The following is a 56,336-nucleotide window of genomic DNA, read 5'->3' as shown; positions in this document are numbered from 1 at the left end:
GACCCGCGGGCCGCCGACGGCGCGGGACCGGACGAGCGGCCCCGGGGGTGACCACCGCGGCCGGACGCCCCGCCGTCGGCGCGCCGCTGGTCGAGCGCGTCCTGGCCCGGTACCGCGAGCGCACCCTCGCCGAACTCCTGCGCCACATCCCCGAGCAGAGCCCGCCCTACCTCTACGACCTGGCCGCCGACTACCCGACCCGCCCCTGCAAGGGCCTGCGGGCCGCGCTCTGCCTGGCCACCTGCGCCGCGTTCGGCGGCCGGCCCGAGCGGGCCCTCAACCCGGCCGTCACGGTGGAGCTGTTCCACAACGGCTTCCTCGTCCACGACGACATCCAGGACGGCAGCGAGCTGCGCCGGGGCGAGCCCACGCTGCCCGCCCGGTACGGCGTGGAGGTCGCGCTGAACGTCGGCAACGCGACCAACCTGCTCGGCCTGCGGCGGGTGATGGCCAACCGGCGGGCGCTCGGCGGGGAGCTGGCCTGGCGGCTGTTCGAGGAGACCGAGCTGATGTGCCGCCAGTCCCTGGAGGGGCAGGCCATGGAGATCGCCTGGATCCGGGACAACGCCTGCGGGCTGACCAGTGCCGACTACTACCGGATGTGCCTGAAGAAGACGTCCTGGTACACCTTCCTCTACCCGTGCCGCTCCGGCCTGCTGGTCGCCGAGGGGGCCGGTACGGACGCCGCCCGGCTGGACCGGTTCGGCTGGTACCTCGGCGCCGCCTTCCAGATCCAGGACGACGTGCTCAACCTGGTCGGCGCGGCCGAGGAGTACGGCAAGGAGATCGCCGGGGACCTCTGGGAGGGCAAGCGGACGCTGATGCTCATCCAGCTGCTGGAGCGCGCCACCCCGGCCGAACGCGCCCGCGCGGTGCGGCATCTGAGCCTCACCCGGTCGCAGCGCGGCCCCGAAGCGGCCGAGGACGTGGCCTGGCTGCTCGACCGGATGACGGCCTACGACTGCGTGGCCCACGCCCAGGAGGCGGCGGCCGGACTCGTCGCGGCCGCCGCGCGGGAGATCGAGGCCGTGCTGGCCGGGGCCCCCGCGGCGGCGGACGGCGGGAGCGAACGGAGCGACGGGGGCGACGCCGAAGAGGCGGCCGAAGAGGCCGCCGAGGCCCGCGCGTTCCTGCTGGCACTGCCCGACTTCGTGGTGGCCCGCGGCCGCTGACCCGTTCCCCGACCCCCGTTCGACGGCCCCCGTTCACCGCCCCTTCCTGCCGGTCCCGTCCGCCCCTGGGCGATGTCACCCCGTGTGCGTAAGATCCGGAACGTCGGTCCCGGACGGCGGGAACCGGCCGCGCGACGCCCCGCGTCACGGGGGGTGACGTCGCAAGGGTCGAGCTGGGGGTGGGGTGGCCGATGTCCGTACGATCGGGGCTGCGGGAACTCGAAAGGCTCGCCGGGCGGCTGCCGGCCGGGGCGGAACTCTACCGGCTGCGGCCGGACGGCCGGGTGCTGCTCGCGGACCGGGACGGCGCACGGGAGTTGGGACCGGAGGCCGCGCACGGGCCGGCCGGCGAGGAACTGCTGCGGTTCATCGACGAGGGCCAGTTCGCCCACTACCTGGTGGGTGACGCCAAGACCTCGCCGGAGCGGCCCTCGAACGCCACCTACAAGCTGGGCATCGTCGCCCCGCGCAGCGCGTTCACCCCGCACGCGCACGGCGGCGAGCACCTGGTACTCAGCCTCGGCCACGCCGCCTGCGGGCTGTACGACGCCGAGCGGCGCCGGGTGGTGGAGGTGCCACTGACACCGGGGCTGCTGATACGGATACCCGAGCTGATGCCGCACTCCTTCGCCAACCGGGGCCGCGAGCCGCTCAACATCCTGGCCGCCAACACCGGGTACGGCATCGACCACGAGGACTACGCGATCACCGCGGCCGAGGCCGAGCGCCGGGCGGAGACCGAACTCGCCGAGGCGCTGCGGGCGGTGGAGCACGGGCAGCGGATCGGCACGGTCGGCCGGCGGGAGCGGCTGGCCGCCGGGCTGCGGCGGCTGGCGGCCGCGCTGGAGGAGTCCACGCGATGAAGTGCCCGCGCTGCGAGACCGAGCTGCCCGGGAAGATCCGCACCGGCCGCACCTGCTGGAGCTGCCGGCAGCGGTTCGCGCTGGAGCCGAAGTACACCCGGGGGCTGCACGACCTGCGGCTGCGACGCACCGTCGAACGGCTGGGCGACGGCGGCCGGGTCGTCCTGACGGTCCAGCAGCTCCGCTGGGCGCACCACGAACGCGGGCGGCCGCCGGTCCGGCCCCGCAAGGACCCTCCCGGCCGGCCGTCCGAGCCCCGGTTCGAGGGCGTCGGCGTGCTCGCCTTCTGCCTCGGCATGGGCACCGGGCTGGTCACCGTCGCCTACTTACTGGCCACCCGGTTGCCGGCCGCGATCATCCTGGCGGCCGTGGCCGGGTTCTTCGGCCTGGCGATGCTCGGGGCGATGGCGCAGGACGCGGTCCGGCTGCTGCGGCGCAAGCGGATCAGGGCCCGGTGGGAACTGGCCGAGCGGCAGTGGCAGTTGCGGCGCGAGCTGCTGCGGCGGCAGGAGGACGCCTGGACGACGCCGCTGGACAACCGCCCGGACTGGACCGACGCGGAGTTCCGGATCAAGGTCCTGAACCCCTGGGCCGAGGTCTACGGCGGCCTCCCGACCGGGGTGGTCGAGGACTCCGCCGTCCGGCCCTCGGTACCGGACGGGTCGCCGGTGCTCGCGGTGCTCTGCCCGGACCGGACGGTCACCGCCTTTCTGCACGCCAACACCTTCGCCGTGCGCTACCGGGCGGTGATCGTCGCCTCGGCGGCCGAGCTGCCGGACGACCTGCCCGTGATCGTGCTGCACGACGCCTCCCCGCAGGGCCTGCTGCTGGTCCGCGAGACCAGGGCCGCGCGGCCGGCCGTCCCGGTGGTGGACGCCGGACTGTCGGCCCGCACCGCGGTGGCGGCCTGGGACCGGGCCGTCCACCTGTACGAGCACCAGGAGCGCAAGCCCTTGGAGGAGCTGCTGGCGCGGCTGCCGGGGCTGTCCGAGCGGGAGCACAACTGGCTCGCCAAAGGGCTGTGGAGCCCGCTGGTGGCGGTGCCGCCCAAACGGCTGCTGACGATGGCCGAACGGGCCGCCGAGCGGGCGCTGCACGGAAATGTCGGATTCCTCAGCTGGCCGGTGCCGGAGGTACCGCGATGATCTGCCCGCACTGCTCGAAGAACCTGATCCAGCGTGAGCGCACCAAGCGCCGTTGCTCGTTCTGCCGCAAGGAGTTCGCCCTCGACCCCAAGCTCGACGGCCTCGGGCTGCACGACGTCCGGATCCGCAAGGTCACCGAGAAGCTCTCCGACCAGGGCCGGCTGACCGTCACCGACGGGCAGCTGGCCTACGCCCTGCAGCACCGGGGGCGGCCGCCGCAGCGGTTCCGGGGCGACAGGAACAAGGCGACCGGGCTGCTCGTCCCCGGGCTGATCGGGCTCCTCGCCTCCCTCGCCCTGCTCGACTCCGGCTTCGGCCAGCTGCTCGTCCTGGTCGCGCTGCTGCTGATCGGCCTCTCTATCCGGCAGTTCATGCTGGTCGGAGTCCCCGCGCCCGACATCTCGGTACACTCCCGCTGGACCGAGGACGACTTCCGCAGCACCGTGCTGGACCGGTGGCGGGCCACCTACGGCGCCCTGCCGCCGGGGCTGGTGGACGGCCGACTGGTCCCGCCCGGGCCGCCGCCCGCCGCCCCGGCCCTCGCCCTGCTCTGCCCGGACCGGACGATCACCGCCTTCCTGCGCGCCAACGGGTACGCCGAACGCCACCGCGCGCTGCTGGTGCACGACCTGCGCGAGGTCCCGGCCGGACTGCCGCTGGTGGTGCTGCACGACGCCTCGCCCCAGGGCCACCTGCTGGCCGCCGACGCACGCGCCGCCCGCCCCGGCCTGCGGGTGCTGGACGCCGGGCTGTCGGTGCGCACCGTGCTGGTCGACGAGACCAAGTACACGCTGCTGCGCGACCTGCACCGCCCGGAGGAGCTCTACGTCCGCCTGCAGCGGGCGGTGCCCGAGCTGACCGGCAGCCAGCGGACGTGGTTCGCCGAGGGCTGGTGGACCCCGCTCGCCGCGCTGGCCCCGAAGCGGCTGCTGGCGATCGCCGACCGGGCCGCCGAGCGGATCACCGCGCCGCCGGCACCCCGGGCCCCGTCCGCGCTGCGGACCGGACCGGTGCGCTCCCCGGCGGCGGGACGGCCGGAGAACCCGCTGGAGACCCGTCGCCGGGCGCTCGCCGTCGGCTTCATGAGCTGGCCCGAACCCGAGGCGGACGACGCGCCCGGCGGGGCCCGGCCGGACGGCCCGGACCTCGGCAAGGGCCCCGCGTGAGCGCGGGGACGACGAAAGGCAGGAACCCCATGACGCTGCGTCCGCTCCTGGACGGCGCGCTGACCGTCGCCGCCGGCCGGGCCGGGGCGCCCGGCGGGCTGCGGTACACCGAGCGGCAGCTCTACTACGAGCTGTGCCGGGTACTCCAGCCGCTGCACGCCGGGCCGCGCCGGATCCCGTACACCCTGGCACCGCCCGTCCGGTACGCCCGGTTCGCCGCCGCACTGGCCGCGCGCCGGGACGAGCTGCCCGGCCTGCTGCCGCCGGCCGCGCCCCGTCCGACCGGCCCCCGCGCGGCCGCCGCCGAGGAGCCCGACCTCTACGACTACGGGCTGCCCCGGCTGCTGGTCTGCCAGAGCCGGGAGATCGCCGCGATGCTGATCGCCAACGACCTCCACCTGGAGGCCGCCTGCCCGGTGCTCCCGGCCGACGAACTGCCGCTGGACGAGCGGCTGGTGGGCGCGCTGGAGCGGGCCGGCGGGGCCGTGGTGCACGTGCTGCACGATGCCAGCCCCTCCGGGCTTGCCTGCTTCGAGCAGGTCAAAACCACGTACGGAGCAGCGGGGGCCGGGCCGACGGGAGCCGGGCCGACGGGCGTCCGGGTGCGCTCGATGGGCCTGGTGCCCCGGCACGCCGGAACCCTGCACCTCACCTCCGGGCGCGGGCCGCACGGCCATCGGGGACCGCTGCCCGCCGGGCTGCGCCCCGAGGAGCGGGCCTGGCTCGGCAGCGGCCGGACCATCGAACTGGCCGCCGTCGCCCCGGCCCGGCTGCTGCACACCGTGATCCGCCAGCTGCGCGGCGGCGGGACGGCCGGTGCGCGCCGCGCCCCGCTGCACCGGCGGGTCAGCGCCGCGCGCGGCAGCGGCTTCCTCAGCTGGCCGGCCGGCTGAACCCCGCTCCGCTCCCCGACCCGCTCCCCGACCCGTAGACAACTGCCCGACCTGCCCGAGTCTGTGAGGACCCCGCACCCATGAGCAACGCACGCCATCTCGGCTACCGCGACGAACTGCTGGCGGACGGCCAAGTCCACCGCCGGTACGAGGACGGCCGCAGCGAGTGGCGCCGGCGCGGCACCGACCGGCAGATCCACTGGCACGACAGCCTCGGCCGCTCCGGCACCGACGAGCCGCTCGGCCGCGACCTGGTCAAACGACGGTTCGCGGACGGCACCGCCGAGTACGGCCGCGACATCGGCTACGGCCGCACCGTGTGGGGCGGCGGTCTGGTCACCCTCAACCGCAGCTCCTTCGGCGGACGGCTCGGGGTGGTGGTCGGCGCCCTCGGGGTGGCCGGCGTCGCCGCGATCACCGCCGCCCAGCTGCCGCCCTTGGCCCTGTCCGAGGTCGAGGAGGAGGAACTGCGCCAGCAGGCCCGCCAGCAGACCTCAGGCGGCGGCGGTGACGGCGGCGGCAGCAGCAGCAGCGGAAGCGGCGACATATCGGCGGACGACGACGGGTCCGGGGACCACCACGGGGACCCCGGATCCCCTGGCGCCACCGAGGACTTCGGCGACTGGGGCGACTCCGACGACGGCTGGGACGGCGACGACTTCGGCTGAGCCGCGCCACCCCGGCCGCCCTCCGGCCGCCCCCGGCTGCCACCCGGCCACCCCGCCAGCCGCCCGCGGACCACCCGCGGGCCGCCGTCCGACGAAAGGCACCGCTCCACCATGCCCCGCTGCTGCGCCCTCGCCGGCCCCGACGCCGACCGGGCCCGCGCCCACCTCGCCGCACTCACCGGCGGCACCGCGCCGAACGGCGCCCCGGCCGCCCTCCTCCCCGCCGAACCCGGCTTCGCCACCGGCCCGTTCACCGTCGACGGCCGCACCGCCGTCGGCGAGGTGACCCTGCACAACCGGCCCCAGCTGCTCGCCGCCCTCGCCGCGGCCGGCTCCCCTGTACCCGCGGACCTGCCGGACGGCGAACTGCTGCTCCGGCTCTGGCTGCGGCTCGGCACGGACGGCCTGCGGCAGGCCGACGGGATGTTCGCGCTCGCCGTCGTCGACGGCGCCGACCTGGTCCTGATCCGCGACCACGTGGGCGCCCGCACCCTGTTCCACGCCCGCGCCGACGGCTGCTGGGCCGCGTCCACCTCGCTCCGCGCCCTGCGCCGCTGGCCCGCGCTCGGCACCGGCCTCGACCTGGCCGCCGTCCGCTCCTTCCTCACCTTCGCCTACCTGCCCGGCGAGGAGACCCTGCTGCGCGGCGTGCACGAGGCACTGCCCGGCCGGGTGCTGCGGCTCGCCGCCGACGGCAGCACCCGGCAGGAACCGTTCTGGGAACCGGCCGAGCACCTGCCCGAGGGCGAGGCCCCGCCCGCCGAGGAGTACGCCCGGGAGCTGCGCGCCCTGCTCGAAGGGGCCACCGCACGGAGGCTGCCGGCCGGCGGTCCGGTCGGCGTGCTGCTGTCCGGCGGCGTCGACAGCTCACTGGTCACCGCGCTCGCCGCCCGGCTGCACGACCACCCGGTGCACACCTACTCGATCAGCTTCGGCGACCGGCTGCCCAACGAGCTGGGGTACTCCGGACTGGTCGCCGACCACTGCGGCACCCGGCACCGGATCCTCACCGTCTCCGGCGAGGAGGTCGCCGCCCGGCTCGCCGACACCGTCGCCCTGCTCGACAGCCCGGTCGGCGACCCGCTGACCGTGCCCAATCTGATGCTCGCCGAGGCGGTCGCCGCCGACGGGATCACCGTCTCGCTCAACGGCGAGGGCGGCGACCCGGTGTACGGCGGCCCGAAGAACCTGCCGATGCTGGTCCACGAGATGCACCGCGACAACCCCGCCCCCGAGGTGCGGGCCGAGGCCTATCTGCGCTCCTACCGCAAGTGCTACGAGGACCTGCCGCTGCTGCTCACCGGCGAGGCCCTGCGGGCGCTGGCCGACGAACCGCAGCCGCGCCGCTTCGTCGCCCCGTACCTCTCCCCCGGGCCGATGCACTCGCTGCTCAACCAGCTGCTGCACTGCAACCTGCGGACCAAGGGCGCCCACCACATCCTCACCAAGGTCGAGCGGCTCACCGCCTCGCGCGGGGTGCAGGGCCGCTCACCGCTGTTCGACCGGCAGGTCGTCGACCACGCCTTCGCCACCCCGCCGACCCTCAAGCTGCGCGGCACGGTGGAGAAGTGGATCCTCAAGGAGGCCGTCCGCGACCTGCTGCCGGGCGCGGTCGTGGACCGGCCGAAGAGCGGTATGCGGGTCCCGGTCCAGCAGTGGCTGCACGGGCCGCTGCGCGACCTGTCCGCCGAGCTGCTGCTCGGGCGCACCGCGCGCGAGCGCGGCCTGGTGCGGCCGGACACCGTGCGCACCTGGATGCGCCGGGAGGGCACCCTGCTGCCGCGCCAGGGCGGGAAGCTCTGGCTGGTGCTCACCCTCGAACTCTGGCTGCGCGCCTACGACCTGTGATCCGGGTCGAGCCCTGTTCCGCCCCTGTCCCCATTCCCCGAGCTGTCCTCCCTTTCCACTGACCCGGCCCGGAGGCCCCGTCATGGCACCGTCCACCGTTTCCGCCGCCCCCGAACTCCACCTGACCGACCCGCGCACCGGCCACACCCGGGGCACCCTCGTCCCGGCGCGCTCCGGGCAGGTCGCCGAGACCGTGGCCCGGGCCCGGGCCGCCGGGCCGCGCTGGCGCGCGCTCACCCCGCGCGAGCGCGAGCGCCGCCTCGACGCGCTGGCCGACCTGATCGAGCGGCACCTCACCGAGTACACGGTGCTGGAGCAGGCCGGCACCGGGAAGCCCGAGACCGAGGCCGCCGCCGAGGTCCGCGAGGTCGCCGACCTGTTCCGCTTCTACGCGGGGGCCGCCCGCACCGGCACCGCCCCCGCCGCCGGCCGCTACCTGCCGGGGCACGAGAGCTGGGTGCGCTGGGAGCCGGTCGGCGTGGTCGCGGCCGTCGTCCCGTGGAACTACCCGCTGCTGATGGCCGCCTGGCGCTGCGCCCCGGCCCTCGCCGCCGGGAACACCGTGGTGCTCAAGCCCGCCGAGACCACCCCCGACTCGGCGGCGCTGCTCGCCGCCCACGCCGCCGAGGCGCTCGGCGAGGACGTGCTGACCACCCTGGCCGGTGACCGCGAGAGCGGCCGGCTGCTGGTCGCCGCCGAGGTGGACCTGATCGCCTTCACCGGCAGCGCCGCCGCCGGCGCCGACATCGCCGCCCGGGCCGGCCACCGCCGGGTCAGCCTGGAACTCGGCGGCAACAGCCCGGTCCTCGTCCTGCCCGACGCGCCCGGCCACACCTGGTCCGCGCTCGCCGCCGCGTGCACCTACAACGCCGGTCAGAGCTGCGCCGCGCCCGCCCGGGTGATCACCCTCACCGAGAACTACGAGCGGACCGTCACCGCCCTCGCCGCCGCCCTCGGCGCCCGCGAGGCGGGCCGCGACTTCGGTCCGCTCAACAACCCCGACCAGGCCGCCCGGTACGACAAGCTGCTCGCCGCCTCCGCCGCCGGGCGCTCGCTGCCCGCGCCCGGCCGCGGCGACGGCCTCTGGCGTCCCGCCCGACTGCTCGCGGACCTCCCGGACGACGACCCGGCGGTGGTGGAGGAGGTGTTCGGCCCGCTGCTGACCGTCCAGCACGCCCCCACCGTCGAGGCCGCGCTCGCGCTCGCCAACGGGGTGCCGCAGGCCCTCGCCGCCAGTGTCTGGACCGCTGACCTGTCGACCGCCCTCGACCTGACCGCCCGGCTGGACGCGGGCGAGACCTGGATCAACTGCCACCTCGCCCAGAGCGCCGAGCTCCCGCACAGCGGCCGGGGCACCTCCGGCCAGGGCATCGACCTGTCCACCCTCGCCCTGCACGAGTACCAGCGCCCCAAGACGGTGACCGCCCGCCTCCGCGACGGCGGCTGAGTCCGGGGGCCGCCCCGGCGCGCGCGACGGGCCGCCCGCATGCGGGCGGCCCGTCGGAGTCGGCAACCAGGGGGCTCAGGCGAAAGCGCCGGGGCGGCCGAGGGCGACCAGGCGGTGGTCCTTGGTGCCGATGTAGATGCGCCCCTTGTCGGTGGCGGGCACCGAGAACTTGCTCACCGTGCCGATCGGGACGGAGCGGCGCAGCTTGAGCGTGCCGTCGACCGGTACGGGGTCGTACGCCCGCAGTTCGCCGCCCTCGCCGTACTTCCCGGTGCCGGACCAGATCACCCAGACCAGGGCGGAGCCGGTGCGGGTGCCGTCGGAGGTGACGACGGGTGAGCCGGACATCTTGAGGAAGTCCTCGGCGCTGGTGCCGGCGTTGCTCAGCTTCGGGAGGCCGGCGGCGGTCACCCCGTACTTGAGGGCGCGCAGCTTGCCGTAGTTCTCCACGGTGTAGACGTAGCCGCCGTCGCCGCCCCAGACCGCGGGGTGGCCCCACACGCCGCCGTAGGGGCCGGTGAGGCCGACGACCTTGTCGGTGCCGTTCGGGCCCTGGCCGGTGCCGCCGAGGTCGTCGCGGTCGAGCAGGAAGATCCGTCCGTCCTTGCCGACCTGGACCATGAGGTGGGGGTGGGCGGCGGTGCCGAAGCCGGACGGGAGGGCGACCGGGCCGCCGGAGCCGAGGTCGGTGTCCTTCTTGTCGAGGGTGGCGTTGTTGGTCGGGCTGAAGAAGTCCGCGGGGGCGAAGCCGCCGTCCGCGTCGACGGCGAAGCGGATCACGGACTCGCCGAGGCCGCCGGGCGGGCGGTTGCCGGGGCCGGGGGCGGGCGAGGCTCCGGCGCCCTGCCCGTTGGCGGTGGTGAGGAAGAACCGGCCGGGGCCGTCGGAGACCAGGCCGCTGCCGGACATCCAGACGGAGGCGCGCTGGGTGTCGGAGCCGGCGACGGTGGAGAACAGGGTGAGCCGGCGGGTGCGGGTGTCGAGGCCGGCCACCGTGCCGATGTAGTCGCCGATGCCGCAGAGCGAGCCGAAGCCGAAGTAGAGCCGGCCGTCGAGCAGCAGCAGTCCGGGGCGCTGGAGCGAGCGGTAGGCGTTGAAGGGCTTGCCGGGCGCGTTCACCGGGTCGCCCTGGACGGTGACGGGCCAGCCGCTGCGCTCGGCGCCGGTCCGGGCGTCGAGCGCGTGCACGTAGTGGTGCGGGTGGTGGTCGTCGGGGCCGTCGTCGACCTTGCTGGTGAGGTAGACGGTGCCGGTGGCGGGGTCGTAGACCGGGGTGGAGGTGGTGCCGACGTTGGGGCCGGGGTCGGAGCAGCCGATGGCGGCGGAGGCCCAGGCCGGGCCCATCCCGCGGTGCCAGGTGATCTTCCCGGTCCTGGCGTCGAGGCCGTAGACGTGGTTGGTCTCGGTGGCGACGACGACGGTGTCACCGATCACCAGGGGCTGGGCGAAGACCTGGCCGTCGAGCTGGGTGGAGAAGCGGACGCCGAAGTCGGACCGGTCGACCTCGGCCGGGCCGAGCAGCGGTTCGTCGCGGTCCCAGGCGGTGCGGTCGTTGCCGAAGGAGATGGTGGTGACGTCGGCGCGGGCGGTGCCGGCGGCGAGCGGGGCGAGCAGGGCGAGGCCGGTGAGGAGTGCGGCGGCGCGCGGCAGACGGCGGGCCGGGCGGGGCCGGGCGGCCGGGTGGGAGCCGGGGGTGGTGCGGTTCATGGCGCCATGGTTCGGCGGGCCGGGCGGGCCCACCAGCGGAAGTGGTCCAGTCGGCGGGCGGCCGTTCGCGGCGTTCACCGGACACGCGACCGAAGTTGATCTATCGTCGTCCCGGCGCGTCGAAGTCCCGGCACGTCGAACAACGAACGGGGAGAACAGCGGTGCGGTACGGAATCATCGGCACGGGCGGAGTCGCGCGGACCATCGCGGACAAACTGGTGGCGCTCGGGCACGACGTGACCCTGGGGTCGCGCAGCAAGGACAACGAGGCCGCGGCGGCCTGGGCCGAGCAGGCGGGGCCGACCGGCCACCACGGCACCTTCGCGGAGGCGGCGGAGTTCGGCGAGGTCGTCCTGAACGCCACCCCGGGGACGGTCGCCCTGGACGCGCTGCGGGCGGCGGGCCCGGAGCGGCTGTCGGGCAAGCTCCTGATCGACCTCTCCAACCCGCTGGTCTTCTCGCCCGAGGGCGAGCTGTCCCTGGACCCGGTGAACACCGACAGTGTCGGTGAGCGGATCCAGCGGGAGTTCCCGCAGGCCCTGGTGGTGAAGACGCTCAACACGGTGACCGCCCCGGTGATGGTGGACCCGTCCCGGCTCGCCGGCGAGCACAACATGTTCGTCGCGGGCGACGACGAGGAGGCCAAGGCGCGGACGGTGGCGCTGCTGGGCACCTTCGGCTGGCCGGCGGGGTCGGTGATCGACCTGGGCGACATCACGGGCGCCCGGGCGATGGAGATGATGATGCCGTTCTGGATCCGGCTGATGCGGGCCTTCGGCACGGCGGAGTTCAACTACTCCTTCAAGCACGCGAAGTAGCCGCACGGACGCGCCCCGCCCCCCTGCCGAGGGGGACGGGGCGCGTTCTCGTGCGGGCGTGCGGCTACCGGCGGCCGGTGGCGGCGTGCACCCGGTCGGCCGGGTCGTCCTCGACCGGTTCCGGGGTGCCGGCCGGGCCGGGCACCCGGACGGTGCCGACCGGCGGCCGGTCCGCTCCCCCGGCCCGGGCACCGCGCCCGCGCCGGCCCGCGGCGCGGGCGGCCTCGGCGAGGGCGAGCTGCCGGTCGGCCTCGGCCTGGATGGCGTCCTTGTCGCCGATCTCGGCGTCCGGCAGCGCGTCGGGGAGGATGTCCTCCAGCAGGCGCAGCGGCCGGTAGGCGAGGCCGAGCAGGCCCCAGACCGCGAGCAGCAGTCCGACCACGACGAGCAGCAGTCCGGCGCCGCGGCCCGGTCCGGTGCCGATCACCAGGCCGACGGAGTCGGCGAGCGCGCCGCCGGGGCGCATCAGCGGCTCGAAGAGGTGGTCGGAGAGCGGGCCGGCGGTGAGGAAGCCGAGTGGCATCATCGACATGGCGAGCATCTGGTTGGTGGCCAGGACCCGGCCCTGGAGCTCCATCCCGACCTTGGTCTGGATCAGCGACATCCAGTGCGAGTTGAGGATCATCATCGATCCCCAGAGCAGGAAGAGCCCGCAGGCGGTGAAGGCGGTCTCGGGGCGGCTGCCGGTGAGGACGGCGGCGAGGCCGACCACCGAGGTGAAGCCGATCATGCCGACGGAGCGGCGGCGGGTGCCTCCCCAGAGCCCCATGACCAGGGCGCCGACCATCGCGCCGAGGCCGCCGAGGGCGGTGATGACGCTGAGCTGGAAGGGCGTGCCGTTGGCCAGCACCATCGGGGTGACCAGCACGGTGGCGACGGCGAACAGGTAGTTGAACACCACGAAGAAGACCACCATGGCGACCAGGCTGTGCCGGCGCGCGATGTACCGCCAGCCGGTGACGACCTCGCGCCAGAGCGGCTCCTCCTGCTTGTCGAACATCGCGTTCGGGAAGCGGACCAGCAGCAGGCAGGTGACCCCGGTGAGGAAGGTCGCCATGTCGAACAGCACGACGCCGTGCAGGCCGACCAGGGAGACCAGCACACCGCCGGCCAGGATGGCCATCATGTCGCCGGCACCGGTGCCGAGTTGGGCGAGACCGTTGGCCTGGCCGAGGTAGCGCTTGGGCACCAGTTGGGTGATCGCGGCGAGGTAGGCGGGCCGCTGGAAGGCCCCGCAGGTGGAGCCCAGGCAGGCCACGATGTAGATGTGCCAGACCTCCAGGAGGTCGGTCCAGAGCAGTACGCCGAGGCCGAGCATGCCGGCGGCGGCCACGGTGTCCGTGACGATCATGATCTTGCGCCGGTCGACCCGGTCGGCTATCGCGCCGGCGATCGGCAGCAGCAGGACGGCCGGCAGCACCGCGATGAACGAGATCATCGCGAAGTCGAAGGCCGAGCCGGTCTGCTGGTAGACCCAGACGCCGAGGGCGAAGGTGGAGAGGCTGGTGCCGATCATCGAGACGAACTGGCCGATCGCGACCTTGGCGAAGGTGCCCAGTTCTGCCCTGGCGGCCGGGCGCTTCTCGGCGACCTGGTCGGCCACCTCGCCGGTGGCGGCGAACCCGGCCAGCACCCGGGCGAGTTCAGCGGCCTGGTGCTTGAGGAAGTAGTGCCCGGCGCGCGGGACGACCGCGAGGTCCACGGTGTCGCCGAAGTGCTCCCACTCGGTGTACCGCTCCTGGTAGAGCAGGGTGGCGCGGTCCTTCTCGCCGACCACGCAGAGGATCGGGGCGTCGATCTTCTCCGGCCGCTCGTCCCCGTAGGCGCGGGTGTAGAACTCCTCGGCCTGCCGGACGTCGTGGCGCAGCGCCCGGACCAGGAAGTCCTGTTCGGCCTGGTCGTAGACGTCGGTGAAGCCGCCCATCGCGCGCAGGAACTCCAGGTAGCCGCGGTTGGACAGCGCCCGGTCGCCGGGCATCCGCCGGGCCATCCACTCGGCGAAGCGGCCGGGCAGCCGGGCGGCCGGGAAGGTGCCGCCGAGGGCGAGTCCGCGCAGGTCGACGCCGGCCGCCTCCAGCCGGGAGCCGAGGGCGGTGGCCAGCGCCCCGCCCAGGCAGTGGCCGTAGAGCAGCACCGGGCCGTCGACCTGCTCCAGCACCTGGGCGGTCAGGGTGTCGGCGAGGGTGTCGAGTTCGGCGAGTTCGTCGTCGGGGCGGCTCGGGTCGTGGCCGGGCAGCTCGACGGCGTAGAGCCGGTGGCCGGCCGGCAGCGCGTCGGCGAGCGGCTGGAAGGTGATCGGGCTGCCGCCGCCGTAGGGCACGCAGACGACGTTCATCCGGGCCGGCGCGTTGCCCCGGGTGAGCTTGTGCAGCAGGGTGCGCGGCCCCTCGTCGGCGGTGCCGCCGGCCCGGGCGTCGATCAGCGCGGCGAGTTCGCGGACGGTGGGGTGCTGGAACAGGTCGATGACCGACAGTCCGTTGCCGATCAGCCGGACGGCGTGCACGGCGGAGAAGGAGTCGCCGCCGAGCGCGAAGAAGTCGTCGGCGGCGCCGATCTCCTCGGTCGCCAGGACCTTCAGGTAGGCGGCGGCCACGACGTGCTCGGTCTCCGTGGTGAGCTCGCCGCCGCCGGCGGCGGGCTGGACGGCGGCCGGCTCGGGCAGGGCGGCCCGGTCGACCTTGCCGTTGGCGTTCAGCGGCAGGGCGTCCAGGACGACCAGGGCGGCCGGGACCATGTAGTCGGGCAGCCGGGTGCGCAGCGCGGCGCGCAGTTCGCCCGGGTCGGGCGCGGCGGCCGGGTCGGCGGGCACCAGGTAGCCGACCAGGGAACCGGTGGCGCCCTCGCCCCGGGTGACCACCACGGCCTCGCGGACCTCGGGGCGGGCGGTCAGCTCGGCCTCGACCTCGCCGATCTCGACCCGGAAGCCGCGGATCTTGACCTGGTGGTCGATCCGGCCGAGGAACTCGATCGCGCCGTCGGGGCGGCGGCGGACCAGGTCGCCGGTGCGGTAGCAGCGGCGGCCGTCCACCTCCAGGAAACGTTCGGCGGTGAGGTCCTCGCGGCCGAGGTAGCCACGGGCGACGCCGCCGCCGGAGACGTACAGCTCGCCGGGGACACCCACCGGGACGGGGCGGCGGCGGGCGTCCAGCAGGTGTGCGGTGACATTGCCGAAGGGGCGGCCGAGCGGTGCGGTGACCGCGTCGCCGAGGTCGGCGGGGACGGGCGCGCCGAGCATCGAGACGGTGGTCTCGGTGGGCCCGTAGTGGTTGTGCAGCGCCAGGTCGGGCCGGGCGGCGCGGATCCGGGCCACCAGGTCGGGCCGCAGCGCCTCGCCGGCGCAGATCAGCAGCCGGGCCGGGAGGATCGCGTCGAGGCCGGCGCCGTGCGCGGCCAGGCCCTCCAGGTGGCTGGGGACGAGCTTGACGGCGTCGATCCGGTGCTCGGCCGTGTAGGCGGCGAAGGCCTCCGGGTCGGTGGCCTGGTCCCGGGTCAGCAGGTGCAGGCAGCCGCCGCCGGTGAGCGCGCCGAACACATTGGTGGTGCCGAGGTCGGCGGCGAAGGTGGAGACCAGGGCCCAGTTCCAGCCCGTCTGGTCGCCGCCGACGCGCTCGCGCAGGCCGTGCAGGTAGTTGCGGTAGTTGCGGTGCTCGACCGCGACGCCCTTCGGGGTGCCGGTGGAGCCGGAGGTGAAGAGCAGGTAGCAGAGGTGCTCGGGGCGGACGTCCACCTCGGGCGCGTCGGGCCGTTCGGTGCCGTCCGGGACGACCACCGGGTGGCCGCCGGTGAGGCGTCCGCGCTGGTCCTCGGTGGTGACGACGGCCGCGACGCCGGCGGCGTCGAGCAGGGCGTTGATCCGCCCGTCCGGGTAGATCGGGTCGAGCGGCAGGTAGGCGCCGCCGGCCTTGAGGATGGCGAGCATGCCGACGACCAGGGCGGCGGAGCGCTCGACCAGCAGGCCGACCGGGCGGTCCGGGCCGACGCCCTGGGCGCGCAGCCGGTGGGCCAGCGCATTGGCGCGCCGGTCGAGTTCGGCGTAGTCGAGGACCTCGTCGGCGCCGCGTACGGCGGGCGCGTCGGGGGTGCGGCGGGCCTGCTCCTCGACCAGGCCGTGCAGGGTGCCGCCGAGGTCCCAGCCGCGCGGGGCCTCGTCGTGCCACTCGACGAGTTGCCGCTGCTCGGACGGGGTGAGCAGCGGAAGGTCGGCGAGCGGGCGGTCGGGGCCGGCGGCCATCGCGTCGAGGGTCGTGGTGAGGTGGCCGAGGAAGCGGCGGACGGTGGGCTCGTCGTACAGCTCGGTGCGCCAGATCAGGTCGGCGGCGAGTTCGCCGCCGGTGTCGACGACGGCCACCGAGAGGTCGAACTTGGCGGTGTCGGTGCCGATCGGCCGCCAGTGGACGGTGTGGCCGGGCAGCTCGGGGCGGGCCTCGGCCTGGTTGTGGACGTTCAGCAGGACCTGGAACAGCGGGGTGTGGGCGAGTTCGCGCTCCAGGCCGAGCGCGTCGATCAGCCGCTCGAACGGCAGGTCCTGGTGGCCGTAGGCGCCGAGGGTGGCGTCCTTGACCCGCTCCAGGAGTTCGCGGACCGTCGGGTCGCCGGAGAGATCGGTGCGCATCGCCAGGGTGTTGACGAAGCAGCCGACCAGCGGCTCGGTCTCGCTGCGGGTGCGCCCGGCGATGGGGGTGCCGACGGTGACGTCCTCGCTGCCGGTGTACCGGCCGAGGACGGTCTGCAGGGCGGCCAGCAGCACCATGTAGACGGTGCTGCCGGTCCGTTCGGCGAGGGCGCGGATCCTGCGGGTGCGCTCGTCGCCGAGCGCCTCGGTGAACCGGGCGCCCTCGGTGCCGGCGACGGCCGGCCGGGGCCGGTCGGCGGGCACGGTGACGGTGGTGGCGGCGCCGCGCAGGCGCTCCTGCCACCAGGCCTGCTGCCGGTCGAGTTCGGCGGCGAGCTCGGTCCGCTGCCAGTGCGCGACGTCCGCGTACTGGACGGGCAGCGGCTCGAAGGCCGGGGCCCGCCCGGCGCGGCGGGCGCCGTAGGCGGTGGCGAGGTCGCCGAACAGGACGCCGATCGACCAGCCGTCGGCCGCGATGTGGTGCAGCACCAGGCTGAGGACGGCACCCTCGTCGGTGCGCAGCAGGGCGGCCCGCAGCGGCAGGTCGGCGGCCAGGTCGAAGGGGCGGCGGGCCTCGGCCGCCAGCCAGTCGTCGATCCGGTCGGCGGGGACGTCGGCGGTGGTGAGGACGAGGCCCTCGGCGGGTCTCGGTTCGGGGCTGACCTCGCCGTCGACGGTCGGATAGACGGTGCGGAGCACCTCGTGCCGGGCGAGGACGTCGGTGAGCGCGGCGGCGAGGGCGGCCTCGTCGGGCTCGCCGTCGAGGTGCAGGGCGAGCGGGATGTGGTAGGCGGCGCTGTCCGGTTCGTACTGGGCGAGGAACCACATCCGGCGCTGGGCCGAGGAGAGCGGGGGCGCCGTGCCCTCGGGGCGCGGGGTGATGGTGCGGTGCTCGGCGCCGCCGGCCGCGGCCGCCGCCTTGGCGGCCTTGGCCTTGGCGAGGCGGCGGCGCAGCAGTTCCTGCCGGCGGGCGGCCTGGTCCGGCTGCGGGGCCGATTGCTGGGCCGGTTGCCGGTCCTGCTGCGGGGCCGGTTGCTGGGCAGGTTCCTGGGCCGGGGTCGGCCCGGTGGTGCTGTGCTCGGTCATGCGGTCTCCCCCGTCAGGGCGCCGGTGTCGCCGGCGGCCGGGCATGCTTCCAAGGTCCCGGTCCTGCCGGTGTCGCCGGCGGCTCGGGGGTGGGTGGGGCGGTTCACAGGGTGCTCCCGGCGGTCTCGTCGAGGCCGTCCAGGTCACCGAGGTCGTTCAGGTCACCGAGGTCGTCGAGGTCGTCGATCTCCGCCAGCAGGCGCTCCTCGACCCGGCGGGCCAGCGCGGCCAGGGTGCGGTCCTCGAAGACGGTCCGCAGCGGCAGTTCGGTCTCGAAGGTGTCCCGGATCCGCGCCAGCAGCCGGGTGGCGAGCAGCGAGTGCCCGCCGAGGGCGAAGAAGTCGTCGTGCCGGGAGACCCGCTCGACCTTGAGGACCTCGATCCACAGGTCCGCGAGCAGTTCCTCGCAGTCGCCCTCCGGCGGGGCGCCGGCCCCGCCGAGCTGCGGCACCGGCAGCGCGGCCCGGTCGACCTTGCCGCCGGGAGTCAGCGGCAGCGCGTCGAGCAGGACGAGCCCGGCAGGCACCATGTAGTCGGGCAGCCGCTCGGTCAGTGCGGTGCGCAAGGCGTCCTCGGTCAGGCCCGGGGCGACGGCGTAGCCGGCCAGGGCCGGTCCGGCCGGGGTCTCGACGAGCCGGGCGGCGCCCGCGGCGACCCCCGGCAGGGCGGTGAGCGCGGCCTCGATCTCGCCCAGCTCGATCCGGAAGCCGCGCAGCTTGACCTGGGCGTCGGCACGGCCGTGGTACTCCAGCCGGCCGTCGGCCCGGCGGCTGGCGAGGTCGCCGGTGCGGTACATCAACGCGCCGTCGGTGCGGCCCGGTTCGGCGGTGAAGCGCTCGGCGGTCAGCTCGGGCCGGCCGTGGTAGCCGAGCGCGACGCCCGCACCGGCGATGCACAGCTCGCCGATGCCGTTGACCGGGACGGGCTGGCCGGAGCCGTCGAGCAGGTGCAGCCGGGTGTTGGCGACGGGCGCGCCGAGGGCCACCACACCGCCGTGGGCGGCGAGTTCGGGGGTGACCCGCTGGACGGTGGACCAGACGGTGGTCTCGGTCGGGCCGTAGAGGTTCCACAGCGAGCCGACCCGGCCGAGCAGGGCGCGGGCGAGGTCGGCGGTGAGCGCCTCGCCGCCGCACAGCGCGGTCAGTCCCGGGCGGCCGGCCCAGTCGGCCTCCAGCAGCGTCCGCCAGGTGGCGGGGGTGGCCTGGAGGTGGGTGACGCCCTGCTTCTCCACCCAGGCGCCGAGCGCGGCCCCGTCGGTGGCGGTGGCCCGGTCGGCGATCTCCACCCGGGCGCCGGTGACCAGCGGCAGCCACAGCTCCAGGCCGGCGATGTCGAAGGTGACGGTGGTGACGGCGGCCATCACGTCCCGCTCGGTGAGGCCGGGTTCGCGGCCCATCGAGGTGAGGAAGTTGACGATCGCCCGGTGCGGCACGGCCACGCCCTTGGGGCGGCCGGTGGAGCCGGAGGTGTACAGCAGGTAGGCCGGGTCCTCCGGGCCGACCGTGACGTCCGGCGCCTGGGCGGGGGCGGCGGCGTGCGCGGGCCCGTCCACGAGGACGGCCTCCCGGCCGTCCAGCAGTTCGTCGCCGGCGGTCGCGCCCTCGGCGACCACCACGGTGACGCCGGCGTCGTCGAGCACGGCCCGGTTGCGGGCGAGCGGCTGGTCGACGTCGAGCGGCAGGTAGGCGGCGCCGCTGCGCAGCACGCCGAGCAGGGCGGCGGGCAGCAGCCGGCCGCGCCGGACGGCGACCGCGACCAGGTGGCCGGGGCCGACGCCGCGGGCGCCCAGCAGGTGGGCCAGCCGGTCGGCGGTGTCGAGGAGTCCGGCGTAGTCGAGGGTGCCGTCGGCGGCGGACACGGCGGGCGCGTCCGGGGTGCGGGCGGCCCGGTCGGCGACCAGCCGGTGCAGCGGGGCGTCGGGGATCGGTGCCTCGGTGCGGTTGACCGGCTCGTCGGCCGCGAGTTCGGCGGCGGAGAGCATGACCAGCTCGCCGAGCGGGCGGTCGGGTTCGGCGACGGCGGCGGAGAGCAGCGCGACCAGGTGGTCGAGCGCGGCCCGCACGGACCGCTCCTCGTAGCGGGAGGTGCGGTACTCGGCGGACAGCAGCGGGCCGTCGGCCGGGAACTCCAGGAACAGCGAGAGGTCGGTCTTGGCGGTGCTGTTGCACACCTCGGCGACGAAGGTGAGCTTCAGTCCCGGCAGTTCGACGCCGGCCACCGGGTGGTTCTGGACGGCCAGCAGCACCTGGGAGATCGGCGAGGCGGTGACACCGGGCGAGCCGCCGTAGCGCCGGGCATGGTCGACGAAGGGGTGACCGCTGTGGTCGGCGGCCTCCAGCACGACCGGGCGGACCCGGGCGACCAGCTCGCGGAAGGTGTCGGCGCCCGCCACGTCGAAGCGCAGCGCGACGGTGTTGATCAGCGAGCCGATCACGGTCTCCAGCTCGGGCACCGGGCGGACGGCGAAGGGGCTGATCACGGCGACATCGGTCCGGCCGGTGTAGCGGTGCAGCACTCCGCCGAGCGCGGCGAGCACCACCGTGTAGAGGCTGGCGCCCTCACCGGCGGCCCACTTCTCGACGCCCTCGACGAACCCGCGGTCCAGCCGGCGGGCGAGCCGGCGGCCGGCGATGTCCTGCGGGTTGGGGCGCGAGCGGTCGCCGGGCAGGTGCTGGTCGCCCTCGACGCCGCGCAGCCGCTCGGCCCAGCGCTCGGCACCTTCGCGGCCCGCCTCGACGTCGCGCAGCTCCCAGCGGGCGACGTCGGACAGCTGGATTTCGGGCTCGGGCAGTTCGCCCTCCCGCAGGGCGCGGGCGACCTCGGCGAGCAGCAGCCCGGCGGCCCAGCCGTCGGCCGCGGCGTGGTGCACGGTGAGCAGCAGCTCGTGCCGGTCCGCGTCGGTCCGCACGGCGAGGGCGCGCAGCAGCCGGCCGCCGGCGAGGTCGAGCGGGCGGGCGGCCTCGGCGCGCAGCGCGTCGTCGATCGCCTCCTCGTCGGCCACCTGCCCGTGCGGGCCGACGAGGTCGAGCAGCGGCACCTCGACCGGGTACGGCGGGCGGACGTCGGCGACGGCGTCGTCCAGCTCGCTCGGGTTCGGATCGCCGTACAGGGCGGTTCGCAGCGACTCGTGGCGGCGGACGACCTCGCTGAGCGCGCGGCCGAGGGCCTCGCGGTCGAGGGCGCCCTCGACCCGGATCCGCACCGGCACGTTGTAGAGCGGGCTGCCGGTCTGGACGGCCTCGTGCAGCCACAGTTCGCGCTGGAACTCGGTGGCGCGGGCGGGCAGGTGGGCCTCCCGCTTCGGCGGTTCCACGGAGGCCCGTCCACCGCCGCCGTTGGCGGCCCGGACGGCCAGCGCGGCGACGGTCGGGGCGGCGAAGAACTCGGCGAGCGGCACCCGGGTGCCGAACTCGCGCTCGACCCGGGCCAGCAGGCCGACCGCGAGCAGGGAGTGGCCGCCGAGGTCGAGGAAGACGTCGTGCACCCCGACCTCGGGGACGCCGAGCAGGCCCTGCCAGAGTTCGGCGATCCGGGTCTCGGCGGGGGTGCGGGGGGCGACGAACAGCTCCTGCCCGCCCCGGCTTCGGGCGACGGCGGGCAGCGCCTTGCGGTCGGTCTTGCCGTTGGGGGTGAGCGGCAGTTCCGCCAGCACGGCGACGGCCAGCGGCACCATGTAGCCGGGCAGGGCGGCGGCGCAGTGGGCCCGCAGTTCGGCGGGTGCCGGTTCGGCGGCGCCGGGGGAAGGCTGGACGAAGGCGGCCAGGTAGTCGCCGGCCTCGTCGCGCTGGACGACGGCGGCGGCGGCCTCGACCGCGGGGTGGGTGGCGAGCACCGCCTCGATCTCGCCGAGTTCGACCCGGAAGCCGCGGACCTTCACCTGGTGGTCGACCCGCCCGTGGTACTCCAGGTCGCCGTCGGGCAGTCGGCGGACCAGGTCCCCGGTGCGGTAGCAGCGCAGGCCGTCGACGTGGACGAAGCGCTCCTCGGTGAGGTCGGGGCGGCCGTGGTAGCCGCGGGCCAGGCCCTCGCCGGAGAGGTACAGCTCGCCGATGCCGCCGTCCGGCACGGGTATCCGGTGCTCGTCGAGGACGTGGTCGAGGGTGCCGGCGAGCGGGCGGCCGATGACCGGCTCGCCGGCCCCGTCGCGGGCGACCAGCGACCAGGTGGAGTAGACGGTGTCCTCGGTGGGCCCGTACAGGTTGTAGAGGCGCTCGACACCGGGCTGGGCGTGGACCTTGTCCGCGATGTGGCGGGGCAGCGCCTCGCCGGCCAGGTTGACCACGCGCACGCCGGCCGGCAGTCCGCCGTTGCCATTGCCACCACCGGGCAGGTCGCCGGCGCGCAGCAGCGCTGCCATCGCGCTGGGCACGGTGTTGACCAGGGTGACCTCGTCCCGGGCGGGCAGCTCGGGGAGGGCGAGGACGTTCTCGGCGACCACGATCGTGCCGCCGACGGAGAGCGGGAAGAACAGCTCGTACACCGAGATGTCGAAGCACACGGAGGTGCCGAACAGCACACCGGTGAGGTCGGCGGCGGTGTAGGTGTCGGCGGCCCAGCGGAGCATGGCGTTGACGCCGCGCTGGGTGACCGAGACGCCCTTGGGACGGCCGGTGGAGCCGGAGGTGTAGAGCACGTAGGCCAGTGCGTCGGTGGCCGCGTCGCCGGTGGTGGGGCGCGCGGCGACCGGGTCGAGCGGGGCGGCGGGCCCGTCGCCGTCGATGTGCAGGAGGGTGGCGTCCGCACCGTTCAGCAGGTGCTCGTGGGCGCGGTCGGTGAGCACCACGGGGGCCTGCGCGTCGCCGACGACCAGTTCGAGGCGGTCACGCGGATAGGCCGGGTCGAGCGGCACATAGGCCCCGCCGGCCCGTAGCACCGCCAGCAGGCCGACCACCAGGTCGGCCGTTCGTGGCAGGCATACGCCGACCAAGGTCCCGGCCCGGACTCCGGCGGCGGCCAGCCGGCCCGCCACCGCGGCGGTCGCGGCGTCCAGTTCACGGTAGGTCAGCCGGCGTGTGCCGTCGATCACGGCGGTGGCGTCCGGGGTTCGTCTGACCTGCGCGGCCACCAGTTCGGCCAGCGGTGCTGCCGGATCCAGTGGAGTAAGTCCCGTCGAACTCATCGCTTCTCTCCCGAGGGGTGCTGCTGCATCGACTTGTGGTCGGCGAGAAATGGGTGGTGTGCCCTGGGAGATGGTGGGGTAAAGATCTACGAATCACCAGCACATTTCCGTCACTCGTTCGATATGCCGGAAAGATCACCTCTCCCGACCTGGTCGGCGATGCCCGAATCTGACGGTTCGTCGGCGATTTCACCCGGATTGGCAACCCCCTTGGCAGCGCCGGTCCGTACCGATAGCGTTTCACCGACGGTTCGTCAGTTGGCGCACACCTGTGTCCTACTGGCACCGCAAGCAGATTTCCGGACTCAATCTTGTCCGAGGCCAGTCAAGATCTGGCCGATAGTACGGCCCCGGCGCCCCACCGCGGCACACCCGCCCGGCATGCCCGGACAGCACCCCCCGGAGGCGGCGGATACGGGCGGACCGGGCGCAGATCTGTGTGCAAACGGTGTGCATTCACGGGGGACTCCGGGGACTCGACGGACAACTCGGCCACCCGGTGCACACCGGGCTCCCCCACCCTCCGCCACCCGTGGTCCCGGACGCCCGGGACCACGGTCACGTCCCGGCCCCAGGCCGGGCGCCGGTCCCCCGCTTCCCGGCGTCCGGGCTCCGCGCCCGGCGGGGAGGGGCCAGAATGGAGCGCATGTCCCGACGTCGTTCCGCGCCCCGTGCCAGCACGCCCGCGCCGCGCCTGCTCCCCTCCTCCCCCTGCCCCTGCGGCCTGCCCGGCAGCTACGCCGAGTGCTGCGGCCGACTGCACCGGGGCCAGGTCGCCGCCGCCACCGCCGAGGCGCTGATGCGCTCGCGCTACAGCGCCTTCGCCGCCCGCGACGAGGCCTATCTGCTGCGCACCTGGCACCCGGACACCAGGCCGGAGAGCGTGGACTTCGACCCGGGGCTGCGCTGGGTGCGGCTGGAGGTGCTCTCCACCGGCGAGGGCGGGGCGTTCCACGCCGAGGGCACGGTGGCCTTCCGCGCCCACTACGCGGAGGGGCGGGAGGAGGGCGTCCTCACCGAGCACAGCCGGTTCGTCCGGCACGAGGGCGCCTGGGTGTACCTGGACGCGCTCTCGCTCGACTGAGCCGGGCCGCTCCGCGCGGCACTCGTCGTGTCGGGCGCGGAGGTGCGGGTGGGCACGGATGTGCGGGCGGGCGGCCCCGGAGGACCGCCCGCCCGTGCAGCCGTGCGCCCGGGCAGCTGTGCGCCCGTGCAGCCGTGCGCCCGGCTACAGGTAGTCGTCCAGCCGGGCCAGGGCGAAGCCCTGCGCGGTGACCTCGTCGACCACCTTGCGCAGCAGGTCGGGCATGGTCCCCGGCCACAGGTCGGTGCCGCGGAAGTGGGTCAGGATGATGTCGCCCGGGTGGAGCCGCTGGTCCTCGTAGCGGTACTCCATCCGGTCCGGGAACGCCTCCTCGTTCCACAGCGGCACCGCCTCGATGCCGCAGGAGCCGGCGGCCCGCAGGGTGTCCTCGTTGTACTCGCCGTAGGGCGGCCGGAAGAGCCGGGGGCGGCTGCCGATCTGCCCCTCCAACTGGTCCTGCTGGCGGCAGATCTCGTCGCGCTGGGTCGCGTAGTCGAGGACCTTGAGGTTGCGGTGGTTGATGGTGTGGTTGTTCACCGCGTCGCCCTGCTCGGACAGCCGGCGGAAGTAGCCGTAGTCGGAGCGGGCCAGGTAGTCGGCGACGAAGGTGGACAGCGGAATGCCGAGCTCGGCCGCCATCCGACTGAACTCCGGGTCCTTCTCGGCGCCGTCGTCCACCGTCAGGAAAACGATCGGCTGCTCGGTGGGCACCCGGTAGACCACCGGCGGCAGCCCGTCCGCGAGCTTGACGCCCTGCACGGCGCGCAGCTCGGGCCGGGCCGCCGGGGGCTGCGGGGCCGGCAGCGGCAGCCGGGCCAGGCCCCAGCGCCGGGCGGTCTCCAGCGCCGTGCGGGCGGCCTCGGCCCGACGGGCCACCGCCTCGCTGCTGGTCTCCTCCTCCGCCCTGGCCGGCCCCGGGAGGACCGCGGGAACGGCAGGGGCCGCCACGGCCGCCGCAGCCGCCGCGGCAGCCGGAACGGCCGGGGGCCGGGGCCCGCCCCGGTCGGTCGCCGCACTCGCCCCGGCCCGCGCCGTCGACGGCACCGCGCCGCCCCCGGCCGAGCCGCCGCACCCCGCGACCGCGGCCACCAGGCACACCGCCGCGACCAGCCCGCCCCGTCCCCGCCCGCGCCGGGGCCCAGCCAAACCCCCATTAATGCGATTATCTGATGGTCTTTCCATAACCACACTGCTCCCCCGCCACGCCGGGCACCCAATCCACCCGTCACCCGGCCGGCCCACCCCGGACCGCAGCCCCGACCTGCGGCTACGGTCCCGCCGATGATCGAAAAGGGTTGGCGCCGGGCACGGACGGCGCCCGATAATGCGCCCATGACGACGAGCACGCAGCAGCACCGCGCCACCGGGGACGCCTGGGCGGTCGCGCCCGCCGAGGTCGGATCCGCCGAGTCCCTGGCACTGCTGCGCGAGTACTTCATCGACGTCGCCAACCGCTACTACCGGCTCCACTTCGACCGGGACGGCACGGCCGAGGAGATCGAGACCGGCCTCGCCGACACCCCCAGCGACCACCTCGCCCCGCCCACCGGGGTCTTCCTGCTCGGCCGGTACGCGGGCGAGGCCGACTCCTGCGCCGGCCTGCGGGTGCTCGACGCCACGACCGTCGAGCTGACCCGGGTGTACGTCCGGCCCTCCCGACGCGGCACCGGCGGCGGCACCCGGCTGCTCGCCGCCGTCGAGGAGGCGGCACGGTCCCTCGGCGCCCGGCGGATCGTCCTGGACACCCGGCTCGACCTGGTCGAGGCCCGCGCGCTCTACGCCCGGCACGGCTACCGCGAGATCCCCGCCTACGGCAACAGCCCGTACGCCGAGGTCTGGTACGGCAAGGACCTCGTTCCGGAGCAGCGGCCGGGAGGGGCCCGTGCAGACGGTTGAGCTGCTCTGCGACCCGCCGTTCGACCGCGCCGTGCGCACCGTCTGGCAGCGGCTCGCGGACGCGGGCGTGGACAGCCTCGCCGACAACCCCCACCCGGGCCACCGCCCGCATCTCACCCTGGCCACCTGCGCCCGCATGCCCGCCGGCGCCGCCGAGCGGCTCGACGAACTCCTCGCCGAAACCCTGCCGCTGACCGTCCGGCTGACCGGTCTGCTGTCCTTCGCGGCCCGCAGCCGGCGCCGGGTGCTCAGCTGGGCGATCGTCCCCACGGTCGAACTGGTGCAGCTCCACCGGCGCGTCTGGGAGCTCCTGGACGGCGCCGAGGAACCGTCCCCCTACTACGTTCCCGGCCGCTGGTCCCCGCACCTGGGTCTCACCCGCCGCCTCACCCCGGAGGAGGTGTCCCTCGCCCACGCCACCCTCGGTCGCCACCCGGACCTCACCGGCACCTTCACGGCCGCCCGCAGCTTCGACTCTGGGACCCAGCTGACCCGCCCGTTGGGCGCGGTCGACGGCACCCCCGGCTGAGCCGGTCCGGGATCACGGCGGTCCGGGAGCACGGCGGTCCGCGAGCACGGCGGTCCGGGAGCAGAAAGCTCCGCGATCAGAGCGCTCCACGATCCGCCTGCCAGGCGTGCGATCCTCCGATCCAGAAGGTCAACGCCTTCCGGCCACCGCCGAGTGACCGCCGCATCGCGTTGACCAGTCGCGTCTGCGCCCGGGCCACCTCCGCACCGGCCGCCAGGAACTCCTCCTCGCCGAGCGGCGCCCTGACCGTGTCGACCTCACGGGCGACGCGGTCCAGGAAACGGTCGACCGCCCGGCCGAAGTGGTCGACCTCGCGCGCGACCTCCACCGGGGCGACCAGGCCGACCCGCGTCAGCACGGCGCTCCACTCGGCCCAGTCGTAGTCCCAGCCGCTCCGGTCGGCGTGGGCGCGCTTGAGCACCATCGTGAACCTGGCGTAGTGGCTCAGGAGTTCCTGGTAGGCGAGCAGTTGTTGGTCCCGCGACCACTGACGGTCCTGGCCCCGTCGGGTCACCAGTCCGCCCACCAGCACGCCCACGGTCGCCGAGGCCGCTCCGGCCGCGGTCGTGATCAGCGATTCCAGCAACGCTCCCCCAACTCCCGCACCCGCCGTTCGATCCGCGACCGGAACATAGCACCGGCGAACACCCGGGCCCCGGTGAATTCCTCCGCTCACGGCCCCGCCCGGGCGGCGGTCTCAGCCGAGGACCGACGCCAGCTCGGCCGCGTCCGGCGGCGTCGCCCCAGGGCGAGTGACCGTCAGGGTGGCGGCGGCCGTGGCGCGGGCGAGGGCGGTGTCGAGGCCCGCGCCGGCGCGGCGGGCGTGCAGGAGGGCGGCGGTGAAGGCGTCGCCCGCGCCCACCGTGTCGGCGACCGTGACCGTGCGGGCGGGTGCCTCGGCGCGGCGGCCGTCGGCGGTGAGTGCGAAGGCTCCGGCCGGCCCGCGGGTGACCGCGACGGTGGCCGGGCCGAGGCCGAGCCAGTGCCGGGCCACCTCCTCCGGGTCCCGGCCAGGGTAGAGCCAGGCGAGGTCCTCGTCACTGGCCTTGACCAGGTCGGCGAGCGCCGCGCAGCGCTCCACCCGGCGGACGGCCTCGCCGTGCTCGCCCATCAGCGCGGGCCGCACGTTGGGGTCGTAGCTCACGCCGGCCCGGCCGCGCCACCGTTCGACCAGGGCGAGCACGGCCGCCGCTCCCGGTCCGGTGACGGCGGCGATCGATCCGATGTGCAGGTGCCCCGGCGGGAAGGGCAGTTCGACCGGCGGGAGGGTCCAGCCGATGTCGAAGGTGTACTGCGCCCGCCCCCGCTCGTCCAGCCGCACGACCGCCGACGGGGTGCGCGGGATGTCCGCCGCCCCCGCCGGTGATTCCGCCCCGGATCCGGACAGCAGGGCGACGCCGACGGACTCCAGGTGCCCGCGGATCAGTCGGCCGTACGGGTCGTCGGCGAGCTGGGTGAGCAGCGCGACGGGCTCGCCCAGCCGGGCCAGCCCGTAGGCGACATTGGCCGGGCTGCCGCCGGGGTGGACGACGTCGGGAGCGCCGTCGGTGCGGACGACGTCGGCGACGCACTCGCCGATCACCACGAAGTGCGGGCTGGTCACGGGGCTGCTCCTGCCGGTCCGGTGCGCCGGCGGGGGCTGCGGGCGGCCGGCGCGGCTGCCCAGCCTACGAGGTGGCCTGCGGGGCCCGGAGGCGCGGTACGCGCGGCGGGAAGGGGTGCGCGGCGGGGAAGGGGTGCGCGCGTGCGGAGCGGATGCGGGGGGCGTCGGCTCCGCACGCGGGCATGAGTACGGCCGCCGGACCTGGCCAGGTTCTCCGACGGCCGTGGCCCCGCCCGTCAGGGGGTGGGGCTCTTCGAAGGTAAGACACCGCGCAGCCGCTCGGCCACCATGGTGGGCCGTCCGAGGGACGGCCGCGTGTCGCCAGGTCCGGGGCCGACGGGTCCGGGGCGGTCCGCGCAGGTCGGAGCGGTGGGGGGCGGGGATTGTCGGAGGGCTCTGCTACGGTCCGTGCCCGGAAGATCGCTCACCGGAACGGGCCCGCCCGGGCCGGCGCGCGGGACCGTCCGACACGAGAGAGGTGATCACCTTGTCCTGGCACCGTTCCGTCCTCGCCGCCGCGCTCGCGCTCGCGGCGGTACCGCTCGGTCTGGCCCCGGCGGCCGCGGACAGCCCGGGCGCGGGTCCGCCGGGGACGGGGGACCCGGTCTTCCCCGCGCTCGGCACCACCGCCTACGACGCCCACTCCTACGACCTCGCGTTCACCTACCGCCCCGCGACCAGGACGGTCGACGCCACCATGGCGATGACCGCCCGTGCCCGCACCGCGCTGCCGAGCCTGGAGCTGGACGCGCTCGGCCTGGACGTGCACGCCGTCCGGGTCGACGGGCGCCCGGCCGGCTTCCGGACGCACGACGAGAAGCTGACCGTGGTCCCGGCGCGGCCGGTCCGGGCCGGGGCCGCACTGCGGGTCGAGGTCGAGTACACCGCCGACCCGCGGGCCGCGCTGCCGCACACGGGCTGGGTGGTGACGCCGGACGGCTTCGCGGTGGCCGGCCAGCCGGACGGCGCGCACACCGTGTTCCCGTGCAACGACCGGCCGGGCGACAAGGCCCGCTTCACCGTCGCCGTCACCGCGCCGGACGAGCTGTACGGGGTGGCCAACGGTCTGCCGACCGCCACCGAGCCGCACCCCGACGGCACCACCACCCGGCGCTACCGGTCGCGCGAGCCGATGGCGACCGAGCTGCTCCAGGCCTCGGTGGGCCGCTACACGGTCCGTGAACGCCAGGGCCCCGACGGGCTGCCGCTGCGCGACGTCGTGCCCACCGCGCGGGCGGCCGACCTGGAGCCCGCCCTCGCCCTGACCCCCGGCCAGCTGGGCTGGGCCGAGCAGCACCTCGGACCATTCCCGTTCGAGACGTACGGGCTGCTGCCCGCCGACACCGACGACCCGGCGGCGTTCGACTTCACCGGGCTGGAGACGCAGACGCTCACGCTCTACAAGCCGAACTTCCTGCGCCAGCCGGAGCGGCAGATCGGCTCGCACATGATGCACGAGCTGGTCCACTCGTGGTTCGGGAACAGCGTCACCCCGGGCACCTGGGCCGATCTCTGGCTGAACGAGGGCCATGCCGACTTCTACGGTCTGATGTACCGCTACGAGCGCGGCTGGCCGGACTCCGGCGGCTTCACCACCCTCGCCGACCGGATGCGGAGCGTCTACGCCCAGGGCGACCAGTGGCGCCACGACTCCGGTCCGGTGGCCGCGCCGACCGCCGCGACGCTGTTCGACAGCCAGCGGTACACCGGCGGCGCGCTGGTGCTGTTCGCGCTGCGGGAGCGGGTCGGGCCCGAGGTGTTCGACCGGATCGAGCAGGTCTTCCTGCGGCGGCACCGGAGCAGCACCGCCACCACCGCGGACTTCCTGCGCACGGCGGACGAGGTCTCCGGGCAGTCGCTCGGCGGCTTCCTGCGCGACTGGCTCTACGGCGAGCGGACCCCGCCCATGCCGGGGCACCCCGACTGGACGGTGGATCCGGTCGATCCGGGTGCGGCACGGCGGACGGGAGGTGTGCCGAAGGGCTCGGGGACGCTCTGACGGCGGCCGGCCGCGCCGACGGGCCGGGACGGGCGGGAAGCAGGCTGAGAAACAGGCCGGGGACGGTCGGAGGGCGGACCGGCGCAGGGCCGGAGCCGGGACTCGCCCGGGCGCGCCCGGCCGGTGCGCCCGGGCGCCCTTCGCGCGCCCTTGGCGGCGACCGGTGACGAGCGGATCGTGGTGACCACGGCCCGCTCGCCGCCCGGCCGAGTCCCGGCCGGCTCGCGGGCCGTCCAGCGTTCGCGCCCGCCCCGGGCCGCCGCCATGTGCCGCCTTCTGCCGCCCCGTGCCCACCCCTGTGCCGGGCCGGTACGGCCGTCGCGCGCCGCCCCGGCCGACCCCGCCGTGGGCGTCGACCTGGCCACCCGCGAAAATAGCCCGGTCGGACAGGCAACCCGGCGCCGACCCCAGCGCGTTCAGCAGCCGTGAGAACGAGAGCGAGGACCCGGCGGCCACGGCCGACCGGCGGGACCGCCGCCACCGACCTGGCGGCGCGGATGACGGATACGGTGGCGGGAGCGGCATGGCGGGGGCGTCGGGATGAGCGAAGCGAGACCGGACTTCGAGGAGTTCGTCGCCGCGCGCAGCCCTCGGCTGCTCCGGATGGCATGGCTGCTGACCGGCGACCCGTACCTGGCCGAGGACCTGCTCCAGACGGCTCTGGCCAAGGTCTGGCCGCGCTGGGAGCAGGTCTCGATCGATCGGCCCGAGGCGTACGTCCGCCGGGTGCTGGTGAACTCGCACGTCTCCTGGTGGCGCCGCCGCTGGCAGGGCGAGCTGCCGCACGACCGGCTGCCGGAGCCGCCGACGGTCGCCGACCCGTTCGACTCGGTGGTGACCGGCCAGGTGGTCGCCGCCGCGGTGCGGGCGCTCCCGGCCCGGCAGCGGGCCGTGGTGGTGCTGAGGTTCTTCGAGGACCTCAGCGTGGAGGACACCGCCGAGGCGCTGGGCTGCACCACGGGCACCGTCAAGAGCCAGACGCACCGCGCCCTGCAGGCGCTGCGCGGCAAGCTTCCGGCCAGGGAGCTGCTGCTGGACGGGGGTCGTCGTGACGGAGCATGACTTCGCCGCGTGGGAACGCGAGGCGGCCCTCGACCGCGAGACGGCCCTGGACCGGGCGGTGGCCGACGACCACGAGGTGGCGGACGAGCTGCGGGTGCTGCTCCAGCTGGCCGCGCCCCACTTGTCGGCGCCCGCGGACCGGATGGAACGGGTGCTGGCGCGGGCCGCCCTGGCCCGGCGGCGCCGACGGCGGGCGGCTCTCGCGGCCGGACTCGCGGTCGGCCTGACCGCGGCCGTGCTGGCCGCCGCACCGGCGCTCGCGCCCGGCCCGACGGGCACCGTGCTCGGCCCCGCCGCCTCGGGACCGGCCCTCGGCGCGATCCCGCCCGCCGGTGCGCCGACCGGTGCGCCCGCCGGCTCCCCCGAGGCCTCGGCGAGCGCCTCCCCCGGCCCGGGTTCGAGCGCCCCGAGGAGCCCCTCGCCGGCCGACTCCCCGAGCGTGGGGGCCGACGGCGGGGCGACCGAGGACCCGACGGGCGACGCCGCCGGTCCGCTCCGGCCGACCCGGTTCACCCCGCTGGACGGGGTGATCCTTGATCTGCCGAACACCTGGTTCGACCTCACCCTCCTCGCCACGGCCGGACGGCCGGAGTCCGTCGGTTACATCGCCTCCCAGCCACTGGCCCGGGAGCCCGGCTGCCAGATCCGCAACGGCGCGCAGCCGCCCGTGTGTCTCGCCGCGGGGGGGCTGCTCGACAACTCGGCGATCGTCTCGGTCCGGGTGGTCCGGGACGAGAAGCTGGCCACCGAGGCCGCGAGCCGGTCGGTGCTGCTCCGGGACGCCGAGGTCGACAAGGACTGCGCGACCCACGGCGGCACCCGGCAGCTCGTCGCGCAGCAGGTGGTCATCCCGAACGGGCAGCCGGAGGTCGTGGAGCTGTCGGCCTGCCTGCGGCGCCCGTCGCAGGAGACCCTGAGCACGGTGTACCGGCTCACCGCCTCGGTGCGCCTGTTCGGGACGGCGACGAACAGCCCGATCACCTCGACGGGCTGACGGTCTCCCGTAACCCGGGTGGCGGAGCCTCGTTGGACGGGGCATGAAGAAGCGCAGCATGCTGGCCGTCGCCTCGCTCGCCGTCGGCGTCGTGGCCTCCCTGACCGCTCCCGCCGCCCATGCCGCCGCCCTCGGCGGCCAGGGTGATCTGACCGGGCCGCTCCAGGGCGGGCCCCTCGCCTCGGCCCCGGACATGCTGCCGGGGCAGGTCGGCGACGCCGGCGGTGTGGTCGGCCAGGCGACCGGCCATGTCACGGGCGAGGCCCCCGGGCTGGTCGGCCTCCCGTCCTGACGGAGCACCCGGCACGGTTCGGCCGCCCACCCGGGCGCAGCGTCGGTACACCCGCCCGCCGGTAGGCCCGATCCACTGCTGGGCCCGGTCCGCCGGGCGGGCGGTGCGCCGCCCGTCAGCCGAGCGGGGCGCCCAGGTCCTGGGTCCAGTAGAGCCCGGCCGGGCCGGTGGTCACACCGATGCCGACGTCCTTGAACGCGCAGTCCAGCATGTTGGACTGGTGGATGCCGCCGTCCATCCAGCGGGAGAAGACCACCGCCGGGGCGCTCGGGCCGCGGTCGAGGTTCTCGCCCCACTGCGACCAGCGGTAGCCGGCCGCGTTGAGCCGGGCGTCCGCCCGGGTGCCGTCGGGGGCGAGGTGGTCGAAGAAGTTCCGGGCGACCATGTCCTCGGAGTGCTTCTGGGCGGCCGCGTGCAGTTTGGGGTCGATCCGCAGCGGGCCGCAGCCGCGCCGGCCCCGCTCCGCGTTGACCAGGTCGACCAGCTGTCGCTCCAGGCTCGGCGGGGTCGTGGTCGGCCGGGCGGCGGCCGGGGTCGCGGTCGGGGTGACCGCCGCCGGGACGCTCGGCACGGGCGGCACCTCGACCGGGGCGACCGTGACCGGAGCGGGCGGCGTGGTCTCCGGCGTCGGCGTGACGGCTGTCTCGACCGGCGGCACCGGGGCGTCCGGGGCACTGGCCGGGGTGGTCGGTTCCGGCGCGGGCGCGGTCGGCTGCGTGGACTGGGGCCAGACCATCGCGAGCGTCGCCGCCGCGAGCACCACCGCCGTCCCGCCCGCCAGCACGCTCTTGCGACGGGCCAGGTCCGTCCAACCGCCCGGTCCGCCGGCACCGTCGGTGGGCGGAGTACCGGCACCGGTGGGCGGAGTACCGCCGGTACCGGCCCCGGTGGACCCACCAGCCGCGCCGCCGTCACCCGGGACCGCGCCGGATCCGGCGCCCGGCGTTCCGGCCGTGGCTCCGGCGGCCTGGAAGGCGAGCCCGCTCGGCGCGTCCATCGGTACCGGCACCAGCGCCAGCCCGGCCAGCAGCCCCTCCGCCGGGAACAGGTCGCGCCCCAGGCCGTCGCAGGCCTGGCAGCCGCGGATGTGCCGGGCTATGCGCTTGCGCCAGACCGAGTTGGGCGTGCCGTCCCACCCCGTCATCACCTCGGCGAGCTCCGGGCAGCGGGGGTAGGCGGTGAGCGCCCGGACCACCACCCGGCCGGCCTCCAGCTGCTTCTTCATCCGCTGGACGCGGACGGCGGTGTGCTGCGGCGTCAGGTCGAGTGCCTCGGCGAGTTCGGCGCGGGTGAGTTCGCCGGAGGCCTCCAGCCACCAGAGGGCGAGCAGTTCCTTGTCGTCCGGGTCCAGCCAGCGGGTGGCCTCGGCGACCTCCCGGCGCTGGCCGGAGAGACCGAGCCGGAGGATGGTCAGGTCGGTGAAGTCCGCGCGCGGGTCGGCCAGCTCCCAGCTCTCGTCCAGACCGCCGACGGCCGCCTGCTGCTGGCCGGTCGACCGGCTGCGGACCTGGTTCATGGTGATCGCGACCAGCCAGGACCGGAACGCCCCCGGGTCGCGCAGCCCCTCCAGGCCGTCGAGGGCCCGGATCATGGTCTCCTGCGCGATGTCGTCCACGTCGGCGTGGCCGTTCAACGCCCGGCCGGCGACGTTGTAGACCAACGGGAACCAGGCCGCGACCAGCGCCTCGCGCGCCTGCGGGTCGCCCGCCTGGGCCGCGCGCACGAGGGTCGTCCCGGCCCTGCTCTGCACGTCAACGTTCATGGGTCCGCACTCCGTCCGGCTGTCGTCCGTCCGCCACTGCCTCCTCGGAGACCGCTGGGGAGTGCTCAGATAACAACAATTTGCGCGGATTCGGAAAATCGGCCGACGGCGAGGCCACCGGCCGGGCCCGTGCGGGCCCGAACGGTGGTTCCTCGGGGCGGTGCGGCGGGTCCTCAGGACGGCGAGGCGAAGACCTGGGTCCACCAGGGCCCGCCCGAACCGGTCCGGACGCCGACGCCGATCTGCTTGAAGGAGCAGTTGAGGATGTTGGCGCGGTGGCCGGGGCTGTTCATCCACGACTCCATCACCGCCGCCGGGTCCTTCTGCCCGCGCGCGATGTTCTCGCCCCAGCTGCTCCAGCGGTAGCCGGCCGCCTCGATGCGGTGGTCCGCGTGGTAGCCCTCGGGGCTGGCGTGGTCGAAGAAGCTGCGATCGGCCATGTCGTCGCTGTGGACCTGGGCGGCGGTGGTGAGCTTGGGGTCCACCGTGAGCGGCCCGCAGCCGGCCTGCGAGCGCTGGACGTTGACCAGGTCCGCCACCTGCTGGGCGAAGGAGCTGTTCGACGAACCGCCCGGCGCGGTGGTGGCGGTCGGACGCGGGGCGGTCGGCGAGGGCTTGGCCGTGCTCGGGGCCGTCGTGGGGGCGGTGCTGGGGGCCGCGGTCGGCTTCCCCGGGTCGGGAGCACCGGCCGTGCCGCCGGGGGTGGTACCGGTGCTCGGGCCCGCGGTCGGGGTGCGCGGCGTGCCGGACGCGGTGGCCGGGGCCGTGGAGGCGGTGTGCCCCGGGGTAGTGGCCGAGGCGGAGGGCGTCGCCGGGGCGGTGCTGGGGGGAGGGGTGGCCGTGGCCGCGCGGGCCTGGTCGGTCGGGGCCGGGTCCTGGACCGGCGCGCCCGCGCCGGGCACCTGGATGCCGTTCACGTCCCCGGCCTCGGCGGCGACCAGCGGCTCGTACGCCACCGCCTGCGAGCCGTTGTCGCTGCCCTCCTCGCCCCGGAACACCGCGTACCCGGCGCCGGTCAGGGCGGCGATCACGCTCGTACCGGCGACGGCCGCGGCCACGGCCATCATCGGTACCGTCCCGCCCCGGCGGCGGCGCCGGCCGTGGCCGCGCCGCCGTTCGGCGGCACGCCGCGCGGAGCGCCCCTCGGCGCCCGCGGGGCGCCCGGTCGCGGGGAGGATGGTGGTGCGGTCTTCGCTGTTCACCTGCGCACGCTTCCTGTGTTCTGGTCCGTCGGATCGGTCGGACGAGTGCCGACACCTGGGAGACCACGGAGCGGTGGGCGGATAACGGAAAAGTGCGAACTGATTTCCGAACGAACCGGCGGGGCGGCGGTTGGCCATGATGCCGCATCCACGGCCGGGCCTCCGGAACGCCGATCGGGGGCGGAACCGGTCGATTCCGCCCCCGAGAGCGTGTCCACCCCCGCAGGCGCGTCCGGCGCCGGGGCGGTAGGCGCGGGCCACCGGGACGGTCAGGAGCCGGCCGGAGGCATGTCGTAGGTGACGAACATGGTCCGGGTGGCGACCTGGTCGTACTTGCTGCGGGCCCGGTGGTTGTCGTCGGCGGTGATCCAGCGGACGGTGTTCCAGCCGCGCTCGGCGGCGATCGCGCGCAGCCGGGCGAGGAGGAGGTCGACCGCTCCGGTGCCGCGCGCGGCCGGGGCCACGAACAGGTCGTCGAGGAAGCCGGCCACCGCTCCGTGCAGCGGACGGACGAACGGCCGGTAGTGCGCCAGCCCGACCGGGGTGCCGTCGGTGTCGCGCACCAGCAGGCCGTCCAGCTCGTGCGCCGGGTCGGTGAGCCAGGACCAGACCAGCTCGGCCTTCTCCTCCGGCATGGGCACCCCGTAGAAGTCGCAGTAGCCCCGGAACAGCTCCCGCCAGGCGGCGAAGTCCGCGCCCGTGGGCGCGTCCACGGTCCAACCCCCGGCGGTCCGGTGCTCGGCGGTCGGGTGCTCGGCGGTCGGCGTGGTGCTGATCGGCGTGGTGCTGGTCGGCGTGGTGCTGCTCGGCGGCATGGGGCGCTCCTCGTTGGCGGTCCGGCGCGCGGCCGGTTCCGTGCGTGCACAGGCGGATGCCGGACAGCATGACGTTCCGTCGGATCCGCGCCGATCGACAGCACGGCCAAGTACGAGTGCGGGTCCGCTCCGCTTCGGAGTGGCAGTCGCCCCGGATCCCCGGCCCGGCCTCCCCGCCGCGCGCGGTCGGCCCGCATCACCGATCCTGGACGCCCGCCCGCACGCCGTTCCCCCGTTCCCGCCGCGCCCGCCGAGGAGGCCCCCGATGCTGCTCCGCCGCCTGGCCCTCACCTCGCACGCCGTGGCCGCCGAGCCCGGCCGCCGGGCCAAGACCGAACTGCTGGCCGACTGCCTGCGCGAGCTGGGCCCCGACGAGGCGCCCTCGGCCGTCGCCCTGCTCTCGGGCGAGTCGCAGCGGCTGCGCACCGGCCTCGGCCCGGCCGCCCTGCGCGAGCTGCCGCCGCCCGCCGCCGACCCGGTGCTGGGGGTCCGCGAGACGGAGCGGGTCCTGGAGGCCATCGCGGCCGTGCACGGGACGGGCGCCCGGGCCGAGCGGCACCGGCTGCTGGCCGGGCTGTTCGAGCGCGCCACCGAGGTCGAGCAGTCCTTCCTGCGCGCCGTCCTGGTCGGCGACCTCCGCCAGGGGGCCCTGGACGCGGTGGTCGCCGACGCCGTCGCCCGGGCCGCCGGGGTGACGGCGGCGACGGTGCGGCGGGCGCTGATGTTCCGCGGTTCGGCGCGGGCTGTCGCCGAGGCCGCGCTGACCGGCGGGGAACCCGCGCTGGCCGCCTTCCGACTGGAGGTGGGACGACCGGTGCGGCCGATGCTGGCGGCCTCGGCGCCGGACGTCGGCGCGGCGCTGGAGCACCTCCCCGGACCGGCGGCGCTGGAGTGGAAGCTGGACGGGATCCGGGTCCAGGTGCACCGGGACGGCGGGGACGTCGGGGTCTTCACCAGGTCCCTGGACGACATCACCGCCCGGGTGCCCGAGGTGGTGGAGGCCGCGCTGGCGCTCCCGGTGCGGTCGGCGGTCCTGGACGGCGAGGCGATCGCCCTCGGCCCGGACGGCCGCCCGCGCCCCTTCCAGGAGACCGCCGCCCGCACCGCGGCCCGCCGGGACCCGGAGCGGCTGCGCGCCGAGGTCCCGCTCAGCCCGCACTTCTTCGACCTGCTGCACCGGGACGGCGAGGACCTCGTGGACAGGCCCGCCCGGGAGCGCTGGGCCGCGCTGGCCGGGGCCGTCCCGGCCGGACTGCGGGTGGCCCGCACCGAGACCGGCGACCGGGAGGAGGCCCTCGCGTTCTTCCGCGCCACCCTGGCGCGCGGCCACGAAGGGGTCCTGGTGAAGGACCCGGCGGCGGGCTACCGGGCCGGCCGGCGCGGCGCGGGCTGGATCAAGGTCAAGCCCCGGCACACCCTGGACCTGGTGGTGCTGGCCGCCGAGTGGGGCAGCGGCCGGCGGCAGGGCTTCCTCAGCAATCTGCACCTGGGGGCGCGGGCCGGCGGCGAGCCGGGCCTCGGCCCGTGGGTGATGCTCGGCAAGACCTTCAAGGGCCTGACCGACGAGACCCTCGCCCGGCAGACCGAGGCCCTGCTCGCCCGCGAGGTCGAGCGGGACGCCTGGACGGTGCGGGTGCGGCCGGAGCTGGTCGTGGAGATCGCCTTCGACGGGGTCCAGCGCAGCCCGCGCTATCCGGCCGGGCTGGCGCTGCGGTTCGCCCGGGTGGTGCGCTACCGGCCCGACAAGAGCGCGGCCGAGGCCGACACCGTCGCGACCGTCCGGGAGATCGCGGCGGCAGAGGGGATCGCGGCCGCGGGAGGGCCTCCCGGAGCGGTCGCCGAGGGATCCGTCGACGGGGACGCCGCAGGGGACACCGGACCGGTACAACCCGTCTGACGCACGATCAAACTTCTTCTTCCTCACACTCGTTCACGAGCAGAGGCAAATCGGCCATTCTGCGCGAGGCGGCCACGCTCTCTTCGTGTGCGACGGGAGTCGGGGTTAGTTTGACGACGACAGCGGGGGCGGCACGGCCCGGAGGATCCGGTGCCACACCAGGGAGGGATGTCCGCGATGCACGTGAACGTCGAACGGGACCGCTGCTGCAGCTCCGGCCAGTGCGTCATGACCGTGCCGGAGATCTTCGAACAGGACGACCAGGACGGCCTGGTGCGAGTCCTCCTGAGCGCCGTACCCGCGCCACGGTTCGCCGATGTGCGCCTCGCCGCCGAGCTGTGCCCCGGCGGCGCGATCACCGTCACCGAGGACGACGGGGCCGGCACCGCCGCCTAGCGATCGCTCGACAACCGCTCGACGACCGCTCGACGAGCGCCCGACGACGGACGCCCCCGGCGGCCACCGTCGGGCGCGGCCCGCCCGCCGTCTCCCACCGCCTGCCACAGGCCCACCTGTCACGCGAGGAGACCACCTTGAGCACACCCACCGCTCCCGTCACCCTGATCCCGGCCCGGCACGACACGGCCTGCCCGTTCGCGCCGCCGCCCGCCTACACCGAGGCCGCGAGCACCGGCCCGGTCAGCCGCGCGGAACTCCCGGACGGCTCCCCCTGCTGGCTGGTGACCGGCTACCAGGAGGTCCGCACGGTGCTCTCGGACCGCCGGTTCAGCGCCGACGCCCGCCGGCCCGCGTTCCCCTTCCTCACCGAGGGGCGGCGTGAACTCGTCGCCGCCAACCCCTCCTTCCTCCGCCTCGACGACCCCGAGCACGCCCGGCTGCGCCGCATGGTCACCGGGGACTTCCTGGTCAAGCGGGTGGAGGAGATGCGCCCCGGCATCCAGCAGATCGTGGACGAGGCACTGGACCGGATGATCGCCCGGGGCGGCCCGGACGGGCCCGCCGACCTGGTCACCGACTTCGCCCTGCCGGTGCCCTCCCTCGTCATCTGCCTGCTGCTGGGCGTCCCCTACGAGGACCGCGAGGAGTTCCAGGCGAACAGCCGGCTGCTGCTTACCACCGAGGCCGACGACCGGGACGTGGCCCGGGCGCAGGACGAGCTGCTGGACTACCTGGGCCGGCTCGCCGAACGCAAGCGGACCGAGCCCGGGGACGACATCCTCAGCCGGCTGGTGACCCGCGAGGACCTCACCCTGCGCGAGATCGCCTCGACCGGGGTGCTGCTGCTGGTCGCCGGACACGAGACCACCGCCAACATGATCGGGCTCTCCACCGCCCTGCTGCTGCGCCACCCGGAGCAGGTGGCCCGGCTGGCCGATCCGGAAGCGGTGCCCGGCGCGGTGGAGGAGCTGCTGCGGCTGCTCACCATCGTGCACACCGGTGTCCCCCGGCTGGCGGTGGAGGACGTCGAGCTCGGCGGCACGCTGATCCGGGCGGGGGACGGCGTGATGGCGATGCTGTCGACCGCCAACCGGGACGACGGGCTCTTCGGCACCGAGGGCCACCTGGGCGTGGACGAGGTCGACCTCGACCGCGAGGCCCGCCGGCACGTCTCTTTCGGCTTCGGGGTGCACCAGTGCCTGGGCCAGCCGCTGGCCCGGGCGGAACTGCAGATCGCGCTGGCCACGCTGTTCCGGCGGCTGCCGGGGTTGCGGCTCGCGGTGCCGGAGGAGGAGCTGGAGTTCCGCACCGAGGCGCTGATCTACGGGCTGGGCGCGCTGCCGGTCCGGTGGTGACCGGTCGGGTGCTGACCGGTCGGATGGTGACCCGCCGGATGGTGACCGAGGTCGGCCCGACCGGACCCGGCCGGTGACCGGCGACGGGCCGCCGCTCGGGTCCGGTTGGCCCTCGCCGGGGCGCGGAGGCAGGCTTGAGGTGCGGAACAGAGCACCGGCCCGGCGGCCGCCCGCCACCACGGCGTAGCGCGGCGGGCCCGGACGCCCCGGCCGGCCGAGGAGACGGAGCCCGCGATGACCGACATGAGCGCACGCTCCGAGGTGAGCGTCGACCAGGACGAGGACGTCCGCGCGGCCGACCCCGAGGAGGGCATCACCTCGATGCAGAACCTGCACGCGCAGGACACCTCCCAGGCGGAGGGCGAGCCGGAGGATGAACGGGGGGCGATCGGCTGATCCGTCCGGACCGACAGGTTTGCGAAGAGCCGCCGACGAGTAACCGAGACGTTGCCACGAGGCCGCCCGATCTGCGGGCGGCCTCCGCGACCGCCGGTACCGCCGCCCGTACGGCGGTGGACCGGCCGGAGAGGATGGGCGCATGACCGAACAGCAGCAGGACACGGCGGCCGGGCGGTCGGCGGGGCCGGTGGAGCCGCCGGTCGACCCCCGGGCCTCCTGGGCCACCTGGACCACCCAGTCGATCATCAGCGGACCGGGCGGGGTGACCACCGTCGAGGTCGGCCCGATCTCGGGCGACCTCACCGTGCACACCACCTGGGTGGACGGCGAGGCGCGGCTCACCGTCCAGTACACCGGCGCGCTGGACTGGTACTCGGTGGCCGGCAGCCCGGTTCCGGCGGCCGACGAGACCACCGCACGGGCCGTCCACCAGGCGATGGTGAACGCCGTCAAGACCGGGAAGGGCTCCCGCGCCCCGGCGGCCCCGACCGGCTGACCCGGCAGCGACCCTCGGCACGGAGCGGCCGGCCCCGGGCGGGGCCGGCCGCTCCGTGCCACGGGCGGGCCACGACGTGGGCGTGCGGTGTCACGGGCGCTCGTCCGGCTCCGCCCCGGTGCCCTTCCCGAGCCCCTTCTTGCCCAGTCCCTTCACCAGCCCCTTGCCGAGGCCCTTCGAGAGCCCCTTGCCCGCCTCCTTCTCCGGACGCGGGGCCGGCGCGGCGGCCGCCCAGTACCCGGGGTCGACCGGGCGGCGCCCGCGCAGGTCCGCGCGGACCTCGCGCGCGACCTTGCGGGTGTCCCGCAGATTGACCGTGGCCCCGATGCCCGCGCCGACCAGCAGCGGGGTCAGCGAGGGCAGCCGGCGCAGCGAACTGCGGGTGAGCCGGCGGCGGACCTGCTGGCGGACCTCGCTGCCGAGGGCCATCGCCGCCAGACCGGCCGGTTTGGCGAGCAGCGAGCCGTCGATGCCGCGCCGGTTGGCCCAGGCCGTGACGTAGGCGGTGGCCTTCTCGGTGGCCGTCCCCTGGGCGGGGTGGCCGTAGACCTGGTGCAGCTCGGCGATCAGTTTGACCTCGACGGCCGCCACGGCGAGCGTCTCGGCGGCGATCTCCACCGCCATCGCGGGCGGTACCGGGAGCATCGCGGCGGCGCCCACACCGGCGCCGAGCGCGCTGGAGGCCCGGCCCGCACCGGTGACCAGCAGGTCGGCGAGCTGCTCCGGGTCGGTGGCGCCGGGGTGCTGCGCACGCAGGGTGGCGAGGTCGCGGACGGGGATGCGCGGCGCGGCCTGGAGCAGTTGGTCGGCCAGCGCGCGGCCGCCGAACGCGGCGCCCTTGGCCGCCGTCCGGCTGCCGCTGCCGAGTCGGCGGGAGATGTCGGAGACCAGCTGGGCGCCGCGCCGACGGCCGCGCTCGACGCCCGCCCGGTATTCGGCGAGTTCCCCGGCCTCGCCCTCGGGGGGCGCGCCTGGAGCTCCCGGTTCGAGTTCCTCGACCAGACCGGCCAGCTCGTCGGCGACGCGGTCCGCGGTGGGCTCGGGCTGCCCGGAGCGCCCCGGTTTCCTGAAGATTGCCATGCTGTGGCCGTACCCGGCCCGGCGCGGCGGTACGCGCCGAGGGTGTCCCGGTCCTGCGACGGGAGGGCCACGGCTTCGTCCCTACGGCGTATCGGCGGCGCCCTGGCCGACCGGCCCGGCAGGTCCGGCCGCCGCACCCCTCAGTCGGTGATCTCGACTCCCCGCCAGAACGCCACCCGGCCGCGGATGTGCTCCGCCGCGGGCTCGGGGGCGGCGTAGAACCAGGCCGCGTCCGGGTTGGTGCGGCCGTCGACGTCGAGCGAGTAGTACTCGGCGGTGCCCTTCCAGCCGCAGACGGTGGTGGTGTCGGACGGGCGCAGGTACTCCGGGCGGACGGAGTCGGCCGGAAAGTAGTGGTTTCCCTCGACGACGACGGTGTCCTCGCTCTCGGCGACGACCGTGCCCTGCCAGCGTGCTGTGGTCATGGCGGGAGTCTGCCCGACGCGGCACCGGGGCGGCAGGGGGCGGGCAGGGGTCGTGGCACGATCCGGCCACCCGGCGTGACGGGCCCAACGCGAGCGGCCAAGGGCGACGGGGCCCGAGGCGAGGGTCCCAGGGCGAAGGGGCCGAGCGGGTCAGGGCAGCGGCTGGGCGTGGACGGGGATGTGCGGGTTCTGGTGGCCGCCGGTGGCGAGCATCCGGACCTCCCCCGCGTCGCTGATCTCGGCCCGGACGATTCCGCTGGCGTCCTCGTACACCGGATGGCCGCCGGGCCCGACCGCGGCGGTGCGCTCGACCACGACCACGTCCTGCGGGGCCTGGGTGCCGGGGTTGCCCGGGAAGGTGAGTGCATAACGGGTGACGGGGCTCATCGCCGACCTCCTGATCCCTGTTCGACGTGCCCGTGGCATCCGGCCTCAGGCGGTGGCCCGGGCCGGACGGGCGGACGCACCGCGCACCTCCAGCTCGCCGAGCAGGCGCGCGGTGGCCTCGGCCACGGCGTCCACGGCCCGGTCGAACGCCTCGCGGTTGTGCGCGGCCGGGGCCCGGAACCCGGACACCTTCCGTACGTACTGGAGCGCGGCCGCGCGGTAGTCCTCCTCGGTGGCGTCGGGCGTCACGGGTGGTCTCAGCGTCTTGATACTGCGGCACATGCCACCAGTCTTGCGCGCGGACGCCCGGCAGGCGACTCCCGTCCGTTACGGCAGCGCCTTGTGCACCACACAGCGCCGTCATCCGATCGGATTAGGATTTGGCCCGAACAATCCCGACTTTCCGCTGTCCGTCCCTCCGGAGCACCCCCCTTGCCTCTCGCGCTGGTCGCCCTGGCCGTCACCGCCTTCGCCATCGGAACCACCGAGTTCGCCGCCATGGGGCTGCTGCCCCAGGTCGCGAACGATCTGGACGTCTCGATCCCGCAGGCCGGCTGGCTGATCTCCGCCTACGCGCTGGGTGTGGTGATCGGGGCGCCGCTGCTCACCGCGCTCGCGGCCGGGCGGCCCCGGAAGGCGGTGCTGGTCGCCCTGGCCGGGTTCTTCGCCGCCGGGAACCTGCTCTGCGCGCTCGCCCCGGACTTCTGGACACTGGCCGCCGCCCGGCTGGTCACCGGACTGCCGCACGGGGCGTTCTTCGGCGCCGGGGCGGTCGCGGCGGCCGAACTCGTCGCCCCGGACCGGCGGGCCCGGGCGGTCGCGGTGATGTTCTCCGGACTGACCCTGGCCAATGTCGTCGGCGTGCCGGCCGCGACCCTGCTCGGCCAGCACCTGGGCTGGCGGGCGACCATGCTGGTGGTGGTCGCGATCGGCGCCGCGGGGGCCCTGGCGATCGCCCGGCTGGTCCCGGCTCTGCCGTCCCCCGCGCAGTCGGGCCTGCGGCACGAGCTGGGCGCGTTCCGCAGCGGGCAGCTGTGGCTGGCGCTGGCCACGGTGGTCTTCGGCTGCGGCGGTTTCTTCGCCTGCTACTCCTACATCACCCCGCTGCTCACCGAGGTGTCCGGCTTCGCGACCGGGTCGGTGACGCTGGTGCTGGCGCTGTTCGGCGTCGGGATGACGATCGGCAACCTGCTCGGCGGCTACGCGGCCGACCGCGCGCTGCGGCCGACGGTGTGCGTCGCGTTCCTGCTGCTCGCCGCCGTGCTGGCGCTGTTCGCCGTGACCGCGCGGGCCCAGTGGTCGGCGGCGGTGACGGTGGTGCTGGTGGGGCTGTTCGGGTTCGCGATCGTCCCGGCGGTGCAGACGCTGGTGATGCGCGAGGCCCGGGGCGCGCCGACGCTGGCCTCGGCGACCGTGCAGGGTGCGTTCAACCTGGCCAACGCCCAGGGCGCGTACTTCGGCGGGCTCGCGCTGGACGCCGGGCTGGGCTGGACCTCGCCGCCGCTGGTCGGCTCGGGCCTGGCGGCCTCCGGCGCGGTGATCGCGGTCGCGGCCTGGGCCGCCGCCCGGCGGGGCACCCGGGCCTCGGCCGCGCCGAGCACGGGCGCGGGCGCGGGCCCGGCCCTGGTGCCGGGCCCCGCGCCGGCCCCGGACGACCGGATCGGCGCGGGGACCGCGACCCCCCGCTGAGCCCGCGGGCGGGCCCGTCAGACCGTGTCGGCCGCCGGACCCGGAGCCGCGACCGGGCGGAGGTCACGGTGACCGTCGGCCAGCAGCGCGTAGCCCTCGGCGTTGAACTTGATGCCGGTCCGCTCCTCCTCGGTCAGCTCGCGGCGCACCTTGGCCGGCACCCCCGCGACCAGCGAACCGGGCGGGACCACCATGCCCTGCGGCACCACGGCACCGGCCGCGACCAGCGAGCCGGCCCCGATCCGGGCACCGTTCAGCACCGTGGCGTTCATCCCGACCAGGACGTCGTCCTCGATCACACAGCCGTGCAGCACGGCGTTGTGGCCGACCGAGATCCGCTCCCCCATCACCAGCGGGAAGCCGAGGTCGGCGTGCAGGGTGCAGTTGTCCTGGACGTTGCTGCCCGGACCGACGGTGATCGCCTCGGCGTCACCGCGCAGCACCGCGCCGTACCAGACGCTCGCCCCGGCGCCGACGGTCACACTGCCGACGACGACCGCGTTGGGCGCCACGAAGGCGGTCGGGTCGACCGTCGGGACCCGGCCCCCGACCTCGGCGATCAGCGGCTCTGCCATCTCTCGTCCTCCTTGCCACGACTGCCCATCAGGTGCGGGCCATGATGGCATCCCGCCCGGCGCCGTCAGCCGGCCGGGGCCGGAGCCGGAGCCGGAGCAGAGGTGGTGGGCGGAACGGAGGCTGTGGGCGGCTGGCCCCCGCAGGCGCCGGTGTCGATCAACTTCTGGAAGGCCGCGTTGGTGGCCGGCAGGTTCGACATGTCGAAGGCGTTCACGGAGGCGGCGAACTGCCGACGGGTGTCGCTGTCGGTGTAGACGAAGGTGTTGTAGCCGGGGATGCCGCCCGCGTGGCCCCAGACCGGGCCGCAGGGCGTCGACACGCGCTGGAGGCCCAGCCCGTACGCGTCCTCGCCGCTCTGCGGGGTGACGGCCATCATCTCGGCGAGCAGCGGCCGGGGCAGCAGTCGCCCGCCGATCAGGGCGGTGACGAAGGTGGTGAGGTCGGCGGTGGTCGAGATCCCGGCGCCGGCCGCCCCCGCCATGCTCGGGTCCAGCTCGGTGACGTCCGCGGGCCCGGCCGGCAGGTCGTAGTAGCCGTGCGCGTGCGGGCCGGGGATCGTCGTCGAGTGGTCCGGCATGAAGGTGCGGGTCAGGCCCAGCCTGCGGACGATCCGCCGGTCCACCTCCTGCTGCCAGCTGTGCCCGGTGACCCGCTCGACGATCTGCCCGACCACGAGGTAGTTGGTGTTGGAGTAGTGCGCGCCCTGGCCCGGCTCGAAGTAGGGCGGGTGGGCGTTGGCGACGGCGATCAGCTGCTGCGGGGTGTACCTGGTGAAACGACCGGTCTCCAGCCACTGCCGGAGCCTGACGGGGTCCTCCTCGTAGCCGAAGAGGTCGTCCTCGGTGTAGTTGAACAGACCGCTGGTGTGGTTGAGCAACTGGCGCAGGGTGATGTTCCGGCCGTTCGGCACCGCGCCCGGCAGCAGCTTCTCCACCGGGTCGTCCAGCCGCAACCTGCCCTCGCCGACGAGCTGGAGGACGACGGTGGAGACGAAGGTCTTGGTCACGCTGCCGATCCGGAACAGGCCGTCGGCGTTCACCGGGGCTCCGGTGCCGAGGTCGGCGGTGCCCGCCGCGCCCTTCCACACGGTGCGGCCGCGCTCGCTCACCCGGGCGAGCGCCGCCGACGCCCCGCCGGGGTCGACCATGCCGCGTACGGCGGCATCCAGCGCCCGCGTGTCGACACCGCGGCGCGCGTCCCGGCCGGCGTCCGCGCCGTCCTGCGTTCCCGCCACCGTCACCGTCGTCACCCCGTCCGGCCCGGTCGCGCCCAGCGCGCCGGCCGTCGGGGCGGTCACGCCCACCAGGCCCGCGCCGGCCAGCGCGAGTGCCACCACGCGCACGGCCGTGCCGCGGCGTCGACGCCCTGTACTGCCGGTACTGCCCGTACTGCCCGTGCTGTCCGTACTGCCCGTGCTGTCCGGGTTCCCCGGGTTCCCCTGAGCGCCCGTACCGCTTCGTGCCGTCCCGTCCATGCGTCCTCCGCGTCAGTGTCTTCGGACGCCCGCAACACCCGGGCTGTCCTCGGCAGTTGACACTCTGACAGGAGCTCCGGCGGATCTCCTCCGACCATGGTCCGGACCCGCTCCGCCTCAGGGCCGAGATTCGGACGCCCGTGGCGGCCGTTTCCAGTACGGGCCTCCCCTGACGCCCCTCAGGGGAGGTGTCTCCGACCGGGGCCGGAGACACCTCCCGGAGCACGAGGTCAGGCGACCGGGGCCTTGACCCGCAGGACCTCGATGAACGCCCGCAGCCACGCCGGGTGGTCGGGCCAGGCGCGGGCCGAGACCACCACACCGTCGACCACCGCCTCGCCGTCCACGTACGTCGCGCCGGCCGCCGTCACATCCGGCTCCAGGGCCGGGTACGCGGCGCTGGTCCGCCCGCCGAGCACCCCGGCGGCGGCCGACACCAACGGGCCGTGGCAGATCTGCGCGACCGGCTTCTCGCTCTCGAAGAAGTGCCGGACGATCCGCCGCACCTCCGGGTCGTTGCGCAGGTACTCGGGCGCGCGGCCGCCCGGGATCACCAGCGCGACGTAGTCCGCCGGGTCCACCTCGGCGAAGGCCAGGTCGGCGGGCCAGGTGTAGCCCGGCTTCTCGGTGTAGGTGTCGTACCCCTCGACGAAGTCGTGCACCACGAACTGCAGCCGCTTGCGGGTCGGTGCCGCGATGTCGACCTGGTAACCCTCCTCGCGCAGCCGCTGGTACGGGTAGAACACCTCCAGTGACTCCGCGGCGTCCCCCGTGACGAGCAGGATCTTCGATGCCATCGCCGACATCCCTCCGAATCGATCGATCGTCGGACATGGTGTCGGCCCGGGCCGGTGTGCCCGGCACGGGCCGGGACCAACCTCCCGCACCCGCCACAGCCGCGCAACGGGGCGCATCGGGCATCCACTCCGCCGAATGCGCCCCCGCGCGCCACCCGCTGTCGGCACGCGCCCCTGCGGCCGCCCCGTTCCGACCTGTACTGACCTGTACCGACTCGTTCCGGACTCCTTCCGGCCCTGTACCCGCTCGTTCCGGCCCGTCCCATCCCAGGATCCGGGGATGGGACGGCAGCCGCCCCCCGGGTCAGAATCGGCGCAGCCCGGTCACCCCGGGGACCAGCTCGAAGGGATCCGCCGATGACCCGTTTCTCCCGCTCGCTCGCCGTGCTCGCCGTCACCGCGACCGCCGTGATCGGCGGCATCTCCGTAGCGCCCGGCGCCTCGGCCGCCGGCAAGCGGTGCGATGTCGAGTACACCGTGGCGTACTACACCTACAAGCAGCTCGGCTACGGGGACATGGACTCGCTGCTGCACGCCGAGAAGTCCTACGCCCTCTGCCAGGTCCACGGCTGAGCCGTACCGCTCGACGCAGGAACGGTGGCCGGCCGCGGCGCGTGACCGCGGCCGGCCACCGCCGCGTCCGCCGCGCCGTCCTTGCCGCCTCCATCGCGCCTGCCGGGCCCGGCAAGGACGGTAGGTGCCGGAACTTCTCCCGCAGTTCGCCCGACGGCCACCCGGCGGGGCGGGACTGCTCCTAGTCTGCGGGCGGCAGCCACACCGCGACGCCGACAGAGCGTCGCCAACACCGCCGCACCAGTACCGCGACGCCACCATCGCGACGCCACCACCGCCACGCCATCCGCGCGAGCTAGGAGCTTCCATGACGTACCGTCCGACCGACGGCGGCACCCCGGCGGAGTCCGCCGAGGGCACCTCCTCCTCCCGCCGCAACTTCCTGCGGGCCACCGGTGCCGCCGGCCTCGGCGCGGCGGCCCTCGCCGCCGGGGCCGGGGAGGCGTTCGCCGCCCCCGGCGGGGAGCAGCCGGGGGCGGACCGGTCCGGCGCCGACGACGAGCGCGGCGTCGCGTCCGACCGCCCGGCCGGCACCCGCCCGCCGGTCCGCACCGGCACCGGCCTGGACCGCCTGCCGCACCCGCTGATCGTCGGTCACCGCGGCGCCCCCGGCTACCGCCCCGAGCACACCCTGGGCTCCTACGACCTGGCGCTGAAGCTGGGCGCGGACGTCATCGAGCCGGACCTCGTCCCCACCAAGGACGGCCAGCTGGTGGTCCGGCACGAGAACAACATCGCGGAGACCACGGACGTCGCCGACCGCACCGAGTTCGCGAGCCGCCGCACCACGAGGACCATCGACGGCGTCGCCCAGACCGGCTGGTTCACCGAGGACTTCACCCTCGCCGAGCTGCGCACCCTGCGTGCCAAGGAGCGGCTGCCGCAGCAGCGCCAGCGCAACACCCTGTACGACGGCCGCTGGGCGATCCCGACCTTCCGCGAGGTCGCCGACTTCGCCCGCAAGCGCGGCCGCGAGCTCGGCCGGGACGTCTGGGTGTACCCGGAGACCAAGCACCCCAGCTACTTCCGTTCGATCGGCCTGCCGCTGGAGGAGCGCCTCGCCGACGAGCTGCGCCGCACCGGGCTGGCCGGGCGCAACGGCCGGGCGATCCTGCAGTCCTTCGAGCCGAGCAGCCTGCAGCGGCTCGCCAAGCTGGTCGACAACCCGAAGATCTTCCTGCTCAGCGGCCCGACCAGCCAGCCGTACGACTTCGTGCTGTCCGGCGACAAGCGCACCGTGGCCGACCTGGTGAAGCCCGAGAACCTGCGCTGGATCGCCGGCTTCGCGCACGGCATCGGCCCGACCACCACCCTGATCGCCCCGGTCGACGCGACCGGCAAGCTGCTGCCGCCGACCACCCTGGTCCGGGACGCGCACGCGGCCAACCTGCTGCTGCACCCGTACACGGTGCGCAACGAGAACGCCTTCCTGCCGCTGGACTACCGCCGGGGCACCGACCCCAACGCGTACGGCGACGCGATCGGCTGGGCGAAGTACCTGTACGAGCTCGGGGTGGACGGCTTCTTCACCGACCAGACCGACACCAGCGTGCTGGCCCGCCAGGACTTCTGGGACGCCAAGGGCGCGCACTGACCGCACTGACCGCACTGACCGTGCTCGCCCCTGGGTGAACCGCCGCGCCCCGGAACGTCCGTCGACGTTCCGGGGCGCGGCGCCGTCCGGGGCGGAGCCCCGACATCAGCCGTCGCCGTGCTGCTCCTCGGGCTGGCCCTGCTGGCCCTGCTGCGCCTGCCCCTCCGGCGCCTGCTCCTGCTGGGTCGGCCGGTCCTGCTGAGTGGGCTGGGCGGGCTTGCGGGTGGGCTGGCGGCCGGGGGTCTGGGTACGGCCGCCGGGCCAGGACGGGGCGACGTCGGTCGGCTGGCCGCCGGGCCAGGTCGTCCACGGTGAGCCGCTGCCGGAACCCGGGCTCGCCGAGGGGTCCCGCTTCGGCGGCGGGTTGGGGATGTAGACGGTCTCGAACTCCTTCTCCGGCATGCCCCGGACGGCCTCGTTCATGGCCATCTGCCAGATCGGCCCCGGGCCGGTGGCGCCGAAGACCTCGTCGAACCACTTGCCGCCGATCCGGATGTTCTTCATCGGCACGCCGCCGGCCGGGCCGCCCAGCCAGACCGAGGCGGCCAGGTTGCCGGTGTAACCGCTGAACCAGGCCGACTTCTTCTCGTCGGAGGTACCGGTCTTGCCGGCGATCTGCCGGTCGTCGTCCAGACCGAGGTCACGGGCGGTGCCGCCCTTCTCGGTGACGCCGAGCAGCACGGTGTTGATGATGTCGGCGGTGCTCTCGGACAGCACCCGGTCGCACTTGGCCGGGCTGACCGGGACGTCCTTGCCGTCCATGGTGGTGATGCTGCTGATCGCGACCGGCGTGCAGTAGGTGCCGCGGTTGGCGAAGGTCGCGTAGACGTTGGCCATCACCAGCGGGCTCACCTCCTGGGTGCCCAGGCCGAGGGCCGGCAGCTCCTGCAGCGGCTTGCCGCTGGCCTTGCCCGCGACGCCCAGCTTGTTGGCCATCTGCTTGACCGCGCAGAGGCCGATCTCCTGTTCCATCTGCACGAAGTAGGTGTTGACCGAGAGCGCCATCGCCTCCTTGAGCTCGTACGGGCCGACCTCGCCCGAGGACTCGTTGGGGATGGTGCCGCCCTTCTTGCCCTTCTCCAGGTTCTTCCAGGGGCCGTCGCAGGTGGTCATCGTCGGCCAGTCCATCTTGTTCGGCGAGGCGTAGGACTGGGTGGAGGTCAGCCCGGCCTCCAACCCGGCGGCGGCCACGATCGGCTTGAAGTTGGAGCCCGGCTGGAAGCCGTTGCCGCCGCCCATCGCCGCGTCCACGTTGTAGTTGACGACGGTCTGGTTCTTGGCCGGGTCGATCCCGTAGGGCCGGGTCTGGGTCATCGCCAGGATCCTGCCGGTGCCCGGCTCGACCATGGTCATCGCCGCCGACACCTGGTCGGTGACCTTCACCTTGGTGGTCACGGCCTTGAGCGCGGCCGCCTGCTTCACCGGGTCGAGGGTGGTGTGGATGAACAGGCCGCCCTGGTCCCAGAGCTTCTTGCGCTCGGCGGCGGTCTTGCCGAAGACCGGGTCCTGCTTGATCACGTGCCGGACGTAGTCGCAGAAGAAGCCCATGCCCGCGTCGGCGGTGATGCAGCCGTTCTGCGGCGCCTGGTAGTGCAGGGCGACCGGCCCGGACTTGGCCTCCTTGGCCTGCTCCGGGGTGAGGTGCTTGTTCTCGACCATCTTGTCGATGACGACGTCGCGGCGCTTGCGCGAGGCCTCGGGGTGGGCCTTGGGGTCGAACTGGGAGGGGTTCTGCACCAGTCCGGCCAGGGTGGCGGCCTCGGCGACCGTGAGGTCCTTGCTGTTCTTGCTGAAGTAGCGCTGGGCGGCCGCCTGGATCCCGTAGGCCTGCTGGCCGTAGTACGTGATGTTCAGGTAGTTGGTGAGGATCTGGTCCTTGGTCAGCTCCTCCTCCAGCTTGATGGAGTACTTGAGCTCCTGGACCTTGCGGCCGAGGGTCTTGCGCTGGGCCTCCAGCACCGCCACCGGGTCGTCGCCGGCCTTCTCGACGTTCACGTTCTTCACGTACTGCTGGGTGAGCGTGGACGCGCCCTGGACGGCGGTGCCGCTCTCGGCGTTCTTGGTGATGGCCCGCAGGACGCCCTTGAGGTCGACGGCCCCGTGCTCGTAGAAGCGCGCGTCCTCGATGTCCACCTGGGCCTGGCGTATCAGCGTGCCCATCTCCTCGCCGGTGATCACCCGGCGGTCGCGCTCGTAGACCTTGGCTATCTGCTGGCCCTTGGCGTCGTAGATCCAACTGGCCTGGGTCAGCGCCGGCGTCTTCAGGTCGGCGGGGATGCTGTCGAACTCCTCGACGCCGCTCTTCAGGCCGAGCCCGAGCGCTCCGGCGGCGGGGAGGGCGATGCCCGCGAGCAGGACGCCCGCGAGAGTGCTGTAACCGAGGAACTTCACGCCGTGGCCGAGCAGGCCGAGCGGGGTCTCGCGGCGCCGGGGGCGCGGGACCCAGGTGTCGAGGGGCTCCGAGGAGGGCATGCGGCGGCTTCTCCGTGACATAGTCGGAACACTACGTCCACGAAAACCGCCCGTGGGGCCGGTGTTGGTCAACCTTTGTCACAAATCGGCGACAGATCACCGGCGTTGGGCGTGGCGCTCGGAACGGCCGGCGGGACCGCCCGCTCCGGGGGCAGGTCGTTCGTCTGCGCTCGACCGGACTCGATCAAGAACGGTCGGGCTCGCGTACCCTGCTCGCCCTGCTCGCCCGCAGCCTCAGCCCTCGCGCTTCTTGCGCCGCAGCCCGAACACCGCGCCCGCGATCGCGACCAGGAACACCACCCCGAGCACCTGGTCCCCGGTGCTCGCCGGAGCGTCCTTCCCGCCGTCGGGCGACGGCGGGGCGGCCGCACCGGAGGTCGGCGACGCCGGGTCCGAGGGGGCCGACGGGGCCGGAGTGGCGCTCCGCAGGGGTTCGACGGTGTCCGGAAGCTGCGCGTCGTCGAGCGGCGCGCGCCAGACCGGACTGTCCTTGCCCTCGGTGCCGTAGAGCAGCGCCCGGCCGTCCGAGGTGAAGGTGACCGACTCCCCCTGCCGCTGGAACGGCGTGGACAGCGGTTCGGCGTCGCTCGGCGCGCCGTCCTTCCAGCGGTAGAGGGTCGCCGAGAAGTAGCCGCGCAGCACCAGCCGGGTGCCGTCCGGCGAGAAGGCGCCGTCGGTCGTCCACGGCGCGTCGGCGATCCTCCGGAAGGTGTTCACACCCGTCGGGGCGAGCTTCTCCGGGCCCTGGTAGAGCCCGCCGCCGCCCTGCTTCTTGCTGGCGATGTAGGCGCGGCCGGTCACCGGGTGGACCATCAGCGCCTCCGCATCCCGGGGGCCGTCCTCGTAGCGGACCTTGTAGCGGGTCACCTCCACCGCCTGGTCGTGCAGCTCGGCGGGTTCGGCGAAGGCGTAGATCCAGACCTCGGGCCACTTGCCGCCGAGGTTGTCGCCGAGGTCGCCGACGTAGAGCCGGCCGTCCGGACCGAGCGAGATCGCCTCGACGTCGCGGGGTTCGACGCCCCGCAGGGTGACGGTGGCGACCGTGCGGCCCTGGGAGTCGATCGCGTAGACGTACGGGCCGTCGTCGCTGTCGTTGTGGGTCCAGTAGACGCCGGGGTGCTGCCGGCTCGCGGCGAGGCCGCTGGACTCGGTGATCCTCGGGTCGCCGATGGCGAAGGCCTGGCCGCCCGGGTCGGCCGCGTGCGCGGACGGGGCGCCGAAGGTGGCACCGGCGCCGACGGCGACCGCGGTGGTGGCGGTGGCACAGACCGCGGCGAGCAGCACGGCGGGGAGCCTGGTCGTTCGCATCCTCAGCACCGGTCGATCCTCCCACGGCCGCCCTCCCCGCCCGTTTCCCGGCGGCTTCCCGACGGCTACCCGCCGGGGGGCGATTTTTCGTCACCTTGACGAGATCCCTCCGCCTTCAATATCGTCAGCGTGACGAAAAGGAGCCGCCATGGCCGACATCAGCAAGCGCTTCGGACTGCGCCACCTGCGCGCCCGCCCCACCGCCCACATCCGGCACGTCCGCCGCGGCCGGCTCGCCCACGACGGCACCGGGCTCGCCTTCTGGTTCCGCCCGCTCACCGCCGCCCTCTCCGAGGTGCCGGTCGACGACCGCGAACTCGCGATGCTCTTCCACGCCCGCACCGCCGACTTCCAGGACGTCACCGTCCAGGGCACCCTGACCTACCGGATCACCGACCCGGCCACCGCCGCCGCCCGCGTCGACTTCGGCATCGACCCCGACACCGGCGCCTGGCGCTCCGCCCCGCTCGACCAGCTCGCCACCCTGCTCACCGAGACCGCCCAGCAGCACGCGCTCGGCCTGCTCGCCCGCACCCCGCTCGCCGCCGCCCTGGCCGACGGCATCGCCGGCGTCCGCGAGCGGATGACCGCCGGCCTCGCCGCCGAACCCCGGCTCGCCGAGACCGGACTCGCCGTCATCTCCGTCCGCGTGGTCGCCCTGCGCCCCGAACCGGAGGTGGAACGCGCCCTGCGCACCCCCGCCCGGGAACTGGTCCAGCAGGAGGCCGACCGGGCCACCTTCGAACGGCGTGCCGTCGCCGTCGAGCACGAGCGCGGCATCGCCGAGAACGAGCTGGCCAACCGGATCGAACTCGCCCGGCGGCAGGAGCAGCTGATCACCCAGGAGGGCGCCAACGCCCAGCGCCAGGCCGAGGACGAGGCCGTCGCCGACCGGATCCGCACCGACGCCGAGGCCCAGCGCCGCACCCGCCTCGCCGCCGCCGAGGCCGAGGCCGCCCGGGGCCTGGGCGAGGCCAGGGCCGCCGCGGAGGCCGCCTGGCTGGCCGCCCACCAGCAGGCCGACCCGGCGGTGCTGCGGGCGCTCCCGCTGATGCGGCTGGCCGAGCACCTGCCGCGGATCGACAGCCTCACCCTCACCCCGGACGTGCTCACCGGGCTGCTCGCCAAGCTCGGCGCGGCGGGTTCGCCGGGGGATCCGCTTTCCGGTGGTGCCGGCGGGGGCGGACGGTGACGCTCGCACCCCGGGCCGTCCTGGTCCACCGCCGCAGCGAGTACCAGGAGCTGGTCGACCACCACGGCACGCCCGGCCAGGCCGCCTACTTCCTGCGCAGCCGGGGCCGGTCGGTCGAGGAGATCGAACGGCGCCACGTCCGGCAGGAGGAGGCGCTCGCCCGGGCGGCCGGCGCCGTGCCGCTCGACTGGCGCCGCACCCGGGTCGAACGCGCCGACCTGCCCCGGTTCCTCTTCGAACCGGAGGACGTCGTCGTCGTGGTCGGCCAGGACGGCCTGGTCGCCAACGTCGCCAAGTACCTCGGCGGCCAGCCCGTGATCGGCGTGGACACCGAGCCCGGCCGCAACCCCGGCGTACTGGTCCGCCACCGCGCCGACGACCTGCCCCGCCTCCTCCCGGCCGCCGTCGGCCCCGGTACCGACCGGCGGACCGAGGAGCGGACCATGGTCGAGGCCGTCGCCGACGACACCCAGCGGCTGCTCGCGCTCAACGAGGTCTACATCGGCCAGCCCGGCCACCAGACCGCGCGCTACCGGCTGGCCGTCGAGCAGCACCCCGGCGCACCGGACGGGGACGAGGCGCAGGCCTCGTCCGGGGTGCTGGTCGGCACCGGCACCGGCGGCACCGGCTGGTGCCGCTCCGTCTGGCAGGACCGCGGCGGCCCGCTCGCCCTGCCCGCACCCGCCGCGCCGTCGCTCGCCTGGTTCGTCCGCGAGGCCTGGCCCTCCCCCGCCACCGGCACCACCCGGGTGCACGGCCTGCTCGACGGGGAGCAGCAGCTCGTCCTGACCGTCGAGTCGGACCGGCTGGTGGCGTTCGGGGACGGCGTCGAGAGCGATGCGCTGGACCTCGTCCGCGGCCAGACGGTCCGGGTGGGCGTCGCCGCCACCCGGCTGCGGCTGCTCGGCTGAGCCGCCCGGCCTACCCGGCCGGTGTCGGCGCCTGCGCCGGTTCCACCCGTCCTACCCGGCCGGTGTCGGCGCCTGCGCCGGTTGCTCCTCGTGCCGGACCACCACCACCGGGCAGTGCGCGTGCTGGATCATCGCCTGGCTGGTCGAGCCCAGCAGCATGCCCGCGAACCCGCCCCGGCCCCGGGCACCGACCACCAGCAGTTGGGCCGCCCGGCTCGCGTCGATCAGCGCCGGCCGGGCGTGGGCCTCGATCAGTTCGGAGTGCAGCTCCACGTCCGGGTACTTGTCCTGCCGGCCGGCCAGCGCCTCCGCGAGCGCCCGCTCCTCCTGCCCCGGCAGGCTCGCGCTGGGGTGCGCCACGTGCAGCGCCGTCAACGGCACCCGGCGGGCGGCGGCCTCCGCGAAGGCGAAGCCCAGCGCCTCCGCGCCCACCCCCGAACCGTCCACCGCCACCAGCACCGGCCCGTCCGGCTCCGGCCGGCCCCGGACGATCAGCACCGGGCAGGCGGCGTGCGCGGCCAGGTGCACGGCGACCGAGCCGATCAGCAGCGCCCCGAACCGGCCGAGCCCCCGGCTGCCGACCACGACCAGGCAGGCGTCCCGCGACCGGTGGGCCAGCACGGTCAGCGGCTCACCGGTGACCAGCTCGGCGCCGATCTCCAGCCGGGGATCCAGCGCCCGGGCCCGGGCGCCGGCGTCCTCCAGCACCTTCTCCGCCTGGTGCCGCAGCCCGCCCTCCGCCGGACCGCCCTGGGCCGGACCGAGGGACACGTGCATCAGCGGCCAGATGAACGCGTGCACGATCCGCAGGCCGCAGCCGCGCAGCCGCGCCTCCCGCACCGCGACGTCCACGGCGGCCAGGCTCGCCTCCGAACCGTCCACCCCCACCAGCACCGGCTCACTCATCGCCCGCCTCCTGCTTCTCCTCGGGGGTGCGCTCGTAGGACACCACCGCGACCGGGCACGGCACGTGGTGCAGCACCGCGTGCGCGACCGACCCCAGGTGCGCCCGCAGCGGCGACCGGCGGACCCGCCGCCCGATCACCACCAGCTCCGCGCCCGCCGCCGCCCGCTCCGCGAGCACCTTGGCGGGCCGAGCGTTCAGGACCTCCTCGACCACTGTCACCCCGGGGTGCTCCGCCCGCCACGGCTGGACCACCCGCGCCAGCTCACCCTCGGCGAACCCCTGCATCTCGCCGGACACGTCGACGCTCGCCGCGATGCCCGCGTACTGGTACGCCACCGGCAGCGTCCAGGCGTACACGGCCCGCAGCGGCAGCCCGCGCCGCTCGGCCGCCGCGAAGGCGTGGCCGAGCACCTCGGCGGCGCCCTGGTAGGGGTCGACGCCGACCACCACCTCGCCGCCCCCTGCTTCGCCCGCTGCTTCCCCCTTGCGCACCAGCACCACCGGGCACCCGACCCTGGTGAGCACCCGCCGGCTCACCGACCCCACCAGGAACCCCGCCACCGCCCCCAGCCCCCGCGACCCGAGCACCAGGCTCTCCGCCCCGGGTTGCTCCTCCGCTTCCT

47 protein-coding genes (1 of these 47 running past the window's edge) are annotated in these 56,336 nt (G+C 75.1%); 27 read left to right on the top strand and 20 right to left on the bottom strand.

What is annotated here, in order from left to right; all coding sequences use genetic code 11:
• From ADK60_RS43130 to ADK60_RS07680, 9 genes are all read left to right on the top strand, one after another.
• Positions 1 to 51, top strand: partial view of a hypothetical protein gene (locus ADK60_RS43130; protein ID WP_053644327.1) — the 3' portion only. Its footprint begins 375 nt before the window's first position; only the last 51 of its 426 coding nucleotides appear in the window; the start codon falls outside the window, past its left edge; it ends in the stop codon at positions 49 to 51.
• A complete protein-coding gene (locus ADK60_RS43125; RefSeq protein ID WP_053644325.1) occupies positions 48 to 1,172 on the top strand; it encodes a polyprenyl synthetase family protein in 1,125 nt (374 codons plus the stop codon). The genes ADK60_RS43130 and ADK60_RS43125 overlap by 4 nt, the downstream gene beginning before the upstream one ends.
• 191 nt (positions 1,173 to 1,363) lie before the next feature.
• Complete coding sequence (locus ADK60_RS07710) at positions 1,364 to 2,035, top strand: cupin domain-containing protein (protein WP_053644323.1); 672 nt, start codon at positions 1,364 to 1,366, stop codon at positions 2,033 to 2,035.
• Positions 2,032 to 3,180: a hypothetical protein gene (locus ADK60_RS07705; protein ID WP_053644322.1), complete on the top strand. Its 1,149-nt coding sequence runs from the start codon at positions 2,032 to 2,034 to the stop codon at positions 3,178 to 3,180. Before ADK60_RS07710 ends, ADK60_RS07705 begins: the two co-directional genes overlap by 4 nt.
• Positions 3,177 to 4,346, top strand: a complete 1,170-nt coding sequence (locus tag ADK60_RS43120; protein WP_053644320.1) for a hypothetical protein — start codon at positions 3,177 to 3,179, stop codon at positions 4,344 to 4,346. The genes ADK60_RS07705 and ADK60_RS43120 overlap by 4 nt, the downstream gene beginning before the upstream one ends.
• A 29-nt stretch (positions 4,347 to 4,375) precedes the next feature.
• The gene (locus ADK60_RS07695) at positions 4,376 to 5,239 is read left to right on the top strand and encodes a hypothetical protein (RefSeq protein WP_053644318.1); all 864 of its coding nucleotides are present in this window, start codon (positions 4,376 to 4,378) and stop codon (positions 5,237 to 5,239) included.
• A gap of 80 nt (positions 5,240 to 5,319) precedes the next feature.
• Positions 5,320 to 5,907 carry a hypothetical protein gene (locus ADK60_RS07690; RefSeq protein WP_053644316.1) on the top strand — a complete coding sequence of 196 codons (588 nt, stop codon included), beginning with the start codon at positions 5,320 to 5,322 and terminating at the stop codon, positions 5,905 to 5,907.
• Between the two features lie 111 nt (positions 5,908 to 6,018).
• Positions 6,019 to 7,755 (top strand): asparagine synthetase B family protein, encoded by a 1,737-nt coding sequence (locus tag ADK60_RS07685; RefSeq protein ID WP_053644314.1) that lies wholly within the window; start codon positions 6,019 to 6,021, stop codon positions 7,753 to 7,755.
• An 82-nt stretch (positions 7,756 to 7,837) separates the two neighbouring features.
• Entirely contained in the window at positions 7,838 to 9,202 is a 1,365-nt protein-coding gene (locus tag ADK60_RS07680) for an aldehyde dehydrogenase family protein (RefSeq protein WP_053644311.1), read from the top strand.
• Positions 9,203 to 9,277: 75 nt separating this feature from the next.
• Here ADK60_RS07680 and ADK60_RS07675 read toward each other — a convergent pair whose 3' ends face one another.
• On the bottom strand, positions 9,278 to 10,909 hold the full coding sequence (locus ADK60_RS07675; protein WP_053644309.1) for an outer membrane protein assembly factor BamB family protein: 1,632 nt from the start codon (positions 10,907 to 10,909) through the stop codon (positions 9,278 to 9,280).
• A 161-nt stretch (positions 10,910 to 11,070) separates the two neighbouring features.
• On the opposite strand from ADK60_RS07675, the gene ADK60_RS07670 reads away from it, so the two are divergent.
• Entirely contained in the window at positions 11,071 to 11,727 is a 657-nt protein-coding gene (locus ADK60_RS07670) for an NADPH-dependent F420 reductase (protein ID WP_053644307.1), read from the top strand.
• Between the two features lie 64 nt (positions 11,728 to 11,791).
• Here the strand turns inward: ADK60_RS07670 and ADK60_RS07665 are convergent, their stop codons facing one another.
• Both ADK60_RS07665 and ADK60_RS07660 read right to left on the bottom strand, forming a co-directional pair.
• Complete coding sequence (locus ADK60_RS07665) at positions 11,792 to 17,425, bottom strand: non-ribosomal peptide synthetase/MFS transporter (protein WP_053644305.1); 5,634 nt, start codon at positions 17,423 to 17,425, stop codon at positions 11,792 to 11,794.
• A gap of 103 nt (positions 17,426 to 17,528) precedes the next feature.
• Entirely contained in the window at positions 17,529 to 22,544 is a 5,016-nt protein-coding gene (locus ADK60_RS07660) for a non-ribosomal peptide synthetase (protein ID WP_079008143.1), read from the bottom strand.
• A gap of 646 nt (positions 22,545 to 23,190) precedes the next feature.
• On the opposite strand from ADK60_RS07660, the gene ADK60_RS07655 reads away from it, so the two are divergent.
• On the top strand, positions 23,191 to 23,628 hold the full coding sequence (locus ADK60_RS07655) for a YchJ family protein (protein WP_053644376.1): 438 nt from the start codon (positions 23,191 to 23,193) through the stop codon (positions 23,626 to 23,628).
• Positions 23,629 to 23,772: 144 nt separating this feature from the next.
• Here ADK60_RS07655 and ADK60_RS07650 read toward each other — a convergent pair whose 3' ends face one another.
• Positions 23,773 to 24,717: a polysaccharide deacetylase family protein gene (locus tag ADK60_RS07650; protein ID WP_502687402.1), complete on the bottom strand. Its 945-nt coding sequence runs from the start codon at positions 24,715 to 24,717 to the stop codon at positions 23,773 to 23,775.
• Between the two features lie 243 nt (positions 24,718 to 24,960).
• On the opposite strand from ADK60_RS07650, the gene ADK60_RS07645 reads away from it, so the two are divergent.
• The gene (locus ADK60_RS07645; RefSeq protein WP_053644299.1) at positions 24,961 to 25,524 is read left to right on the top strand and encodes a GNAT family N-acetyltransferase; all 564 of its coding nucleotides are present in this window, start codon (positions 24,961 to 24,963) and stop codon (positions 25,522 to 25,524) included.
• Positions 25,511 to 26,053 (top strand): 2'-5' RNA ligase family protein, encoded by a 543-nt coding sequence (locus tag ADK60_RS07640; protein ID WP_053644297.1) that lies wholly within the window; start codon positions 25,511 to 25,513, stop codon positions 26,051 to 26,053. Before ADK60_RS07645 ends, ADK60_RS07640 begins: the two co-directional genes overlap by 14 nt.
• A 76-nt stretch (positions 26,054 to 26,129) precedes the next feature.
• On the opposite strand, the gene ADK60_RS07635 is transcribed toward ADK60_RS07640, so the two are convergent.
• Both ADK60_RS07635 and ADK60_RS07630 read right to left on the bottom strand, forming a co-directional pair.
• On the bottom strand, positions 26,130 to 26,639 hold the full coding sequence (locus tag ADK60_RS07635; protein WP_053644295.1) for a hypothetical protein: 510 nt from the start codon (positions 26,637 to 26,639) through the stop codon (positions 26,130 to 26,132).
• A 111-nt stretch (positions 26,640 to 26,750) separates the two neighbouring features.
• Positions 26,751 to 27,656 carry a carbohydrate kinase family protein gene (locus ADK60_RS07630; RefSeq protein WP_053644293.1) on the bottom strand — a complete coding sequence of 302 codons (906 nt, stop codon included), beginning with the start codon at positions 27,654 to 27,656 and terminating at the stop codon, positions 26,751 to 26,753.
• Positions 27,657 to 28,143: 487 nt separating this feature from the next.
• On the opposite strand from ADK60_RS07630, the gene ADK60_RS07625 reads away from it, so the two are divergent.
• The 4 genes from ADK60_RS07625 to ADK60_RS07610 all read left to right on the top strand — a co-directional run bounded on the left by ADK60_RS07625 (position 28,144) and on the right by ADK60_RS07610 (position 32,003).
• Entirely contained in the window at positions 28,144 to 29,655 is a 1,512-nt protein-coding gene (locus ADK60_RS07625) for a M1 family metallopeptidase (RefSeq protein ID WP_234370981.1), read from the top strand.
• A gap of 540 nt (positions 29,656 to 30,195) precedes the next feature.
• Complete coding sequence (locus ADK60_RS07620) at positions 30,196 to 30,717, top strand: SigE family RNA polymerase sigma factor (protein WP_045941885.1); 522 nt, start codon at positions 30,196 to 30,198, stop codon at positions 30,715 to 30,717.
• On the top strand, positions 30,704 to 31,711 hold the full coding sequence (locus ADK60_RS07615; RefSeq protein ID WP_053644289.1) for a hypothetical protein: 1,008 nt from the start codon (positions 30,704 to 30,706) through the stop codon (positions 31,709 to 31,711). The genes ADK60_RS07620 and ADK60_RS07615 overlap by 14 nt, the downstream gene beginning before the upstream one ends.
• A 43-nt stretch (positions 31,712 to 31,754) precedes the next feature.
• Positions 31,755 to 32,003: a hypothetical protein gene (locus ADK60_RS07610; RefSeq protein WP_045941883.1), complete on the top strand. Its 249-nt coding sequence runs from the start codon at positions 31,755 to 31,757 to the stop codon at positions 32,001 to 32,003.
• A gap of 115 nt (positions 32,004 to 32,118) precedes the next feature.
• Here the strand turns inward: ADK60_RS07610 and ADK60_RS07605 are convergent, their stop codons facing one another.
• The 3 genes from ADK60_RS07605 to ADK60_RS07595 all read right to left on the bottom strand — a co-directional run bounded on the left by ADK60_RS07605 (position 32,119) and on the right by ADK60_RS07595 (position 35,782).
• Positions 32,119 to 33,765 (bottom strand): sigma-70 family RNA polymerase sigma factor, encoded by a 1,647-nt coding sequence (locus tag ADK60_RS07605; RefSeq protein ID WP_063783081.1) that lies wholly within the window; start codon positions 33,763 to 33,765, stop codon positions 32,119 to 32,121.
• A gap of 173 nt (positions 33,766 to 33,938) precedes the next feature.
• Complete coding sequence (locus tag ADK60_RS43115) at positions 33,939 to 34,967, bottom strand: CAP domain-containing protein (RefSeq protein WP_053644288.1); 1,029 nt, start codon at positions 34,965 to 34,967, stop codon at positions 33,939 to 33,941.
• A gap of 269 nt (positions 34,968 to 35,236) precedes the next feature.
• Positions 35,237 to 35,782 (bottom strand): GNAT family N-acetyltransferase, encoded by a 546-nt coding sequence (locus ADK60_RS07595; protein WP_079008141.1) that lies wholly within the window; start codon positions 35,780 to 35,782, stop codon positions 35,237 to 35,239.
• Between the two features lie 265 nt (positions 35,783 to 36,047).
• Here ADK60_RS07595 and ADK60_RS07590 point away from each other — a divergent pair, with 265 nt between their 5' ends.
• The 5 genes from ADK60_RS07590 to ADK60_RS07575 all read left to right on the top strand — a co-directional run bounded on the left by ADK60_RS07590 (position 36,048) and on the right by ADK60_RS07575 (position 40,328).
• On the top strand, positions 36,048 to 37,679 hold the full coding sequence (locus ADK60_RS07590) for an ATP-dependent DNA ligase (RefSeq protein ID WP_063783080.1): 1,632 nt from the start codon (positions 36,048 to 36,050) through the stop codon (positions 37,677 to 37,679).
• Between the two features lie 168 nt (positions 37,680 to 37,847).
• On the top strand, positions 37,848 to 38,075 hold the full coding sequence (locus tag ADK60_RS07585) for a ferredoxin (protein WP_051742458.1): 228 nt from the start codon (positions 37,848 to 37,850) through the stop codon (positions 38,073 to 38,075).
• Between the two features lie 137 nt (positions 38,076 to 38,212).
• On the top strand, positions 38,213 to 39,433 hold the full coding sequence (locus tag ADK60_RS07580) for a cytochrome P450 (protein ID WP_107094537.1): 1,221 nt from the start codon (positions 38,213 to 38,215) through the stop codon (positions 39,431 to 39,433).
• A 234-nt stretch (positions 39,434 to 39,667) separates the two neighbouring features.
• On the top strand, positions 39,668 to 39,829 hold the full coding sequence (locus ADK60_RS44595) for a hypothetical protein (protein WP_159394335.1): 162 nt from the start codon (positions 39,668 to 39,670) through the stop codon (positions 39,827 to 39,829).
• 142 nt (positions 39,830 to 39,971) lie between these two features.
• Complete coding sequence (locus ADK60_RS07575) at positions 39,972 to 40,328, top strand: hypothetical protein (protein ID WP_234370980.1); 357 nt, start codon at positions 39,972 to 39,974, stop codon at positions 40,326 to 40,328.
• A 90-nt stretch (positions 40,329 to 40,418) separates the two neighbouring features.
• On the opposite strand, the gene ADK60_RS07570 is transcribed toward ADK60_RS07575, so the two are convergent.
• The 4 genes from ADK60_RS07570 to ADK60_RS07555 all read right to left on the bottom strand — a co-directional run bounded on the left by ADK60_RS07570 (position 40,419) and on the right by ADK60_RS07555 (position 42,502).
• Complete coding sequence (locus tag ADK60_RS07570) at positions 40,419 to 41,408, bottom strand: hypothetical protein (RefSeq protein ID WP_053644285.1); 990 nt, start codon at positions 41,406 to 41,408, stop codon at positions 40,419 to 40,421.
• 140 nt (positions 41,409 to 41,548) lie between these two features.
• Positions 41,549 to 41,869 (bottom strand): DUF427 domain-containing protein, encoded by a 321-nt coding sequence (locus ADK60_RS07565; RefSeq protein ID WP_502687403.1) that lies wholly within the window; start codon positions 41,867 to 41,869, stop codon positions 41,549 to 41,551.
• 114 nt (positions 41,870 to 41,983) lie between these two features.
• Positions 41,984 to 42,220, bottom strand: coding sequence for a DUF6296 family protein (locus ADK60_RS07560; RefSeq protein ID WP_053644283.1), 237 nt, complete (start codon positions 42,218 to 42,220; stop codon positions 41,984 to 41,986).
• A 45-nt stretch (positions 42,221 to 42,265) separates the two neighbouring features.
• Positions 42,266 to 42,502 carry a DUF2277 domain-containing protein gene (locus ADK60_RS07555; RefSeq protein ID WP_053644281.1) on the bottom strand — a complete coding sequence of 79 codons (237 nt, stop codon included), beginning with the start codon at positions 42,500 to 42,502 and terminating at the stop codon, positions 42,266 to 42,268.
• A gap of 150 nt (positions 42,503 to 42,652) precedes the next feature.
• On the opposite strand from ADK60_RS07555, the gene ADK60_RS07550 reads away from it, so the two are divergent.
• Positions 42,653 to 43,909 (top strand): MFS transporter, encoded by a 1,257-nt coding sequence (locus tag ADK60_RS07550; RefSeq protein WP_053644280.1) that lies wholly within the window; start codon positions 42,653 to 42,655, stop codon positions 43,907 to 43,909.
• A gap of 17 nt (positions 43,910 to 43,926) precedes the next feature.
• Here the strand turns inward: ADK60_RS07550 and ADK60_RS07545 are convergent, their stop codons facing one another.
• From ADK60_RS07545 to ADK60_RS07535, 3 genes are all read right to left on the bottom strand, one after another.
• The gene (locus tag ADK60_RS07545; protein ID WP_053644277.1) at positions 43,927 to 44,484 is read right to left on the bottom strand and encodes a gamma carbonic anhydrase family protein; all 558 of its coding nucleotides are present in this window, start codon (positions 44,482 to 44,484) and stop codon (positions 43,927 to 43,929) included.
• A gap of 65 nt (positions 44,485 to 44,549) precedes the next feature.
• Positions 44,550 to 45,821 (bottom strand): serine hydrolase domain-containing protein, encoded by a 1,272-nt coding sequence (locus tag ADK60_RS07540; protein WP_159400342.1) that lies wholly within the window; start codon positions 45,819 to 45,821, stop codon positions 44,550 to 44,552.
• Positions 45,822 to 46,189: 368 nt separating this feature from the next.
• The gene (locus ADK60_RS07535) at positions 46,190 to 46,756 is read right to left on the bottom strand and encodes a DJ-1/PfpI family protein (protein ID WP_045941877.1); all 567 of its coding nucleotides are present in this window, start codon (positions 46,754 to 46,756) and stop codon (positions 46,190 to 46,192) included.
• A 357-nt stretch (positions 46,757 to 47,113) separates the two neighbouring features.
• Here ADK60_RS07535 and ADK60_RS07530 point away from each other — a divergent pair, with 357 nt between their 5' ends.
• Both ADK60_RS07530 and ADK60_RS07525 read left to right on the top strand, forming a co-directional pair.
• Positions 47,114 to 47,329, top strand: coding sequence for a hypothetical protein (locus ADK60_RS07530; RefSeq protein WP_045941873.1), 216 nt, complete (start codon positions 47,114 to 47,116; stop codon positions 47,327 to 47,329).
• A 307-nt stretch (positions 47,330 to 47,636) separates the two neighbouring features.
• On the top strand, positions 47,637 to 48,923 hold the full coding sequence (locus ADK60_RS07525; RefSeq protein ID WP_053644273.1) for a glycerophosphodiester phosphodiesterase: 1,287 nt from the start codon (positions 47,637 to 47,639) through the stop codon (positions 48,921 to 48,923).
• A 105-nt stretch (positions 48,924 to 49,028) separates the two neighbouring features.
• On the opposite strand, the gene ADK60_RS07520 is transcribed toward ADK60_RS07525, so the two are convergent.
• Entirely contained in the window at positions 49,029 to 51,395 is a 2,367-nt protein-coding gene (locus ADK60_RS07520; protein ID WP_053644270.1) for a transglycosylase domain-containing protein, read from the bottom strand.
• Between the two features lie 234 nt (positions 51,396 to 51,629).
• Complete coding sequence (locus ADK60_RS07515) at positions 51,630 to 52,703, bottom strand: hypothetical protein (protein ID WP_053644366.1); 1,074 nt, start codon at positions 52,701 to 52,703, stop codon at positions 51,630 to 51,632.
• A gap of 148 nt (positions 52,704 to 52,851) precedes the next feature.
• On the opposite strand from ADK60_RS07515, the gene ADK60_RS07510 reads away from it, so the two are divergent.
• Both ADK60_RS07510 and ADK60_RS07505 read left to right on the top strand, forming a co-directional pair.
• A complete protein-coding gene (locus ADK60_RS07510) occupies positions 52,852 to 53,895 on the top strand; it encodes an SPFH domain-containing protein (RefSeq protein ID WP_053644269.1) in 1,044 nt (347 codons plus the stop codon).
• Complete coding sequence (locus ADK60_RS07505) at positions 53,892 to 54,806, top strand: NAD(+)/NADH kinase (protein ID WP_053644267.1); 915 nt, start codon at positions 53,892 to 53,894, stop codon at positions 54,804 to 54,806. The genes ADK60_RS07510 and ADK60_RS07505 overlap by 4 nt, the downstream gene beginning before the upstream one ends.
• Before the next feature lie 51 nt (positions 54,807 to 54,857).
• On the opposite strand, the gene ADK60_RS07500 is transcribed toward ADK60_RS07505, so the two are convergent.
• Both ADK60_RS07500 and ADK60_RS07495 read right to left on the bottom strand, forming a co-directional pair.
• Positions 54,858 to 55,712 carry a universal stress protein gene (locus tag ADK60_RS07500; RefSeq protein ID WP_053644265.1) on the bottom strand — a complete coding sequence of 285 codons (855 nt, stop codon included), beginning with the start codon at positions 55,710 to 55,712 and terminating at the stop codon, positions 54,858 to 54,860.
• On the bottom strand, positions 55,705 to 56,336 hold a 632-nt coding region (locus ADK60_RS07495; RefSeq protein WP_159400341.1), incomplete at its 5' end, for a universal stress protein. The genes ADK60_RS07500 and ADK60_RS07495, both read right to left, overlap by 8 nt.

The sequence above is a fragment of the Streptomyces sp. XY431 genome, assembly GCF_001279805.1.
Lineage (GTDB): Bacteria > Actinomycetota > Actinomycetes > Streptomycetales > Streptomycetaceae > Kitasatospora > Kitasatospora purpeofusca.
The sequence above is the reverse complement of the archived record's forward strand: the minus strand, read 5'-3'. Positions and strand labels throughout refer to the sequence as shown.

What these genes read in the sequence shown, in the direction of transcription:
- ADK60_RS07710 (WP_053644323.1), top strand. Translation starts at nt 1,364, where the DNA reads ATGTCCGTACGATCGGGGCTGCGGGAACTCGAAAGGCTCGCCGGGCGG.
- ADK60_RS07705 (WP_053644322.1), top strand. Translation starts at nt 2,032, where the DNA reads ATGAAGTGCCCGCGCTGCGAGACCGAGCTGCCCGGGAAGATCCGCACC.
- ADK60_RS43120 (WP_053644320.1), top strand. Translation starts at nt 3,177, where the DNA reads ATGATCTGCCCGCACTGCTCGAAGAACCTGATCCAGCGTGAGCGCACC.
- ADK60_RS07695 (WP_053644318.1), top strand. Translation starts at nt 4,376, where the DNA reads ATGACGCTGCGTCCGCTCCTGGACGGCGCGCTGACCGTCGCCGCCGGC.
- ADK60_RS07690 (WP_053644316.1), top strand. Translation starts at nt 5,320, where the DNA reads ATGAGCAACGCACGCCATCTCGGCTACCGCGACGAACTGCTGGCGGAC.
- ADK60_RS07685 (WP_053644314.1), top strand. Translation starts at nt 6,019, where the DNA reads ATGCCCCGCTGCTGCGCCCTCGCCGGCCCCGACGCCGACCGGGCCCGC.
- ADK60_RS07680 (WP_053644311.1), top strand. Translation starts at nt 7,838, where the DNA reads ATGGCACCGTCCACCGTTTCCGCCGCCCCCGAACTCCACCTGACCGAC.
- ADK60_RS07675 (WP_053644309.1), bottom strand. Translation starts at nt 10,909, where the DNA reads ATGAACCGCACCACCCCCGGCTCCCACCCGGCCGCCCGGCCCCGCCCG.
- ADK60_RS07665 (WP_053644305.1), bottom strand. Translation starts at nt 17,425, where the DNA reads ATGACCGAGCACAGCACCACCGGGCCGACCCCGGCCCAGGAACCTGCC.
- ADK60_RS07660 (WP_079008143.1), bottom strand. Translation starts at nt 22,544, where the DNA reads ATGAGTTCGACGGGACTTACTCCACTGGATCCGGCAGCACCGCTGGCC.
- ADK60_RS07655 (WP_053644376.1), top strand. Translation starts at nt 23,191, where the DNA reads ATGTCCCGACGTCGTTCCGCGCCCCGTGCCAGCACGCCCGCGCCGCGC.
- ADK60_RS07645 (WP_053644299.1), top strand. Translation starts at nt 24,961, where the DNA reads ATGACGACGAGCACGCAGCAGCACCGCGCCACCGGGGACGCCTGGGCG.
- ADK60_RS07620 (WP_045941885.1), top strand. Translation starts at nt 30,196, where the DNA reads ATGAGCGAAGCGAGACCGGACTTCGAGGAGTTCGTCGCCGCGCGCAGC.
- ADK60_RS07610 (WP_045941883.1), top strand. Translation starts at nt 31,755, where the DNA reads ATGAAGAAGCGCAGCATGCTGGCCGTCGCCTCGCTCGCCGTCGGCGTC.
- ADK60_RS07605 (WP_063783081.1), bottom strand. Translation starts at nt 33,765, where the DNA reads ATGAACGTTGACGTGCAGAGCAGGGCCGGGACGACCCTCGTGCGCGCG.
- ADK60_RS07595 (WP_079008141.1), bottom strand. Translation starts at nt 35,782, where the DNA reads ATGCCGCCGAGCAGCACCACGCCGACCAGCACCACGCCGATCAGCACC.
- ADK60_RS07590 (WP_063783080.1), top strand. Translation starts at nt 36,048, where the DNA reads ATGCTGCTCCGCCGCCTGGCCCTCACCTCGCACGCCGTGGCCGCCGAG.
- ADK60_RS07585 (WP_051742458.1), top strand. Translation starts at nt 37,848, where the DNA reads ATGTCCGCGATGCACGTGAACGTCGAACGGGACCGCTGCTGCAGCTCC.
- ADK60_RS44595 (WP_159394335.1), top strand. Translation starts at nt 39,668, where the DNA reads ATGACCGACATGAGCGCACGCTCCGAGGTGAGCGTCGACCAGGACGAG.
- ADK60_RS07575 (WP_234370980.1), top strand. Translation starts at nt 39,972, where the DNA reads ATGACCGAACAGCAGCAGGACACGGCGGCCGGGCGGTCGGCGGGGCCG.
- ADK60_RS07570 (WP_053644285.1), bottom strand. Translation starts at nt 41,408, where the DNA reads ATGGCAATCTTCAGGAAACCGGGGCGCTCCGGGCAGCCCGAGCCCACC.
- ADK60_RS07560 (WP_053644283.1), bottom strand. Translation starts at nt 42,220, where the DNA reads ATGAGCCCCGTCACCCGTTATGCACTCACCTTCCCGGGCAACCCCGGC.
- ADK60_RS07555 (WP_053644281.1), bottom strand. Translation starts at nt 42,502, where the DNA reads ATGTGCCGCAGTATCAAGACGCTGAGACCACCCGTGACGCCCGACGCC.
- ADK60_RS07545 (WP_053644277.1), bottom strand. Translation starts at nt 44,484, where the DNA reads ATGGCAGAGCCGCTGATCGCCGAGGTCGGGGGCCGGGTCCCGACGGTC.
- ADK60_RS07535 (WP_045941877.1), bottom strand. Translation starts at nt 46,756, where the DNA reads ATGGCATCGAAGATCCTGCTCGTCACGGGGGACGCCGCGGAGTCACTG.
- ADK60_RS07530 (WP_045941873.1), top strand. Translation starts at nt 47,114, where the DNA reads ATGACCCGTTTCTCCCGCTCGCTCGCCGTGCTCGCCGTCACCGCGACC.
- ADK60_RS07525 (WP_053644273.1), top strand. Translation starts at nt 47,637, where the DNA reads ATGACGTACCGTCCGACCGACGGCGGCACCCCGGCGGAGTCCGCCGAG.
- ADK60_RS07520 (WP_053644270.1), bottom strand. Translation starts at nt 51,395, where the DNA reads ATGCCCTCCTCGGAGCCCCTCGACACCTGGGTCCCGCGCCCCCGGCGC.
- ADK60_RS07515 (WP_053644366.1), bottom strand. Translation starts at nt 52,703, where the DNA reads ATGCGAACGACCAGGCTCCCCGCCGTGCTGCTCGCCGCGGTCTGTGCC.
- ADK60_RS07510 (WP_053644269.1), top strand. Translation starts at nt 52,852, where the DNA reads ATGGCCGACATCAGCAAGCGCTTCGGACTGCGCCACCTGCGCGCCCGC.
- ADK60_RS07500 (WP_053644265.1), bottom strand. Translation starts at nt 55,712, where the DNA reads ATGAGTGAGCCGGTGCTGGTGGGGGTGGACGGTTCGGAGGCGAGCCTG.